The sequence below is a fragment of the Symmachiella macrocystis genome, from assembly GCF_007860075.1.
Taxonomy (GTDB): Bacteria; Planctomycetota; Planctomycetia; order Planctomycetales; family Planctomycetaceae; genus Symmachiella; species Symmachiella macrocystis.
This window is the reverse complement of sequence record NZ_SJPP01000001.1, coordinates 2,589,709-2,639,389: the sequence shown is the minus strand read 5'-3', so window position 1 is coordinate 2,639,389 and position 49,681 is coordinate 2,589,709. Positions and strand designations below refer to the sequence as shown.

At 55.4% G+C, this 49,681-nt stretch carries 35 protein-coding genes and 2 tRNA genes (1 of these 37 cut by a window edge); 20 read left to right on the top strand and 17 right to left on the bottom strand.

Annotated elements, in window-relative coordinates; genetic code table 11:
* Positions 1–202 precede the first annotated feature (202 nt).
* The 3 genes from CA54_RS10200 to asnS form a co-directional block, all read right to left on the bottom strand.
* A complete protein-coding gene (locus CA54_RS10200) occupies positions 203–499 on the bottom strand; it encodes a hypothetical protein (RefSeq protein WP_146370669.1) in 297 nt (98 codons plus the stop codon).
* Between the two features lie 744 nt (positions 500–1,243).
* Positions 1,244–1,317 (bottom strand) — tRNA-Met (locus CA54_RS10195).
* 143 nt (positions 1,318–1,460) lie between these two features.
* Positions 1,461–2,852 (bottom strand): asparagine--tRNA ligase, encoded by a 1,392-nt coding sequence (asnS, locus tag CA54_RS10190; RefSeq protein WP_146370668.1) that lies wholly within the window; start codon positions 2,850–2,852, stop codon positions 1,461–1,463.
* A 391-nt stretch (positions 2,853–3,243) separates the two neighbouring features.
* On the opposite strand from asnS, the gene CA54_RS10185 reads away from it, so the two are divergent.
* The 3 genes from CA54_RS10185 (at position 3,244) to CA54_RS10175 (ending at position 6,955) form a co-directional block, all read left to right on the top strand.
* On the top strand, positions 3,244–4,488 hold the full coding sequence (locus CA54_RS10185) for a hypothetical protein (protein WP_197532348.1): 1,245 nt from the start codon (positions 3,244–3,246) through the stop codon (positions 4,486–4,488).
* A gap of 146 nt (positions 4,489–4,634) precedes the next feature.
* Entirely contained in the window at positions 4,635–5,951 is a 1,317-nt protein-coding gene (locus CA54_RS10180) for a Gfo/Idh/MocA family protein (protein ID WP_146370666.1), read from the top strand.
* A 359-nt stretch (positions 5,952–6,310) separates the two neighbouring features.
* Positions 6,311–6,955 carry a hypothetical protein gene (locus tag CA54_RS10175; protein WP_146370665.1) on the top strand — a complete coding sequence of 215 codons (645 nt, stop codon included), beginning with the start codon at positions 6,311–6,313 and terminating at the stop codon, positions 6,953–6,955.
* Positions 6,956–6,990: 35 nt separating this feature from the next.
* Here CA54_RS10175 and CA54_RS10170 read toward each other — a convergent pair whose 3' ends face one another.
* Positions 6,991–8,226 carry an FAD-dependent oxidoreductase gene (locus tag CA54_RS10170; RefSeq protein WP_146370664.1) on the bottom strand — a complete coding sequence of 412 codons (1,236 nt, stop codon included), beginning with the start codon at positions 8,224–8,226 and terminating at the stop codon, positions 6,991–6,993.
* A gap of 470 nt (positions 8,227–8,696) precedes the next feature.
* On the opposite strand from CA54_RS10170, the gene ispE reads away from it, so the two are divergent.
* Together ispE and CA54_RS10160 are read left to right on the top strand one after the other, a co-directional pair.
* Complete coding sequence (ispE, locus tag CA54_RS10165; protein ID WP_146370663.1) at positions 8,697–9,611, top strand: 4-(cytidine 5'-diphospho)-2-C-methyl-D-erythritol kinase; 915 nt, start codon at positions 8,697–8,699, stop codon at positions 9,609–9,611.
* A 20-nt stretch (positions 9,612–9,631) separates the two neighbouring features.
* Entirely contained in the window at positions 9,632–10,303 is a 672-nt protein-coding gene (locus tag CA54_RS10160) for a septation protein SpoVG family protein (protein WP_146370662.1), read from the top strand.
* A gap of 124 nt (positions 10,304–10,427) precedes the next feature.
* On the opposite strand, the gene CA54_RS10155 is transcribed toward CA54_RS10160, so the two are convergent.
* Positions 10,428–11,969, bottom strand: coding sequence for a bifunctional aminoglycoside phosphotransferase/ATP-binding protein (locus CA54_RS10155; RefSeq protein WP_146370661.1), 1,542 nt, complete (start codon positions 11,967–11,969; stop codon positions 10,428–10,430).
* 149 nt (positions 11,970–12,118) lie between these two features.
* Here CA54_RS10155 and CA54_RS10150 point away from each other — a divergent pair, with 149 nt between their 5' ends.
* From CA54_RS10150 to CA54_RS10135, 4 genes are all read left to right on the top strand, one after another.
* On the top strand, positions 12,119–13,543 hold the full coding sequence (locus CA54_RS10150; protein ID WP_231963025.1) for a DUF1501 domain-containing protein: 1,425 nt from the start codon (positions 12,119–12,121) through the stop codon (positions 13,541–13,543).
* A gap of 217 nt (positions 13,544–13,760) precedes the next feature.
* On the top strand, positions 13,761–15,464 hold the full coding sequence (locus CA54_RS10145; protein ID WP_146370659.1) for a tetratricopeptide repeat protein: 1,704 nt from the start codon (positions 13,761–13,763) through the stop codon (positions 15,462–15,464).
* 161 nt (positions 15,465–15,625) lie between these two features.
* Entirely contained in the window at positions 15,626–15,919 is a 294-nt protein-coding gene (locus CA54_RS10140; RefSeq protein ID WP_146370658.1) for a hypothetical protein, read from the top strand.
* Positions 15,920–16,000: 81 nt separating this feature from the next.
* Positions 16,001–16,345, top strand: a complete 345-nt coding sequence (locus CA54_RS10135; RefSeq protein ID WP_146370657.1) for an Imm1 family immunity protein — start codon at positions 16,001–16,003, stop codon at positions 16,343–16,345.
* A 173-nt stretch (positions 16,346–16,518) separates the two neighbouring features.
* Here the strand turns inward: CA54_RS10135 and dapF are convergent, their stop codons facing one another.
* Positions 16,519–17,355, bottom strand: coding sequence for a diaminopimelate epimerase (dapF, locus tag CA54_RS10130; protein WP_146370656.1), 837 nt, complete (start codon positions 17,353–17,355; stop codon positions 16,519–16,521).
* Between the two features lie 110 nt (positions 17,356–17,465).
* Positions 17,466–18,476: a 3'-5' exoribonuclease YhaM family protein gene (locus CA54_RS10125; protein WP_146370655.1), complete on the bottom strand. Its 1,011-nt coding sequence runs from the start codon at positions 18,474–18,476 to the stop codon at positions 17,466–17,468.
* Positions 18,477–18,821: 345 nt separating this feature from the next.
* Between CA54_RS10125 and CA54_RS10120 the strand changes: the two genes are divergently transcribed.
* Positions 18,822–19,154, top strand: a complete 333-nt coding sequence (locus CA54_RS10120; protein ID WP_146370654.1) for a HesB/IscA family protein — start codon at positions 18,822–18,824, stop codon at positions 19,152–19,154.
* Positions 19,155–19,239: 85 nt separating this feature from the next.
* Here the strand turns inward: CA54_RS10120 and hflX are convergent, their stop codons facing one another.
* Positions 19,240–20,610, bottom strand: coding sequence for a GTPase HflX (hflX, locus tag CA54_RS10115; protein ID WP_146370653.1), 1,371 nt, complete (start codon positions 20,608–20,610; stop codon positions 19,240–19,242).
* Positions 20,611–21,551: 941 nt separating this feature from the next.
* Between hflX and CA54_RS10110 the strand changes: the two genes are divergently transcribed.
* A complete protein-coding gene (locus tag CA54_RS10110) occupies positions 21,552–24,365 on the top strand; it encodes a PAS domain-containing sensor histidine kinase (RefSeq protein ID WP_146370652.1) in 2,814 nt (937 codons plus the stop codon).
* Between the two features lie 54 nt (positions 24,366–24,419).
* Positions 24,420–25,037 (top strand): response regulator transcription factor, encoded by a 618-nt coding sequence (locus tag CA54_RS10105; RefSeq protein WP_197532347.1) that lies wholly within the window; start codon positions 24,420–24,422, stop codon positions 25,035–25,037.
* A 15-nt stretch (positions 25,038–25,052) separates the two neighbouring features.
* Here CA54_RS10105 and CA54_RS10100 read toward each other — a convergent pair whose 3' ends face one another.
* The gene (locus CA54_RS10100) at positions 25,053–26,285 is read right to left on the bottom strand and encodes an LL-diaminopimelate aminotransferase (protein WP_146370651.1); all 1,233 of its coding nucleotides are present in this window, start codon (positions 26,283–26,285) and stop codon (positions 25,053–25,055) included.
* 285 nt (positions 26,286–26,570) lie between these two features.
* Positions 26,571–27,785 carry a tryptophan synthase subunit beta gene (trpB, locus tag CA54_RS10095; RefSeq protein ID WP_146370650.1) on the bottom strand — a complete coding sequence of 405 codons (1,215 nt, stop codon included), beginning with the start codon at positions 27,783–27,785 and terminating at the stop codon, positions 26,571–26,573.
* A 378-nt stretch (positions 27,786–28,163) separates the two neighbouring features.
* Here trpB and CA54_RS10090 point away from each other — a divergent pair.
* A tRNA-Arg gene (locus CA54_RS10090) sits at positions 28,164–28,237 on the top strand.
* Between the two features lie 405 nt (positions 28,238–28,642).
* Positions 28,643–30,325 (top strand): efflux transporter outer membrane subunit, encoded by a 1,683-nt coding sequence (locus tag CA54_RS10085; RefSeq protein ID WP_146370649.1) that lies wholly within the window; start codon positions 28,643–28,645, stop codon positions 30,323–30,325.
* A gap of 415 nt (positions 30,326–30,740) precedes the next feature.
* Here CA54_RS10085 and CA54_RS10080 read toward each other — a convergent pair whose 3' ends face one another.
* Entirely contained in the window at positions 30,741–34,142 is a 3,402-nt protein-coding gene (locus tag CA54_RS10080; protein ID WP_146370648.1) for an efflux RND transporter permease subunit, read from the bottom strand.
* Between the two features lie 164 nt (positions 34,143–34,306).
* A complete protein-coding gene (locus tag CA54_RS10075; RefSeq protein WP_197532346.1) occupies positions 34,307–35,449 on the bottom strand; it encodes an efflux RND transporter periplasmic adaptor subunit in 1,143 nt (380 codons plus the stop codon).
* An 861-nt stretch (positions 35,450–36,310) separates the two neighbouring features.
* On the opposite strand from CA54_RS10075, the gene CA54_RS10070 reads away from it, so the two are divergent.
* From CA54_RS10070 to CA54_RS10045, 6 genes are all read left to right on the top strand, one after another.
* Positions 36,311–36,685 carry a hypothetical protein gene (locus CA54_RS10070; RefSeq protein ID WP_146370646.1) on the top strand — a complete coding sequence of 125 codons (375 nt, stop codon included), beginning with the start codon at positions 36,311–36,313 and terminating at the stop codon, positions 36,683–36,685.
* 297 nt (positions 36,686–36,982) lie between these two features.
* Positions 36,983–39,241 (top strand): bifunctional SulP family inorganic anion transporter/carbonic anhydrase, encoded by a 2,259-nt coding sequence (locus CA54_RS10065; protein ID WP_146370645.1) that lies wholly within the window; start codon positions 36,983–36,985, stop codon positions 39,239–39,241.
* Positions 39,242–39,358: 117 nt separating this feature from the next.
* Positions 39,359–39,802, top strand: a complete 444-nt coding sequence (locus CA54_RS10060; RefSeq protein WP_146370644.1) for a hypothetical protein — start codon at positions 39,359–39,361, stop codon at positions 39,800–39,802.
* Between the two features lie 140 nt (positions 39,803–39,942).
* Positions 39,943–41,796, top strand: coding sequence for a chloride channel protein (locus CA54_RS10055; protein ID WP_146370643.1), 1,854 nt, complete (start codon positions 39,943–39,945; stop codon positions 41,794–41,796).
* Between the two features lie 194 nt (positions 41,797–41,990).
* Complete coding sequence (locus CA54_RS10050) at positions 41,991–42,845, top strand: alpha/beta fold hydrolase (RefSeq protein WP_146370642.1); 855 nt, start codon at positions 41,991–41,993, stop codon at positions 42,843–42,845.
* Between the two features lie 60 nt (positions 42,846–42,905).
* Positions 42,906–44,285 (top strand): Gfo/Idh/MocA family protein, encoded by a 1,380-nt coding sequence (locus CA54_RS10045; RefSeq protein WP_146370641.1) that lies wholly within the window; start codon positions 42,906–42,908, stop codon positions 44,283–44,285.
* 138 nt (positions 44,286–44,423) lie between these two features.
* Here the strand turns inward: CA54_RS10045 and CA54_RS10040 are convergent, their stop codons facing one another.
* From CA54_RS10040 to rpe, 5 genes are all read right to left on the bottom strand, one after another.
* Positions 44,424–46,397 carry an ATP-dependent helicase gene (locus CA54_RS10040; RefSeq protein WP_146370640.1) on the bottom strand — a complete coding sequence of 658 codons (1,974 nt, stop codon included), beginning with the start codon at positions 46,395–46,397 and terminating at the stop codon, positions 44,424–44,426.
* Positions 46,398–46,499: 102 nt separating this feature from the next.
* Complete coding sequence (locus CA54_RS10035) at positions 46,500–47,492, bottom strand: serine/threonine protein kinase (RefSeq protein WP_146370639.1); 993 nt, start codon at positions 47,490–47,492, stop codon at positions 46,500–46,502.
* Positions 47,493–47,661: 169 nt separating this feature from the next.
* A complete protein-coding gene (gene accD, locus CA54_RS10030) occupies positions 47,662–48,516 on the bottom strand; it encodes an acetyl-CoA carboxylase, carboxyltransferase subunit beta (protein WP_146372351.1) in 855 nt (284 codons plus the stop codon).
* A gap of 119 nt (positions 48,517–48,635) precedes the next feature.
* On the bottom strand, positions 48,636–49,271 hold the full coding sequence (locus CA54_RS10025; protein WP_146370638.1) for a histidine phosphatase family protein: 636 nt from the start codon (positions 49,269–49,271) through the stop codon (positions 48,636–48,638).
* A 19-nt stretch (positions 49,272–49,290) separates the two neighbouring features.
* Positions 49,291–49,681, bottom strand: the 3' portion of a protein-coding gene (gene rpe / locus CA54_RS10020) for a ribulose-phosphate 3-epimerase (RefSeq protein WP_146370637.1). It continues 314 nt past the right edge of the window; 391 of the gene's 705 nt are visible here — the last part of the coding sequence; its start codon lies off the right edge, out of view; its stop codon occupies positions 49,291–49,293.

The window sequence follows — 49,681 nt, the reverse complement described above, 5'->3', positions numbered from 1 at the left end:
CCCCGGTGCCGGAGACGAAACTGTTCTGTTCGCCGGCTTCCGCTACGCTCCAGCAGGCGAACAGAACAACCCGTGATACAATTGAACACTAAGTCATGTGACTGGTGTCATCCATGGGGGCAGGTCAATACCCTGGGAGCAAGTGCCTCAGCGAATGGGGCATACCCTTGCTTTTGGTTTGGGGCCTTGAAATTGCAGGAGGCTAATCATCCTCTGTAATAATTTCCTTGACGTATTCTTGGCCGCGAACAATCGTGTGGTGTGCAAATTTTGGCGACCAAAACCGGAATTTGCTGAATGCGCAATGTAGATGGCTGAAAATCTGCAGTCTGCTGCCACTGATTTCAATCTGCCCGCTACGCATCGTGTTTCCCATCGTGTGCAACTCAATGCCGCTGTGTTCATCGATGGGGCCGCTGATTTCTATTACAAACCCAGTGTTTGCACCGTTAATCTTGTCATGGTCAATAACGACAAGATTCGTTCGTTGGTCACTCATGGGTTTCTCCGTGATACTGTCTGGGAAATTCGCCGCTGGTTAATTGCGTATGAACGCGTTGGCAAAAGCAATACATCGAAAAGCATAGGAAATCGAATTGATCACCGCGTAACGATAGTAGGAGCGAAGTGACATTGAAGAATGATAATATCCGGTTAGATCTCCAATATGCAAACAAAAAATTTAAGAGACGATCTGGACTTCCTTTGCGAAGATCGCAACCTCCTTTTGAGGAGGAAGTCAGAGATGAACAAAAAGCGCCGACGCTTTATGCGAAGGTTCAAGGTGTAGGCCGTGCAGCCGCTCCGTATGGTAAAGCTCCATGTAGTCGGAGTTCAAAGAATCCGGAGTGCGCGTCACCGAAGACGACGAAATAATCTAGGGCCTCCTGGCTTCTGATGAACCACTCGATTACCCGCATGCCGTTTGCATCTATACGGGTTGCGATTTCTACTTGGATCAGAACCATCACATTTCGGACCGATTGAGCGGACCCAACACCCGTTAACCCACACAAAGAGACTCTCTGCACGAGCCGAGAGTTTCGGGGTTTGGGGGCGCCAGAACGGCCGTCACTGGCCGTTTGAGAAGTCTCTTTGTGAAAGACGCACCCCAGTTGGGAGACTCCACCCGTGACGCAACCCGTTGCGGAGACTGGCGATATTGCGACAAAATCGCGATTGTCTCTCCACCGGCGCAAGAGAAAACCCCGGGGTCGCGCATTTCGCTACTCCGGGGTTTAAGTGGCGGGGACAGGATTCGAACCTGCGACCTCGAGGTTATGAGCCTCGCGAGCTACCAGACTGCTCCACCCCGCGTCATTGTGTCGATTCCGGCGGGTGAATGCTTTCTCACCGGATCAACTTCTATAATAACAGAGATTCCTAAAACGTCGAGGGTCTCGACCGTGATTCTCACACTCTTATCGGCAAATTTCTCAGAATCATCCACTTTTCCTGTCTCAAAACTCCGCATTCTTCGGCGTTCGCGGGAATGGGATTACGTCGCGGATGTTGGCCATTCCGGTCAGCAACAGCAATGTCCGCTCCAATCCCAACCCAAATCCGCTGTGCGGGACGCTGCCGTAACGACGTAAATCCAGATACCACCAATAATCTTCGGTTTCCAACCCGCACTCGGCCATGCGATCGGTCAGCACGTCCAATCGCTCCTCCCGTTGGCTACCGCCGATGATCTCTCCCACGCGCGGTACTAAAACATCCATTGCTCGGACCGTTTTTCCATCCTCGTTACAGCGCATATAAAACGGCTTGATGCTCCGCGGGTAGTCATACAGAATCACCGGTTGTTTGAAGTGCTGCTCGGTCAAAAACCGTTCATGCTCCGATTGCAGGTCGATACCCCAGGAAACGGGATATTCAAATTCTTGTCCACTCGCCTGTAGAATCTCCACGGCTTCGGTGTATGGCAAGCGGATGAAGTCGTTGTCGATGATGTTGTGGAGCGTTTCCAAAATGGTTTTTTCGATCCGCAGATTGAAAAACTCCATATCCTCCGGACAGGCGGCCAAGACGTCGGCGAGGACTGTGCGGATAAACGACTCCGCTAAGTCCATGTTGTCGTTCAACTCATAAAACGGCATCTCTGGTTCGACCATCCAAAATTCCGCCAGATGCCGCGTTGTGTTTGAGTTTTCCGCCCGAAACGTGGGGCCGAAGGTATAACAGTCGCCTACGGAACTGGCGAATGTTTCTGCTTCGAGCTGACCGCTGACGGTCAACGAGGCTTGCTTGCCGAAGAAATCTTGGCCGTAATCGATCTCCGTTTTCACCTGTGCCAACTTGGCGAGGTCGAGCGTCGTCACCTGAAACATTGTGCCGGCTCCTTCGCAGTCACTGGTGGTGATGACCGGCGTGTGGATGTACAAAAATCCCCGCGACTGAAAGAAATTGTGAATAGCGGCGCACAGGGCATTGCGCACACGGGCGATGGCTCCAAAAGTATTGGTTCGCGGCCGCAGGTGCGCGATTTCGCGGAGGAACTCAAAGCTATGCCGCTTCTTTTGCAGGGGATAGTTTTGCGCATCGGCCGTGCCTAACACCGCCAGCTCCGCCGCATGCAGTTCGATACTCTGTCCTTTACCGGGTGATTCCTTCAGTACGCCGGCGACACGCACGCTGGCTCCGGTGGTGATGGCTTTGATACTTTCGGCGAATCCTGGGACCGAGTCATCGACAATCACCTGCAATCCGGCCATCGAACTGCCGTCGTTGAGTTCTAAAAACGCGAAGGCTTGTTTGGACTCGCGTTTGGTGCGGACCCAGCCGGCCACCTCAACGGGCTGCTCCGGTTGGCCGTCTTTGATGAGTTTAGCGATTTTCGAAAGGGTCATCCTGAGCCTCGTCGGGGGAAATACATAAACTGAGAACACTATTCGCACTTTTGTGCTGCGGGAACCGTCCACAGCACGCGTCCCTGCCTGTCATCGCGAAAATCATAGCTGGGAGCCCGAATTCCGAGAAGTCCGGTTAGAAAAAGCAGGGAGAGAGTGGAATTTGTACGACTCCGAGGCAAAGAATCTTGTTCTGTCGCGTGCAACATCCGTTTCGTCGGGTTAAAATAAAAATCCCCGACTTTCCCCCCGCGCTTCGGCGATTCTCAACGTATTCAGTAGAAGATCGCGGGTGTCTCGTGACGGCCGGGAGAATCCGTGTCATCACGTTCCGCAGCATCACATGACGCCCGGAACGGCAATTTTAAAATCTGCCCGGAGAGATATTGGAATGAACGTTCGGTTCGGTTTGAGTGCGATTTTGTGTTTGGCCTGTTTGACCGGCTGTCCCAATACGGAGGGGGATAAGTCTGCTCCTGCTAACGCCTCTCAAACCGAAACGCCTGCGCCGCCCCAAGAGGTGAAACCGGACCACCCCCAAGTTGTGGCCGCCTTGGAGAAATTGGGAGCACAACTGACCAAAAACGATGCCGGTAATGTTTCGGCAGTCAGCTTGGAATCACTCAAGTACAGCGACGACGACTTGGTCGCCCTAAGCGGGTTACCCTCTCTGGTGGATCTGGATCTCACTAAAACCGATCCGGGGGATGACGGTTTGGCTAAAGTGGCGGAGTTGAAACAACTCAAAATCCTGCGATTGCGTCGCTGCGGGATGACTGATGCCGGCCTTGAGCACTTGGTCGCTTTGGAGAATCTTGAGCAGCTTCACTTGCTGTATAACACGTCGAATATTTCCGATGTGGGAATGGAGCCGGTCGGAAAAATGTCCAATCTGCGACTGTTGGACTTGCGGGGGTGCACGCTGATTGGTGATGTGGGAATGGAGCACTTAAAGTCGCTCAAAAATCTGGAAAATCTTAAACTCCGTTCCTTTGGCGTTTACGACGCTGGCATCGAAAATCTGCAAGGAATGACCAAATTGAAGGCCCTGGCGTTGCAGGATACCAAACTCAGCGATGCAGGGATGGAGTCCCTTAAGGATTTGACGAACCTTGTCGACCTCAGCCTGCACAGCACGCAAGTCGCCGATGAGGGATTACAATACCTGTCGGGCATGACGAAGATGAAAAAACTCAAACTGCGCGACACGTCGGTCGAAGGCCCCGGCCTTGCGTATTTGAAGGACGCGAAAGGGCTCATTAGTCTCGATTTGAGCGAAACCATTGTCGGTGACGAAGGCCTCAAATACGTCGCCCCTTTCACGAATCTCGAGTATTTAAACCTGTGGTACGACGATGTTAGCGACGATGGCCTCGTCCACTTGGCGCCGTTGACACAACTAAAAACGCTCAACTTAGAAAAGACAATGGTCTCGGACATCGGTGCCGAACAGCTTGTCAAATTCACAAACCTGGAGTCGCTCAACATGCGGGAAACCAAGCTGACCGACACCGGCTTGGAAAAACTGCAAGGACTGACGCAGCTGACTGCTCTGGATGTGGGCGGGACGGAAGTGACCGACGAGGGTGTCGAGAAACTGCAGGCAGCGTTGCCAAACTGTCAGGTCAAACGTTAGCCTATTTATAGGCTGAGATTGAATCGTTGTGAGTGGTACGGATTTCCCTGCTGAGTCGTTTTGTTTTGGGAATTTCCGTCATGAATAGTAACCGGCCGGCGTCATCGCCCGCCATATTGTAAATTCTTTAGTTAAGGAACCGGTCGATGAGTCAAGATACGACACGCCGTGATTTCATTCAAACGACGACAGCACTGGGTGCCGCATGGTGGGTCAGTGGTGGCCCGAAAGCATTCGCCAAAGAACCTTCGCCACTGGAACGCGTACGCTACGCCTGCATTGGTGTGGGCGGCAAGGGGCGTAGCGACTCTGCTGATGCCGGTCAGCACGGTGACGTAGTTGCGATCTGCGACATCGACGAAAACAACCTCAACAAAGCCTCGAAAAAATTCAAAAAGGCTGAGAAGTTCGTCGACTACCGCGAAATGCTCGACACGATGGGCGACAAGATCGATGCGGTCACGGTCAGCACGCCGGACCACTCCCACGCGCCGGCCAGCGCCATGGCGATGAAAATGGGCAAAGCCTGTTTCACGCAAAAACCACTGACGCATAGCGTCTACGAAGCTCGTCGCTTGGCCGAAATTGCCAAGGAATCCGGCGTTCCCACAATGATGGGCAACCAAGGAACGGCCAAATCCGGTCTGCGGAAAGCAGCCGCGATTATTAAAGAAGGTGGACTGGGCACGATCAAAGAAGTGCACATCTTCACCAACCGGCCTGTCTGGAAACAAGGGGGCGAACGACCGCCCACGGAAGCTGTGCCGAAGGAAGTGCATTGGGATCTTTGGCTCGGACCGGCACCGGAACGTCCCTATGCCAAAGGGTACCATCCGTTCGCTTGGCGGGGTTGGTGGGATTTCGGAACCGGTGCGTTGGGCGATATGGCTTGCCACACGGTCAACATGCCCTTCATGGGCTTGGACCTGCGGAATCCGACCTCCATCGTTGCGGAATCGTCCGGTCACAACCGCGACAGCTACCCGCAACAATCAAAAATCGTGTTCCAATTCCCGGCCAATGAAGCCCGTCCGGCGCTGCCCTTGATCTGGTACGACGGTGGCTACAAGCCCGACGTTGCCTTGCTATTGGGCGAAGACTTCAAGCATGACAGCGGTTCCATTATTGTCGGTGAAAACGGCACGCTGTATTCCTACGGCGATTACGGCGACAACTGGATGTTGCTGCCGACCGGCGAAGTCAGCGAACCGAATGTCGAGTTCGAAGAATCGCCCGGTCACTTCACCGAATACCATCAGGCGATCACCGGCCAGCGCAAGGAAGCCACGTCGAACTTCGTCAATTACGCCGGACCGTTGACCGAGACGATTTTGCTCGGCAACTTGGCGGTTTGGGCCGATGGCAAGAAAATCGAATGGGATTCCAAAAACCTCAAAGCAACCAATGCTCCTGAAGTTGCCGGAATCATCAAGAACGATTACCGGGACGGCTACACGCTGTAACCCGTTCAATCATCAGAACTTTCGACAATCACCGCGGGATAGGCCCTCTGCCAATCCCGCGGTGATTTTTTTGCGCCTGTCGAATCAGGAAGACTCCCCCAATAAAGACGGAAACTGAGGCAGCCTTGGCAGATTGCAACCTGTGGATACTGCCTTGCGCGGCGTATTGTCGAAAGAATCTTCTGGATGCATCGCCGCCTGCTGCGTATGATGGGAGCGTGGCCTGACCGCGGAGCATGAGGGTCGAATACAGCAGATTTGAATTTCGTTTTGAGCAAGGGTGTTCGATGCGTCAGTGTCATAGCTGCGGTCATTTATTGTCAGTGCATTCGCCGGTTTGCGTTTCGTGTCACGCGCCGGTGGCCACCCACGATGCCGAGGCGGCTCCCATCGACCAACAATCTCACGAGGAGTCACTGAATGCCGCAACGGGAAACCTGGTCGCTGTCGCGCGGTTTTCCAATTCCGCGGAGGCGGGTTATTTCGCCGACGACCTGGAGCACTCCGCCCAGATCGAGTCGCGGCTGACCATTCAGGAACAGTTTGACGCCCTGACCGGACGCTGGCGGCACGACTATGTGTTGCAGGTCGACGAGTCACAAGCTGAGAACGCCACTGCCTATCTGAATGCCCGCGTGAGTGACAGCCCGGACGAGGAGTATGAAAGAATCGATCCACTCACCGCCCTGCCCAATACAATGCCGGCAACCGGGTTGAACTGGATTCCCATCTTGCTCACAACATTGGCTGCCGGTTCGATGGCTTACTGGGGCATTAAAAAAATCGAGGAACGGCCGCAGCCTCCCGCACTGGGCAACCAACACCCACAGCGCGTGGACGACCTGTGGAAAGCGGTGGTCAACGCCGACGGTCCTTGGATTCAGCAAATCGGCAACGGCCCCGGTATCCGCGTTATGCGAACCGACGGCAACGGCCGGATCGTGATCCAAGAAGACCGCGACGGCGACCGCCAAATCGATCGCGAATTTCGCCTGCGGCGCTGACGCCTATCAGTCCCATTGAGCCAACCGGTCTGCCATCATTCCTTCAATCGGGAGCGATTGACGCCAAAAGCGATCAGGCGGACGGGCATGTTGCGGATGATGGGGAGTTTCAAAAACCAGGGCGGGCGGAAGGTTTGTGAGTCGTCCAAACCGGCTAGGACGATCCGCTTTTGGATGACCTCCTGGAATCGCTGGATGACCTTCGTGGCAAATTCGCGATGCTTTCGCACCAAGTCCAAGTCCGCGGTGGTCACGTTGCCTTTGAGCAGCGGCTCGGAGAGTACGTTGGCCGTTTCGATCGCATCTTGAACGGCATAGTTGATCCCCACGCCGCCGACGGGGGACATCACATGTGCCGCATCGCCAATCAGCAGCAGCCCCGGTTTAGACCATTGCGGCAAGCGGCTGGCTTCGACATTCAGTGGCGTAATCTGTTTCCAATCGGAGAGGGTCTCTAGGCGGTCGACCAACTCGGGGGCGAGTGCGGCCATCGATTCGCGAAACTTTTCCAGTCCCTGTTCGCGGACATCATGGAAGGAACCTTTGATGATCAGATAACCCAATTGCCAATGGTCGCCCCGCTCGAGCATGACCAGCATGTGTCCGTTGTTGATGCGAAACGTGAGGTCCACACCGTCGTCCGGATTGCGGGGCATGCGGAACCAAAGGACGTCCATCGGCGGCGCTGCTTTGACCGGTGTCAGCCCGGCCAGTTTACGGAGTTTGGAAAAACGGCCGTCACACGCAACCGTCACCGGGGCGCGACATTCTTCGGAACTCTCGGAGGTGCGATACTTGACCCCCACGCAGACGCCGTCTTCTTGAATCAGTTCTTGAACGTTCGCCCCCATGATGAGCGTAAAGTTTGGATACTTCGCTGCTTCGTCGGCCAAGAACTTCAGAAAATCGCTTTGCGGCATGAGCACAATAAAAGGGAAGCGCGACTTTAAGCCATTGAAGTCGGCAAAGGTGATGGTTTCCGACGGTGTCTGCATGCTGACCGTTCTCAACTTGCTGTGCGGCAATTCCAGCAATGCATCAGCTAGTCCTAATTGGTCCATCAATTCCATCGTCGAGGGATGCAATGTGTCGCCACGAAAGTCGCGGTCGAAATCTTGATGGGCTTCGAGCAACGTGACGGCGACACCACGTCGCGCTAACAAGAACGACAACACCACGCCCGCCGGTCCCCCGCCGACGATACAGCATTGGCACGTGGAGTCGGTGGAACCGGAGGAGTCCGTAAGAGTGGGGGAAGGGGAGACCGCCATGTATGCACCGTCCAGTTCTTAGTCGCAATAGAAAAGTGTGACTCAGCGACCGATGCGCCGTCGGCGTGGATCGTAAATTGTCGCCGCGATTTTGACCAGCGGTGTTTACACGCCAACATAGTTAGCAGGCTCGTCGCGAAATGGAATACTCTGGCCACAGCAATGTTGTTCGCGTGCCTGGGAGGTTAGGCAGGCTGTATGTCATTGAGCATGTCTGGCGGGTTGGATATCTGTTTACTCTGAAGCGGATTCTGGGAACCGTCTTGACGAAAAACCGCGAAAACCTTAGCATTCTTGATATAAAGTCTACGGCGTATTGATAGGTAGCGACGGTCCCATCTTGTCCGTCGCGGTTTGAACCACTGTTGGAAACAGCTCTCATGATGAGAAGTATTCCCGGCGGGGCAGCCAGCGGGTTTCATTTCACATCAGGCAGCTCGCCCTATCGGACGGTTCGCAGGACGTAATCCATGCTTTGCCATCTGGGCAACAATTCACTAACGGTGCATGCACCGGCCAAGGTGAATTTGTTTTTGAAGGTCTTGGGACGTCGAGCGGACGGATTTCACGAACTCGAAACATTGATGGTTCCTATTGGGTTGTATGACACACTCCACTTGGAACCAGCACCCTTTGAACATATAGAGTTTTCGGTTTGGGGTCACGGGGCTTCCCGTGGCGGCAAATCAGTTGTTGATCAACAGAGTGAAATACCGGAGGGACGCACGAATCTCGTGGTTCGCGCAGCGGAGACGCTTCGTGAAGCGACAGGGACTTCGGCGGGAGCTCGCATCGTCTTGCACAAGCGGATTCCAGCCGCCGCCGGCTTGGCGGGAGGATCGTCCGATGCCGCAGCCGCATTATTAGGCCTCAATCAGATCTGGCGTTTGGGTTTGTCCCAGGCTCAGTTGCATGATCTGGCCGCGCGGCTTGGTAGCGACGTCCCCTTTTTCCTGTCATCGCGGGCTGCCATCTGTCGTGGGCGAGGTGAAATCGTCGAACCATTCCGCTGGTCGACGCGTTTGTACTTCGTCATCGTCAGGCCGCACACGGGATTATCGACTGCTGAAGTATTTAAGCATTGCCGGCCGACGGGATCAAAGTGGTCGGCTGACGACTTGGCAATGACGTTGGCGAAGGGAGATTTAGGACTTGCGGGGCGACAACTGCACAATTGCTTGTTGGAGCCTGCAGCGACGTTGAACCAAGACGTCGATCAGTTGAGGAGGACATTTGCCAGGCTGCCGGTCCTAGGACACATGATGTCAGGCAGCGGGACGAGCTATTTTGGAATTTGTACCCAGAGGAAGCACGCCAGGACGGTGGCGGCTCGTCTCCATGCGACGCGTATCGGAAGCGTGTTCACCGTCGAAAGCCGGCCCTAGGAGATGGAAGGAGAATGGCCGTGGAAATTACCGAAGTGCGGATTAAGTTGATGGACGATCCGCAAGAGCGACTGCAGGCCTTTTGTTCAATCACATTCGACTCTTGTTTTGTCATTCGTGACTTGAAAATCATCGAAGGCGCGAAAGGTTCATTCGTGGCGATGCCCAGCCGCAAATTGACCGATCACTGTCCCCAATGTAACACCAAGAACCATTTGCGAGCACTGTTCTGTAACCAGTGCGGCGCCAAATTGCAGGAAGACCGCGCCTGCAAGGACGACGACGGCCGTGCCAAACTGTACGCCGACATCGCCCACCCCATCAATTCCCGTTGCCGGGAAATGATTCAAACCTGCGTGCTAGAGGCGTTCAGCGAAGAAATGGTGCGGGCCAATCAACCGGACTATATCTGCCGTTACGACGACTACGGCGAGGATGCTTTTGCCGCTTTGGCCGACGACGCCGAAGTCACGCCTCCTCAACGGGCTCAACCCCAACCAGAAACGCCGGCACCATCGGAATCAGCAGTTGAGTCGGCTGAAACGAGTCGGGTACGTCGCATCGAGTCGGGGACACAGCTGCCCGGTTCACCGCATCAAACCCCCGCCACCTCGCCCAGCACGGCGAAGGCATCCATGACTCAATCGGCTTCAAGTAATCAAAACGAAACCTTTGGCGACGGCATCCTCTAATCGCGGACTGTGCGATTGATGTGCTTATGCCTTGCGATATGGCTCCGTCATGACCGCAGGTCTATAGTTTGACCTCGCATTTTATGGGCAGGCGTTCGCATAGATTGGTGCGTCGCGACGCGACTTACAATTGGTGGATCCGTTCCGCTAATTCTTGGAAATCCACAGAACTGTTCGTGTCGACTTCGATGACTTGAGCCGCTTCATCAACACCTAGCGTCTCGCGCTGATTCAGTTGTCGCTCTAGAATAGACAGTCCGGCTTCGGAGACGTCTTGTCCCGCCGCTGCCCGCGCTGCGACTCGCTGTCGCAAGACATCATCTGGGGCGGTGACATCCAAGATCACCAGCACCGCACCTAATTCGTTGGCAAGGTCGCGAAATTCATCGCGCCGCTGGCGACTTAAAAATGTCGCATCAGCGATCGCTGTGAATCCCCCGTTGATGGCTGCGCGCACCCCGTCACACATCTGTCGATACGTCGCGGCGGTTGCTGCGTCGGAATACCGTTCATCGACCGCCATCTCGTCGGGGAAGCTTCGTTTGCGTTCCACATCGGAGCGTAACCGCACTGCCAGGAGAATCTGCAATAATTCCTGGGACACCGTGCTTTTACCCGAACCTGACATGCCGCGCGTGAGCACGATCCGTGGCGGCGGCTTTTGCAAATACTGCTCGGCTAAGTCGAGATAACTTTGACACAACTGGTCATCGGCCGTCCGTGCTTTGGCATCTGGTTCCTGCGCCAAGCGGAGGCCGGCCACCTTGGCGCGGACCGTGGCCCGATAGAGTAGGTAATACCGCAGGACCTCAAGTCCCGCATAATCACCGGTCTGTTCCAGGTAGGCATTGAGGAAACGATAGGCGAGATCCCGGCGACCACGGTCCTCAAGATCCATGACCGTAAAAGCGATCTCGCTCATCACATCGATCCACCGCAATCCGGCGTTGAACTCGATGCAATCGAAGAGCACAACGTTATCATCCAGCACAATCATGTTGCCCAGATGTAGGTCTCCGTGGCATTCACGAATCATGCCGGTGGATTTGCGCCGTCGAAACACCGCGCCGCGACTATGAAATTCGCGCTCGGCTGCTTTGTGCAACAACTCGACTTGTTCAGTCCGCTGTGGATATACGGACGATGCTGGGATGTGGCGAAAATTCTCAGCGACCGGTTGCCACACTGCTTGCGGTCCACCGTATTCCTCATCCGCGGTTGCGACATCCGTCGTGCGATGAAACTCGGCCACCTCGACCGCCAGCGCGTCGATATGCCTTGGCAGCAATTCTCCGCACTGGAGCATCTTGTCAAACAGCGCGTCTTGCGAAAACTGTTTCATTTTGACGGCGTATTCGATGGCCGGACCGGTCCCGAATAGCCGCGGCTTGGAGGTTTCGTCCAAGATGGCCGGCACGATTTCTAGATAGATTTGCGGCGCCAATCGTCCATTGAGTCGCATCTCCTCGCGGCAACAATTGAGGCGCTTTTCCAGTGTAGAAAAGTCGACAAACCCAAAATCGACCGGCTTTTTAATCTTGTAGGCGAACTCGCCCGCCAGCAGGACCCAGGAGATATGCGTTTCGATGAGCTCCACCGAATCGGCTGCATGGTCGTACGCTGACACCTGTTGCAGGTCTTCGATCAAATGGGCTGGGTCGTACATAATAGAAGGAGAGGCTTGAGGCTTGAGGAACGCGGGGTGCACGGTTCAGTCTGGCTCAAAAGGTGTTCCCTAGTATGGTATACTTTTTAACAGAACCCCGTAACCGCCATGCTAAACTCACGAACACTCCTCATGCTGGACGACTGAACGTGCTGCGCTTGACCACCGACGAGCAGGGATTGTTGCCCTCGACGAGCCGCCGCGAATTGTTGCGGATTGGCGGACTCGGCGGGCTGATGTGGCCGTTTGTCGGCGCCGCGCCGCTTCAGGCGGAGTCGACACAACAAGTCCCCGGTTTTGGGCGGGCTAAGTCGGTGATTGTGGTCTATGCCAACGGCGGACAAAGCCAACTGGAAACCTGGGATCCCAAACCGGCAGCCCCCGCTGCTATTCGCGGCGAATTCGCCGCCATCCCCACAGCTGTTCCCGGAACATTGGTTTCCGAATATTTTCCGCGACTGGCCAAGTTGTCCGACCGGTATGCGATCATCCGTAGCATGTCGCACGATGATCTCGACCATGGCTCCGCAACTTACTTGGCGCTGACGGGCCGATTTCATACGCGCAAATCCTCCAACCCTCTCCCCGCATCCACCGACGCGCCCACGCACGGATCGATACTGGCGCGGGTACGGCCCACGTCTCAGTTTCCGTACTCCGCTGTGCACATCAACGGTCCCGCGTTTGTCCCCTTAATCGCCGGTCCGGGACAATCCGGGGGCTTACTGGGGCGAGATTACGATCCGCTCCTGTTAGGCGACGTACACGAGAAAGCGGTCGGCTTGCCCGGACTTTCGCAGCAACCGAACTTGCCCACGGTACGCCTCGATGCACGGAAGACCTTGCTGGAGAGCATCGACGGTTTTACCAAACAACTCGATCGCGGCCAGCCCATCGGAGATGTGGGCGGTTTGTACGAACAGGCGTATCGCATGCTCGCCTCGCCGAACTGCCGCGACGCGTTTGACCTCACGCAAGAATCCGACGCATTGCGTGATCGCTACGGCCGCAATCGTGCGGGACAAGCCTGCTTGCTCGCCCGCCGTTTGGTCGAGGCCGAGGTGCCTTGGGTCACAGTCTTTTTTAATCAGAATGCGCGGGGGCAAGACGACGCGCCCAACGATACCGACCTCTACGGTTGGGATACGCACAACGACATTTTCGTGGCGATGAAAAACTACCTGATGCCGCGCTTCGATTTAGGGTTCTCGGCATTGCTCGAGGACTTGGAAAACCGCGGCCTGTTGGACACCACATTAGTGGTCTGCATGGGAGAATTCGGCCGCGCGCCGCGCATTGCTTTCGAAAAAAGTTTTGCGGGACAGACGCCGGGGCGGAAACATTGGGGAGCGGTCTATTCCATCGTCATGGCTGGAGCGGGTATTCAACCGGGAATGGTTTACGGAGCATCCGACAAAATTGCGGCGTTCCCCACGGTTGAAAAAACCGGTCCCGCGGATGTTACGGCGACAATGTTCGCCGCACTGGGCATCGACCCGGCAGCACACTACACCGATGGTTTCGGCCGCCCCTTCGCAATCAGCGAAGGCCAACCGCTGGCTGGGCTATATTGAATCACGACTGCGTCAAACTGGATTGAGCAGCCACGCTCGCCGTGTCCCACCGATGTCGAATACTAAAAACGGACGAACTTTTGGATTCCTTCGCTTGTCCGGATAGGATATTCTCAGGGCAAGCCTCAGCCTATTTTCGATTACCAATTGGGTTCCACCCAATACCGTACGCTCATACCACGTTTGTCAATTCAATCGTTCGTTGAAGGGAATCGTGATGAAGAAATTTGCTTGCATTTCAATATTGGTGGTGGCACTGGCATGCTGCGGTTGGACTGCCGGGGAATGGTTCTCTACTGCCATCGGGCAGGAGGCAGTCGCCGAACGATCGGCTCCCGCCGGGCCAACCGATCAACCGCAACTCTTCGAAGGGATGGGGCCGCATCGCCGCGCGATCACGACTAATTCGCCCGAAGCCCAAAAGTATTTCAACCAAGCACTCACGTGGATGTATTCGTTCAACCACGACGAGGCCATCCGCTCGTTTCGGCGTGCAGCGGAATTGGATGACCAGTGCGCGATGGCTTGGTGGGGCATCGCTTTTTGCGAAGGCCCAAACTACAACGACGAAATCATGACCGAAGAGCGCTCCGCCGCCGCTTGGGATGCACTGCAACAGGCACAGACCCGCATCGAAAACACGACGCCCGTCGAACGCGCGCTCATCGAGGCGCTCGGTCACCGCTACGCCAAGCCATGGCCGGAGGACCGAACCGGGCTGGAACAGGCTTATGCCGATGCGATGGCAAAAGTCTGGGAAACGTATTCCGACGATGCCGATGTCGGCACGCTTTACGCAGAAGCATTGATGGTCCAAAAACCGTGGCAGTTATACGCACTCGATCAAACGCCGGCCGAGGGCACCGACAAGATCATCGCCACGCTCGAACGAGTGATGGAAATAGAACCCGAGCATCCCGGCGCCAATCACTACTACATTCATGCTGTGGAACCAAGCAAAAATCCTTACCGCGCGCTCCCCTCAGCCAAACGACTCAGCGATCTGGTCCCCGCCAGCGGACACATGTTGCACATGCCGTCGCACATTCATGTGAAAACCGGATTTTGGGACGAAGCCATCGTGCAAAATCAAAAGGCGCTGCGTTCCGACACCAAATACCGTGCGCGCTCCGCAAACCATGCGATGCAACATACCTACATGGTACACAACGCTCACATGCTGGCATTCACCTCGATGATGACCGGCCGCGAAAAACAGGCGTTGGCCGCGGCCCGGGCGACGTGGGACAACACTCCCCCGGAAGTGCTCGAAGTCGTCGGACCAATCATCGATTTGTGGATGTGTTCGGTCTATGACGTGCAAAAACGATTCGGCCGCTGGGATGCGATTCTGGCCGAAGAGCAACCGCCGGAGTACCTTCCTATCACCACAGCCATCTGGCGGGCGCATCGTGCGGTCGCTTATGCAGCCAAGAAAGATTTCCCCGCTGCTGTCCGCGAACAGGCCGAATTCCGCAAAGCTAAAGCGGCAATTCCCGCAGAGCATATGGCATTCGGCGATCCGGCGCACACGATTCTAGAAGTCAGTGAATTTTTCATTGCCGCCGAAATCGCGCTGCAACAAGGGGACTGGAAAACCTCGGCCGAACTTCTCGAACAAGCGGCGGTGATCGAGGATCGTTTGAATTACGGCGAACCACCCCAATGGCTGCAGCCGGTTCGCCACACGCTCGGAGCGGTCTACCTGTCTGACAAACGATATGCCGATGCCGAACGCGTCTACCGCGAAGACCTAGCCAAATGGCCCCGCAACGGCTGGTCGCTCTACGGCCTCAGCCGCGCACTTGAGTTGCAAGGCAAAACCGAAGAAGCCGACGGCTACCGGCAACTCTATCGCGGCGTCTGGGCCCAAGCCGACGAACCACTGGGAACCAGCTGCAAATGTATCCCCAAGCTCTGAGCAATCCGTAGGTCATGCTGTGCATGACAGTGCTCCTTGCGCCCCTCATTGAAGAAATGAACATTCCACATAGAGGAAAATGATTCGCAGCAAGGAATGATCAACCATCCCGCAGATGCATTTTTTATTCTTCGCAATTTATCAGGCAGTTGTGACTTTCGATGATGACAGACAGCGAATTGAATCCAACATTAGGGTCGTACGGCAATAAAAACGGGATGATGTTCAATCTCGTGCTGCTGGTATTGCTTTTCGCCGCGTGTATCGCCGTTCCGGTATTTGCAAGCATATGGATTCATCCCGTCGCTGGGGCCGGGATGGCGATTATCGCATTGTACGTCTGGAAAACCTTTGTGCCTCCAACGCCGAGGCTGTTACAGGGTTTTGTCTGCTTAGCGGGGATGGGCGCAATACTGGGAGTACTTATCGAGTGCACCATTCGCGCCATTTGGTGAACAATTCGGCTCGAAGCGGTTTAGATCGATACCAGTTTCCTAGCGGGAGCCTGGGAATAGGTTAAAACAAGAATGGTTCACATGAGCGCCCCCGATGATAAGTTTCGCGAAGTCTGGGTTGAGGCACCAGAGGGCCAGTCTCTATGCGCCTTGATCAATGGCGATGTGGGTTGGCTGATGTATCTGCGCGAGAGTGGCGACGCGGGGTTCAGCTCACGGAATCCCGACTATGACGGGGATCCCAAGGCGACGGTTGAGTATTGTCTCTCCAATGGACAGCGCGATGAATATCCACGATTGTGGGCATTGCCAGTTTCAACTGTCGAGCGAGCGGTGGAGTTCTTTCGCGCAAAGCATGCGCCGCCACCATTCATCACTTGGCACAATGACTCAGGGGACGGAACGAATATCCCACCAATGGACTAAATATCGACCGGCTCAGCGCCAACCCTACAATCTGGGTGGCTGGGGACGGACGAAGTCCGCCCCCAGTTTATTGGGCGGAGGGATGTCAAACGACCTGGGGGCGAGCAAATGCTCGTCCCCAGCCACTCAGAGTCTGACATTTATTGTTAACCAATGCCGTGGGTCGCTAAGCATCACCCCACAGGCCATTTACCGTGAAACACCTCAACCGCTTCGCCCGTCATGAAGACCTCGTCGGTCTCGGACCATTCCAGTTCTAAATCGCCACCCAGCAGATGGCACAGCACGCGCCGCTCGGTGAGTCCGGCTAAAACGCCCGCCACCAATGATGCGCATGCTCCGGTGCCGCAGGCTTGGGTTTCTCCTGACCCGCGTTCCCAGACGCGCATGTTGATTTCAGTTGGCGAAACAACCTGGATAAATTCGGCGTTCACGCGATTGGGGAACGCTGGGTGATTCTCGATTTCGGGCCCAACGCCGTACACCCATTCGTCGCTCAATTCATCGATGAATGTAATACAGTGCGGATTGCCCATCGACACACAGGTGACCATCAAATCGCGACCGGCGACGTGCAACGGAACGTTCACCGGCGGATCACCGGCGAGCGAGGTGGGGATGTCGCTGCTTTTGAGAATTGGACGTCCCATATTCACGCGGACGCGATGTGCGATGCTACCGCTGACTTCTAATTGCAAATCCAAGACCCCGTTGCCGGTTTCGATCTTCAGATTTTCTTGGCTACAAATGCCGTGGTCATAGACGTACTTGGCGACACAGCGGATGCCGTTGCCGCACATTTCCGATTCGCTGCCATCGGCATTGAACATCCGCATACGAGCATCGGCTTGTTCCGACGGGCAAATCAGGATCAGACCATCGGCGCCGATTCCCTTGTGCCGATCACTCATGGCGATCGCCGTAGCGGTAATATCTGCCGGCGGCTGCTCGTCAAAACAATTCACGTAGACGTAGTCATTTCCCGCCCCGTGCATCTTTGTAAATCGCATGTTTCGTCGCTTCAATCAGTCGTAGGTCAGGCAGCCGCCTGACGCAAATGGGGGAGTCGATCCGGTTGTGTAGAACGCGTTTGGGTTGGGTCGTCAGGCGGGAGCCTGACCTACTCGGTTAAGCCGCGGAAGATGGACCGCCGTAGCGGGTTGTCTCGGGGGGTGAATTCTTCCCCCTCCTCGGGCGGCAATTCCAAGGCGGTCGCCATCATATGATACTTGGCATCGATGTCATCCGCATAGTGCACCAGCAACGATTCCGGTGTGTGCGGTGCGATCGGCGAACCCCATTCGGGCAGGTTTTGATGCGCGATAATAATATGTTCTAACCGTAATAATGTCTCGGCATCCAATTCATCAATGGCACTGGCATATTCCCGCACGATATCGCGGCCCAACAAAATATGCCCGACCAAACGTCCCTCGGCGGTATAGGCGAATCCTTGCGGTTGGGATTCCAACTCGCGGAGCTTGCCGATGTCATGCAAAATCCCACCAGCAACGACCAGCGACTTGGAGAGCGGCGGATCGGTCTCGGGATAGTAGGCAAGATATTTGTCCGCCAAATACAGACAGGTCCGCGTGACGGAGAGGACGTGTTCTAAAAACCCGCCGCGAAAGGCGTGATGGTTGCGGACAGCGGCAGCTGAGTCTTTGATCTGTGCTTCATTGTCTTTCAAGAGATTCACAACGAGTTGCTTAAGCGGTGCGTCGGTGATGTGCTCGTCTACAATGTCCAACAATTCGGTGAACATCTCCTGCGGATCGAAACGTGTCGTGACGAAAAAATCAGCGGGGTCAAAACCGTCGTCGGCATCGTCGTCGGTGACTTCGCGGATTTGCAACAGATCAATTTGCGGGCCGTATTGGTTTTCTTCGTAGCGGCAGCGGATCTTATAAAAACCGCCCGCCTGCCACGACGACTCGCAATCGGCGAACCAGCGCGTGTCGTTCCAAATCATAGCGGTCGCTTTGCGCGCCGCATCACGAAAGCTAACTCGGAAATACGGCTTGCCGTCACGTGTTTTGGCACGATCCTTGGCAGCCAGCACGACAAAACAATCGGCCTGTTGACCCGGTTCGGCGTCGCTGAGCGGGGTGATTGGTGGCTGGTCAGACATGAAAACCGTCCCTCGCGCGGGGGAAATCGTGATCGTTTTTTTAACAATGCAGCGGATCGTCTACTTTACCCACGGTCAACAGGTCATGCAAATTTAGAAAAGTCCTGTTGGGAAGACAGGGCATAATCCACATGGGTTCACGGCAAGGTAATTCGCCGCAACCTCCTTCCACATAGGGCATTACAGAGACCCGCCAGCTGTGATTTCCCTGCAAGGTCATGCTCGGCTTTTTCCGTTCGCCGGACGTTGCTATAATGAATTGCAGCACCAAACGCGTTGGATGGTGTGTCAATTCGGTCGTGATCGATTGTTGAAAATCGAAATCAAAACGGAGCCTACAGAGTCATGTCAGTCATCATTAGCGAAAAAGCCGCCAGTGAAATTCAGCGGGTCATTTCCGATCAAAAACACCCGGACAACACGGTTTTACGAATCGGTGTCGCCGGCGGCGGGTGTAGCGGATACCAGTACAGCTTGGGATTCGACACGGATTCCGACGCTGCCAAAGACCACATCACCGAGCAACACGGTGTGACTGTCGCCGTCGACAAGCGGAGCGACTTGTTCCTCGATGGCACCACGGTCGACTTCTACGAAGGTCTCGACAAACGCGGATTTACGTTCGACAATCCCAATGCTGTGAAGAGTTGCGGTTGCGGAAGCAGCTTCTCCGCCTAAGCAAACCGGGCAGTGAAACCTATCTGCCAGCGAAGTGAATACAACAGGCCGCGCGACATGATCTTTGTCGCTGCGGCCTGTTTTTTTATTGCGCGCTGAATTCGTTTTCTTCAATCGCGATGGGCTCGTCGATCGAAAAACCATTCTCGTCGGCTGGTGGGGCGTATCCATTGAGCAGGGCGACGTTCGTATCGTCACCTTCGACACCGTGCAAAAACCGACGCGGAATACGGCAACTGACCGTCACGCGTGATTCTTGAGAATAGTCGGTCTCGGTGATATCGGCGTGAGCGGCGAGATAGGCCAGTAGCCGTCCGTTGCCGACATAGGTTTCGACTTCCGCATCGAGATACCCATCTCCCAGACGCTCGGCAACTCGTTCCGCTAACGCCGCCAGACCGGTTCCCTCGGCCGCACTGACGGAAATTGCCTCCGGATGCGCCAACCGCAGGACATCGTACACCGACCGGTCGTGAATGGCGTCGATTTTGTTGAGAACCAGGATCGCTTCCGAGCCATCAACACCGATTTCCTTGAGGACTTCGTTGACGGTGGCGATGTGTTGTTCGGCATCGACGTGCGTGCCATCCACAACGTGCAACAACAGATCCGCGTTGCGGACTTCTTCCAATGTGGATTTGAACGAGGCGACCAGATTGTGCGGTAAATCGCGGATGAATCCGACGGTATCGCTGAGCAGCACGTCCCCGCAATGCGGTACGTTCCACCGTCGCGTCCGTGTATCGAGCGTGGCAAACAGTTGATCGGCGACTAGCACGCCCGCACCGGTTACGGTGTTCATCAGCGTGCTTTTTCCGGCGTTGGTGTAGCCCACCAGTGAGACGGTCATCTGATCATCCCGTGCGGAGACCATGCGGGCCCGGCGTTTTTCGACGACTTTCAGCTTGCGCTTCAATTCCGAAACCCGTTTGTCGATCAACCGGCGGTCGGTTTCGAGTTGCTGTTCACCCGGCCCCTTGCTACCAATCCCCCCTTCGATCCGCGACAAGTGAGTCCACATCCGTTTCAGTCGGGTTCGCTGATAGAGCAATTGCGCCAGCTCGACTTGAAGTTTGGCTTCATAGGTCCGCGCGTGCGTATTGAAGATGTCGAGAATCAGTTCGCTACGATCCACGATGACCACATCGAGCGCGGCTTCCAGATTGCGTCCCTGAGCGGGGGTGAGGTTGTTGTCGAAGATGACCAACTCGGCATCTTGCATTTTGACGAGCATTTCCAGCTCCTCAACCTTGCCTTTGCCGAGATAGGTCTTGAGGTCGGGACGCTTGCGATGCTGCGTCAGCGTGCCCACGACCTCGACACCTGCGGTTTTCACCAACCCCTTCAGCTCGTCCAGAGGATGAAGTTCGCTCGCTTCTTGCTCGGGAAGCACCACGGCGACCAGCACCGCTCGTCGTTGCTGGACGCTCAATTCCTCGCGTTTAGGATCTGCCAAGTGAAGTTGCCGCCTTTCAATTTGAAATACGTGGTTAAGATTCGTCGCTGACGAGAATCCGTTTCAAAATCTAGTTGCGTAGGTGCTACAAACTTGCAGCCCCGTGACAGCGGGACGCATCAGAGGGTTTTGAATTATCTTGTATTAGTATTTTAGGTCGCTGCCTGTGTGCAATCAAGAAGGGAATCTCCTCTTCAGAGTCATGACACCCGATACGCGAAGTGGTTCACCACGTATTATCAAGCGGTGACTAAGAGAAAATTCGGCGAGGGCAGCCAGAATTGCAAGCATACCGGACAGTTAGCGGCCCCAAAGAAAGGCGAGAGGCCGAAAGGAGGCGGGGGGTCCTTTCGGCCTGTAGGGGATGTGATCGGGGGGTGTGATGTGGGGTGTGATAAGCCCGACTCCTCGGGCTGGTGTGACAATAATTTGCCGGTTTTTCATTTTCCGAGCTGAGCTGTTACGGTTTTTAAACGACATTGTTCGCCGGGGCGGACAAACGTCGGTGATCAAGGGATGATCGGGCCTAGCGTAACGGCCTGCACTCGTTAACTCTCTCCACCGCTCAAAATGATAAAACCAGCTTATAGACTCTGTAAGAACACTTGAGATTGATTCCCGTCGTGTTCTGAAGGGGACTAATGCAGTTGCCGTGCCGGTTTGCCGAGAACCTTTCTGGCAGCTGAGATTGAGATATTTGGAGATCGGACCCTGACTGCACTTACGTAATTTGGTTTTTTTAGAATCGCTCTAGCGAGATGCGTTGCTGGCGACAATCGATGTAAGATTTTCACCGCCATGGTAAATTTCTCCCTGCCCAATGCGGCCGCTCATGGCCGAAAATCGGGAACTTGGGTGGTGCCCAGACATGGAACGGGAAATAATAGAAGAGAAGACTGTTCAGGGTGCATAGCGGACGTTGCAATTGAAAAGGACATGAGATGTCACAAGCTTTTGAGACCGGCGCGGACTTGACTGCGGAATTACGCGCGCGGATCGAGGAGCTTGAAAAAGAAACCGCGCAACTGAAGTTGAGCCGCGATGCCATCGCCGAAAGAGAACAGCGGTATGAATCGATCGTCAACAACCAAACGGAGATTATTTGCCGCATCGACGAGTCGTTGTCGCTGACGTTCGTCAATCGCATGTTCTGTGAATACTTCAACGAATCTGAGGAGCAACTGCTGGGCCGCGACTATGTAATGTTTCTCGAGCCTGCGCTACGGGATCGGGCGCGCGCCAAGATGGAATCCTTGTTCCAGAAACCGCAAGTCACGTCGCACGTTTGCGAGGTTGTTCGGACGGAGGGGCAATCGGGATGGCAGCACGGATTTGTGACACCCGTCATGAATGCCGACGATTCCGTGTACGAACTGCAAGTCGTCGCCCGGGTCCGTTCCAGCCGCGAACAGGCCGAATACGAGATAAAAAATACGGAGATCGTCAACGGCCAACTGGCCAAGATCATGAAGGATGGGCTAATCGTCGTCGATCCTCAAGGAATTGTCCGTTCGGTGAATGAACAACTCTGCCAAATCGGCGGCACCAAGATGGAGGAAGTGATTGGCCGGTCGATGTGGGATATTGTGGGAGCGGAAAACCATGAGATTCTTGCCGAACAATTCGCCAAACGCAGCATCGGCGGTGCCTCCCAATATGAGATGACCTGGACCAGCGGGACAGGCCGGCATGTCTCGGCAATCTTTTCCCCCACGCCGCTGTTTGACGCACAAGGCAGATTCGACGGTTCGCTGTCGGTGGTGACCGACATCACTGCACGGCGGGAAACGGAAATTCAGCTACGCGAAAGCGAGCGGTTGTTGGCCGCTTCGCAAAAGATCGCCCGCGTGGGAAGCTTTGAATGGAAACGCGGTGAAAAAATTGTAATCTGGTCGGCAGAGCTGTACCGCATGCATGGACGGTCACCGGAAACATTCGTACCGACGAAGGAATCGTTTCTAGAAACCGTGCATCCTGATGACCGCGTCGCTGTTCGAGATCGACTGTGGCAGATTTTCCGCGGGGTCCCCAGTAGTCCGCACGAATATCGAATCATTCGCTCCGACGGTGAAGTGCGGTGGTTGGAATCGACCCGCTGGCTGCTCAAGGACGACAAAGGCAAAGCGCGGGGCATGATCGGCACATCACGCGACATCACTTCGCAAAAACGCGCCAAGATGATCCTGGAAGAGCGGGAATCGATCCTCCGTAGCTTCTATGAGAGTGGACTGATGTTAATGGGAGTCGTCGAGTTGGACGGCGACGACATTCGTTGGATCTCCGAAAACGAGGCAACGGCCCAGCACCTGGGTACCACTCCCGAAGCGATGAAAAACAAAACCGCTCGCGAAATTGGCATCAGTCCGGCTGAGAGCGCGCTGTGGGTCGCCAAGTATCAAGAAGCGGAACAGACCGGCGAGACGGTCCGTTTCGAATACATGCGGCCTGATGACCCTAGCCGGCGTTGGCTATCAGGAACGGTCAAAATGATCGGTAAGTCTCCGGAAAAACGGCCCCGGTTCTCTTATATTTACGATGACATCACAGACCGTAAACGGGTCGAAGCCAAAATCCAAGCCGCGCACGACGCGCTGGAACAACGCGTGCAAGAACGGACGACCGAGCTGGTCGACGCCAACCGACAGTTACGTTTTCATGCCCAATTGCTCGATAGCGTGCGCGAGTCGGTGGTAGCGACCGACCTGGACGGCCGAATCGTCTATTGGGGCAAGGGAGCTGAAAACCTTTACGGTTATCAATCCGATGAAGTGGTTGGCAAGCCGATTACACAAGTCGCCCGTTCGGATGGTTCGCAAGGAGAACTTCGGCGGATGGCGCAGGTTCGCGAAATGGGATCCTGGCACGGCGAGTTTCGCCAGCATCGCACCGATGACACCAAGTTCTGGGCTGAAACGGTGATTTCGCTCGTCAATGATCCCAGCGGAAACCCCACGGGCTTTATTGCCATCGATCGCGATATCACCGTGCGGCGGCGCGCTGAAGAACGGACGCGGCAACTGCATGCCGATTTGGCGCATGTGCTCCGACTGGGGACGATGGGCGAAATGGCCTCAGGCCTGGCACACGAAATCAATCAACCGCTGGGGACGATCGCTAATAACGCGCATGCGGTCGCCCGCAGTCTACGGAACGGGACGCTGCCCAATCACGAAGTGTTGGAGATCATCGAGGAGATTGCCGCCGAAGCGATGCGCGCCGGAGAGATCTTGCACAGTCTGCACCGATTTGCATCCAAGGCCGAACCCAATCGGACAGCCGTTGATCTGCGCGACCTCGTCCACGAAGTGACCCGCTTGTTCGATTCGGACATCCGACGGCATGGAATTGTCCTACGGCTCGATTTAGAAGAGGATTTACCGGAAGTGTACGTCGAACGAATCCAGATCCAGCAGGTCGTCGTCAACCTAGTCCGTAACGCCTTTGATGCGTTGCTGGAGGATCGCCGCAGTGAACGGGAGGTGGTCGTGCGGGCACGAGCGGTGGAAACCGGCGTTCTTGTTAGCATCGCCGACAACGGCAAAAATTTGTCTCCCGATTTATACGCAAAGATTTTTTCGCCTTATTTTACAACCAAAAAAAACGGCATGGGGATGGGATTGAGTATCTGTCGTTCCATCGTAGGTTCGCACGGCAGCCAATTGCGCGCGTCGCCCAACGCGGATTACGGTCTGACATTTACGTTCACGCTCCCCTGCAATGTCGCAGAATCGGCTCCAGACCAATCAGGTGTGTAGCACGTTTGACGAATCCAATCCGGCGTGTTGTTCACGTCGAATCGAGGAAATATTTTGAATACTACTAGCACCAACCCGACCGTGTTTGTCGTCGATGACGAACCGGGCATGCGCAAGTCGCTTGAGCGACTCCTGCGGTCCGCCGGCCTTCAAGCAGAATGTTTCGGCAACGCGGAAGCATTCTTGCGGGAGTACGACCCCAGCCGTCCAGGTTGCTTGATTCTAGATGTCTGCATGGATCACATGACAGGACTGGAGTTACAGAAAGAACTCAATGCGCGGCGTATTCTGCTGCCGACCATCGTGATTTCTGGATACGCGGACGTTCCCAATGTGGTCAAAGCGGTCAAAGGGGGCGCGGTCGACTTCCTGGAAAAACCGTTTAACGATGAGCTGTTGCTGGAACGCGTGCAACAAGCAATCCGGCTGGATCAGCGACAACGTATGGAGGCAGTCCGCGCGTCAGCGACCGAAGCGCGGTTGCGATCGCTGACGCCGCGGGAAACTCAGGTGATGGAGCTACTCGTCGCCGGCCGCCGCACGAAACAAATCGCGTACGACCTCAGCATCAGCCCCAAAACGGCCGACATTCACCGCGCGCATGTGCTGGAAAAAATGAAGGTCGATACCGTCGTCGATCTCGTGCGATTGGTGCACGATCTACCCGACTGATGTCCATCCGCCGTCTCAGCCCACCACGCGTTGGAACCGTTCGACCGCCTGCTCGATGTTTTCGCGGCTGTTGAATGCGCTCAAGCGGAAGTAGCCTTCGCCGGCGGCGCCAAATCCGCTGCCGGGCGTGCCGACCAGATGTCCTTTGGACAGCAATTGGTCAAAGAAGTCCCAGCTACCCGCCCCACCGGGGGTTTTCAGCCAGACGTAAGGCGCGTTCACACCGCCGTACACCGTAATCCCCGCGGACTCCAAGCCTGCGCGAATCAACTCCGCATTGGTGAGGTAAAACTTGATCAGCTCGTTGATCTGTTGTTGGCCTTCTGGCGTAAAGACCGCTTCGGCTGCGCGCTGAATCGGATAGGAGACCCCGTTGAACTTGGTGCAGTGTCGGCGATTCCATAACGGATGAATCGGCTGGTCCTCGCCGGTGGATGTTTTTCCGGTCAGTTCCTTGGGAATGACCGTATAAGCACAGCGTGTCCCCGTAAATCCGGCGTTCTTGCTGAAACTGCGAAACTCGATGGCGACGTCGCGAGCGCCTTCAATCTCATAGATCGAATGCGGAATCTCCGGATCGGTGATGTATGCTTCGTAGGCCGCATCGAAAAAGATGATCGCATCGTGTGCGCGGGCATAATCGACCCATTGCTTCAGCGTCTCCCGCGAAGCGACCGTCCCCGTGGGATTGTTGGGATAACACAGGTAGATCAAATCGACCGGTTCGTCCGGTAGACTCGGAACGAAATCGTTCTCCGCGGTAACAGGCACGTACACCAATCCCTCATAACGGCCATCTATGCCAGCGGCGCCGGTCCGCCCCGCCATGACATTCGTGTCGACATACACCGGATAGACCGGATCCATCACGGCGACGATGTTGTCCTCGCCAAAGATGTCCAGGATATTTCCCGTGTCGCATTTGGAGCCGTCGGAAATGAAGACTTCATCGGCGGCAACTTCCACACCGCGTGGTTTGAATGCGTTTTCGACAATCGCCGTGCGGAGGAACTCGTAACCTTGCTCCGGCCCATACCCGCGGAACGAATCCCGCACGGACATATCATCGACCGCCTTATGCATCGCCGCGACGCATGCCGCCGGCAGCGGTTCGGTCACGTCGCCAATGCCCAGACGGATGACATTGGCATCGGGATTCTCCTGCGTGAATGCGGAGACGCGACGTCCAATTTCGGGAAAGAGGTATCCAGCAGCGAGCTTGGAATAGTGTTCGTTGATTGTGGCCATGGAATCTGATGTTTCAAAGATAGACGAAGAATGACAATTACAAATAAAAACCCAACCGGGAGGGCGAGGCTCCCGCCGAGCCACACATGGTCGAATGACGATAACCTTACTATGCGTTTTTTGAAGAGACCGCACGTCTCACATAAAACAGTGCAAGGTACGCTGCGATTTAAACTAAGCTAGAAAACTCACCGCTGAGGCGAACGGGTGCGAATCTGTCTCTTTCTCTGTGTGCTCTGTGAACTCTGTGGCAAAACTTTTTCGTCATAGCGTTTGCGACGCACCCTACAGCTCTTTGCCCATCAACTGTGCCACCTCATAGACGTCCTTGTCACCGCGACCCGAGAGGCAGACGACGACGACGTCATCCGGCTTGCGCGCTCCTGCTGTTTTAATCACTTGTGCGATGGCATGCGAGCTTTCCAGCGCCGGGAGAATGCCTTCTAAGCGGGCCAAGGTACCGAAGGCGTCCAGGGCTTCATCGTCGCTGACGGGGCCGTATTGCACGCGGCCTGTATCTTTCCAATAACTATGTTCGGGACCGACGCCGGGATAATCTAGTCCGGCGGAAATGGAATGTACGTCGTCGGTTTGTCCGTCCGCATCCTGCAACACATAGCTGTAACTGCCGTGCAACACCCCTTTTTCACCGTAGCTGAGCGTTGAAGCATGATCGCCGGGATTGGATCCGCGTCCCCCCGGTTCCACGCCGGTTAACTGGACGTCACTGTCTTCCACAAACGGATAAAACATGCCCGCCGAGTTAGAACCACCTCCCACGCAGGCGATCACCTCATCGGGGAGCCGACCGATTTGTTCGAGGCATTGCTGTTTAGTTTCGCGACCGATGACCGATTGGAAATCGCGGACCATGCGGGGAAACGGGTGCGGACCGACAACTGAGCCTAAGATATAATGCGTGTCTGCAACACTGGCCATCCAGTCCCGCATCGCTTCGTTAATGGCATCGCGAAGTGTGCGCGACCCACTGCACACCGGACGAACCTCGGTCCCCATCGTTTGCATATTGAACACGTTCAATTTTTGTCGCCGCACATCCTCCTCGCCCATGTAGACCACACAAGGCAGACCGAACAGCGCACAGGCGGTGGCAGTGGCGACGCCATGTTGGCCGGCACCGGTTTCGGCAATCACCCGCGTTTTGCCCATCCGCTTTGTGAGCAACACTTGGCCAAGCGTATTGTTGATTTTGTGGGCACCGGTGTGATTCAAATCCTCGCGTTTGAGGAAAATCCGCGCGCCGCCACAATGCTCAGTCAGCCGCCGGGCAAAATACAGCGGATTGGGCCGTCCGACGAAGTGCCGCAACAAGTCATCCAATTCAGCCTTGAAGGAGGCATCGCGGATGGCCGATTCGTATTCCTGATCGAGTTGCTCCAGAGCCTGCATCAACGTTTCTGGGACAAATCGCCGGCCAAATTCGCCAAATCGCCCCTGGGCATCGGGAACATTAGCGGTGGCGGGTGTTGACGTGGTCATTGAATTACTTTCGAGAGTTCGTCACAAGGGGGGGAGAGCGGGCTCGTAACGCCGCTCGTTCATGTGATCGTAGAAGATGATTCCAATTTAGCAAACCGAATCATCCACTGCCAGATTGCCGATCGATCGCAAACACCGGACCGCTCGACTTCTGGGTAAATCAACAGGCAAGGCATTTGAGGAAATCCAGAGCTTTCTCGATATCACAAACTCAGAATAGCCGCCATGTGTCCTGTTCAGAGAACCGGCTGGACAGTTCCCGCCACGGCTGGCTGGTTTGGCTGGCCATGGATTGATAAAATTTTGCCTGCTGGCCGAGCTGCTCACGCAAAAGTCAGCCAATTACCGGCGTCCCCCCCTATAACGACGCCAACTTCCGCACCCGTAGCTCAGCTGGATAGAGCGACGGTTTCCTAAACCGTAGGCCGTGGGTTCGAGTCCCGCCGGGTGTATTTGTTGGTCGGGCATGCTTTGCGCTGTCGACCAACTCCTGTGAAGGTCGCTGGGGGAAGTTTCTGGGCGCGTCGATGGCGCGCCCGCTTTCCTTGATGTTACTTGTGGAATGGCTGGGGCTTTGTCATGCGGCTAACGATGACGGCATGACGAATTGACCGGTGCTCTTATCCCAAAATCTAAACCGTTCGACGTGCGTGTCGTCCGGGTTATTTTGCCTGGATAAACCTTAACGCTTCTGCCGATAGTACGGAAAGACCGACGGCGGTAGTTGCCGGGGTCATTGCGCTTTTGCTTGAACAACGGTTGGCAGCTGCTCATACGTGCAGATTGAACGCACCGCGCTGGTCATGGTGATTCGAGATTGCAGAGTTGCCAACGAATAAATCAGGGTGGCGGGTGACATGAGCACGCAGCACAAGCCGAAACAGATGCCGCGGAATCATCGCTCGGACCTCCCGCAGACTGCTGGCCAGATTCAGAAATCGAGCAAGAGTGTCCACGTTGGCCGGACCTTGCGATTGGCGTTGCTGTGCTTGTGCTGTGGTTGTACCCCATTAGGGGAATACATTCGCAACGGTTTTGAGGTGGGACCGGACTACAAGCGGCCGCCGGCACCGGTTGCCACGCATTGGATCGACGCGCATGATGAGCGCGTTAGCAGCAACGCCACGGACGACAGCGCCTGGTGGACGGTGTTCAACGATCCGGTCCTCAATGGTCTGATCCACACAGCTTATGAGCAAAACTTGACCGTGCGCGAAGCGGGTTTTCGGGTGCTTCGCTCACGGGCACGTCTGGGAATAGCGATCGGGGAGTTCTTCCCGCAAACACAGGTGATGGAGGGTAGCTATCAACGCGAGGGGGTCAGCCTGGGCGTCGCCAACCGCTTTGCGACACCCGAGCGTTGGTTCAGCCAATGGAATTACGGTTTCGGGTTGGCTTGGGAACTTGATTTCTGGGGCCGTTTTCGACGGGCCATCGAAGCCTCCGAAAGTGTGCTCGATGCCTCCGTCGAACACTACGATGCGGCAATTGTGACCTTGGTCGGCGATGTGGCAACCAGCTACGTGCAGATTCGCACGATCCAAGAACAGATCGCCCTGGCTGAGCAATCGTTGAAATTACAAAAACAGAGTTTGGAAATCGCCACCGCTAAATACGAAGGGGGCGAGACGACCGAAGTCGACGTCTACCAGGGGCAAAGCGACGTCTCGAGCACCGAAGCGTTGATCGAACAGTTGCAGATCGACCTGCGGCAAGCGACCAACCAATTGTGCATACTGATGGGCATGCCGCCGACCGATCTCAGTCAGTTGCTGGGCGAAGGTCCGATTCCGACCGCGCCCGAACAAGTCGTGGTGGGGATACCGGCCGACTTGATCCATCGTCGCCCGGACGTCCGCCGTGCCGAGCGATTGACAGCGGCACAGTCCGAAGAGATCGGCATTGCCGAAACCGACTTCTATCCGCAAATCAGCCTCAACGGCACACTGGGTTGGTCCGCGGAACATGTGGGGGATGCCTTGGACCGCGAGGCGTTTTTAGGCTCGATCGGACCATCGTTCCAATGGGCCATTCTCAACTATGGTCGCATCGCAAACAATGTCCGCGTCCAAGATGCCCGCTTCCAGGAATTGATCGCCAACTACCAAAATACGGTTCTCAACGCTGGTGCCGAAGTCGAGAATGGTCTCGTTTCGTTCCTCCGCTCGAAGAATCAGGCCGAAGATGCCGCGCGGGCAGTCTCGGCCGAAACCGCTGCATTTCATGAAGCATTCGCACAGTACAAGGGCGGCTTGACGGATTATAACCGTGTCGTCGTGATTCAAGAGCGGCTGGTCACTCGGCAACAATCGTTGGCTGATGCGCAAGGCGCAATCGCTCAAGGCCTGATCCAGGTTTATCGATCACTGGGTGGGGGATGGCAGATTCGATTGCAATCGGAAGCTGAGTTTGTGATGCCGATTGAAACCCCTGTCCCGGCAGTTCCTCCTACACCGGCGCCTGTGGAGGATGACTTAACACGGGACGATCCCCCATCACTTGAAGAACCCGGCCTGGCTGTGATTCCACAAAGTGAATAACCCCCCGGTCTGCCAAGGAGTCGTCCAATGGCACGTTGGATACGGATAACATCGATTACATTCAGCTTGATGCTGATCACCACGGCGTGCGCTGACGCCGGTCACTGGTTTCACTTCGACATCGGGCGCCGACCAACCTGCCAACCTTGCCAGGGCGCCATGAGCGGCTGTTGCGACGACTATTGCTCCAAGCCGCTCCCCTGCACTTCGCCGAATTGCAGCGGTTGTGTCGACGACTATTGTGGCAAGCCGCTACCCTGCATTTCCTGCACTAGACCGGGCTGCGTGGATGACTATTGCCCCAAACCTTGCCCGCGATTCATACGTCCCTTGTGCTTGCCGTGGTATCAATGCGGCCCGGGGGAGCGTTGTTATGGCGGTCACGGCATCGTGCCGGGTTGCGATGCGAACTCGCTTAAGTGACTGAATCCGACGCGGGAGGCGGACTGTCCGGTTGAGCACCGTTATCGGCGGATTTCGTTGGCGGCGGGGCTTTTCGTTCGGCACACCAACTGATGACGTAATAAAACACCGGTGTTAAAAAGACGCCGAAGAATGTCACGCCAATCATGCCGCTGAATACCGCCGTCCCCAAAGAGCGCCGCATTTCCCATCCGGCCCCCGTCGCAATCATCAAAGGCAGCACACCGAAGACGAAGGCGAACGACGTCATCAGAATCGGCCGCAGCCGCAATTTGCAGGCTAGCAACGTCGCTTCACGGCGACTGAGACCTTCGGCACGCTGATCGACGGCGTATTCCACAATCAGAATCGCATTCTTGGCGGCCATTGCAATCAAGACGATGAAACCGATCTGAGCAAAAATGTCGACCGGTTTGTGCGCAATCCACACCAGTCCGGCCACCGAACTGAGCAAGCACATCGGCACAACAAGCACGATTCCCACCGGCAACGACCAACTTTCATAAAGCGCCACCAGTACCAAATACACCAACACCAGCGAGAGCGCAAAAATCAGGCTACCGGTACTGGAAGCCGTCACGGCTTGATAGGCGATTCCTGTCCATGCATAGCCGAAGCCCCCGGGCAAATTGTCGGGCGCACAAATTTGCTCCATCTTGGCCATCGCTTGGCCGGCGCTCTCACCGGGTCCGGGTCCGAAAATCAAGGACGATGAATTGACGTCGTTATAGCGCATCACAAACGTCGGCCCATTCACATAGTGGACGTTGATCAATGCGCCCAACGGAACCATTTCATCTTGCGAATTGCGGACCTGTAGAAGTTTGAGGTTCTCGGGATTCGTGCGAAACTTTCCTTCGGCTTCGACATTCACCTGCCAAATGCGGCCGAAACGATTGAATTGGTTGACGTACATCGAGCCCATGTTCGCACTGAGCGTCTCATTCACATCTTGCAGCTTCACGCCCATTTGCATGACTGCTTCGCGGTCGATGTCGACGGCCAATTGCGGGGAGTCGGCTTTGAACGTCGAGAGCATCATGCCGATTTCGGGCTGCGCATGGGCTTGCGAGACGATCGATTCGGTGACATCTTGCAGCTCCTGCAAACCCTGTCCCGTCCGGTCTTCAATTTGAATCTGCAGCCCCCCTGCTCCGCCCAATCCCGGGACCGGCGGAGCGCCGAGAACCCTGGCCTCACAATTGATGACCTCTTTGTGATACCGCGCGTTCAAGGCCTTGATGATTCCCACCGCTTGCGTGTCGGGCGTGGTGCGATCTTTGAACTCGTCGAGAATCACGAATATGGTGCCCCAGTTCGAGGCATCGCACGCTAGGACGACAGAAAATCCGGAGACTGACATCGCCGATTCGACGCCGGGCGTGTCCAGCGCAATTTCCTCCAGCTTTTTCATCGTCGCTTCTGTCCGCTGCACCGAAGCGGAATCGGGCAGCACGACATTCACCAGCACGTATCCCTGATCCTGCGCCGGGATAAAGCCTTTCGGCGCGGTCTTGAGCCCATAACCGGTCAGCCCCAATAACCCCGCATAGATGATGAGCACGATAATGCACAGCCGCAACGACAGCCCGACGATCCGCGTGTAGCCATTTGTGAACAGGTCAAAGACTTTATTAAACGCCCCAAAAATGAGCGACAAAATGCGGTTCAACAACGGGCCGATCAACCAGCCGACTACTGCTCCGGGCAAAAACAGCGCGGCACGCACCGCCCAGCGGGTGAATTCGTCGTCGGTCGGCGGCACGAAATCAGCAGCCCAACTTTGCAGGAGATAGTAGCTCAACACGCCGAATAAGACAGCAATCCCGGCACGCGGCAAGGCTTCCCGTTCAACTGCGTTTTCCCCGCCATGCGGTTTGATCCAAGCGACAGCACGGGCCGGCGCCATGGTGAGCGCATTGGTCGCAGAGAAGAGCGCAGCAGTAGCGATCGTTAATGCGAATTGGCGATAAAACTCGCCGACGAGTCCGGGGACAAAGGCGGTCGGGATGAAAACCGAGGCCAAGACCAAACTGATGCCGAACACCGGGCCGGTGATTTCTGCCATCGCCTTCAGCGTCGCTTCCCGCGCCGGCAGGCCTTCTCCCATCCACCGTTCGATATTTTCGACGACAACAATCGAGTCGTCCACCACAATCCCCACGGCCAGCACCAGTCCGAACAGCGAGAGATTGTTTAAAGAGAAGCCCAGCATTTTCATGACCATGAAGGTGCCGATCAGCGCGACAACGATATCGATCATCGGCAGCAACATGGCCCGCCAATCTTGTAGGAAGACCAGGATCACCACGATCACCAACCCGGCAGCGATATATATCGTGTTGATCACATCATCGACCGAATCACGAATAAAGGGGGTCGTGTCATAAGCAATGACGTAATCGACGCCTTGCGGGAATTGCGCTTTCAATTCCTCCATCTTGGCTTTGACGGCATCACCGGTGGCCAGCGCGTTGGCTGTGGGAGTGGTGTAGACACCCAAGGCGACCGACGGATACTGCACCAGTTTTTCATCTTTCCGGACGGTCAGCGTGCAACTGAGGTCCGAATTTTGTGAACCCAATTCCACGCGGGCGACATCGCTCAAGTAGACCAACTTACCGCCGGTGCCGACTTTGACGACGATTTTTTCAAACTGCTCCACGGTGCTCAAACGGCCCACGGTGTTGAGAACCAATTGAAATTCCTGCCCGGGCGGAACCGGCTCCTGACCGACATTTCCCGCGGCGACATCGACGTTTTGTTGGCGGATCGCATCGACCACATCGCCGGCGGTCATATCGAGTGCGGCGAGTTTTTGCGGTTCGAGCCAGGCCCGCATGCTATAGGAGCGTTCCCCCAAAAACTTCGCCATACCGACGCCCGGCACACGGGAGATCGGGTCAAAGACATTGATCTGGGCGTAGTTGCTAAGGTATAGCGAATCGTAGCGGTTGTCCGGAGAAATCAAATTGATCGCCAACAACATATTGGCCGATTTCAACTTGACGCTCACCCCCTGCTCTTGCACGCTGACCGGCAATTGCGCCAGCGCCAACTGAACGCGCGTTTGCACGAGCATCAGCGCCGTATTGACGTCGGTTCCGACCTCGAAGCTGACAATCAGGTTGTACTGTCCGTTATTGGTGGAGGTGGAGGACATATAGATCATGCCTTCCACACCGTTCACCTGCGCTTCGATCGGTTCGGCGACCGAATCGGCGACGGTCTGCGCATTTCCGCCGGGATAAACCGCAATCACCTGAATGGTGGGAGGGACAATCGGCGGGTATTGCGCCGTGGGCAATGTCTGATAGCAGACTCCACCGGCAATCACGATGATAATCGAGAGCACCCAGGCGAAGTTGGGACGGTCAATAAAAAAACGGGACATATTTAATAAAACCCCGGCAAAGCGGCAGGGACGAAGTTTGTGGAAATTCGAGTGCCGGCGGCACGTTTGCGTGGTTCTGTGTGGGCGGTCCCGTTGGTTGTACGCGGGCACCAACGCCGCCAAAACCCGCTATCACTCAACTTGCATCCAATTGCTATCGGCCGTTATTTGTCGCTCGGCTGCGCCTTCGCCGCTTTGGGAACCGCTTGTGGAGCGCGTAAGAGGGTCAGCATATCGACAGTTTTCGGATCCACTTTGATACCTGGCTTGGCGCGGAGCAAGCCTTCGACAATGACTCGATCCGTGGGTTTGAGAACTTCCACTTGCTTCTGGACAACCTGACCATCGGGACCGGTATCGGAGACGGTCCTATAAGGTTTGATCGCCCGCAATCCGTTGTGCATTTGCCCGACATCGACAACGCGGTATTCCACTTCCTGCTTATCATTCACAATGAGCACGTATCGTTGACCCTGGTTCGTGCCGATGGCCGCATCCGTCACAAGCAGCGCCTCATGAGGCGGTGACGTGGGAATGCGAATCCGTGTGAACAATCCGGAAACGAGTCGCGCATCCTCATTCTTAAAGACGGCGCGCAACTGAATCGATCCGGTACTGGCATCGAGTTGATTACCGATAAAATCGACGAAGCCATCGAGTGAAAATTCGGTATCTGGCCCGATGGCCATTAGTACGGGAATTTCCCCGGAGCGGGCTGATTTTAGCTTGCCGTCGGTGACCAACTGCTCGTAGCGTTCGGTAGTGTTTTGATCGACGTTAAAATAGGCCCAAATCGGCTTGATCGAAACCACGTTGACCAATGTGGTGACGTTTTCCGTGACCAGATTTCCAACGTCAACCATGTGCCGCCCCAACCGCCCGTCTATCGGAGAGGTGACCTTGCACCAATCATAATAGAGTTGTGCCAAGGCAAGATCGGCTTTGGATTTGTCGACCGACGCTTGTGATTCATCGCGAGCACCGAGTCGGCGGGTCAGTTCCTGTTCGCTGATCGCCCCTTTATTTTTCTTTTGGACGGTCAGACCAATGTCGTATTCCGCCTGACTTTCAATTAGGCTGGCCTTTGAAAACTCCACGCTGGCTTTAGCTTGTGCGAGCTGTGCCGCATACGTCCGATCGTCGATCTCAAAGAGAACGTCTCCCTTTTTGACGACATCGCCATCCTTGAAATTGATCTTCGTCAGATAGCCGGAAACGCGGGGATTGATGTCGACCGACTGCACGGCAGCCGTGCGCGCAGTGAATATCTCGTAGTCGGTCACTTGCCGCTGGAGCGGTGAGCTCACTCGGACCACCGGCGGCGCCGCAGGCTTGACCTCCGTCTGCGCTGGCTCACATCCGCCCAGCGCAAGAAAAAGAGACAGGGGCACGTGCAAGCATATTTGACGACCAGTCCCCAGTAGTCTCATTGCATCGCCTTTTCGAGCCAAAAAGTATCCAGTCGTTTCGCAGTTTGAGATCACCCCAATTGGACGGTGAAGGTGAAAGACGTTGTAACAAACTTAGGACACTCACGCGACAAACGGTGCTGAGTTTTTCGTGAAATCGTCAGTTCGACGATTGAAATACTCATGCAGGGTTAATTCGAAATCACCCCCTCTCTTCCAAGGTGGCGCGGCTTCGTCATTTACCCTGGACGACCTTCAGAGAAGCTGCCTTGTCACCCTAACCCATAGAAACCAACAGAAAGGATGACAGTACGCCGAAGGCCAAATTAATCAGCTTGGCGTTGCGAACGAAATGACCGCACCCCAGGTCGGCAGTGTTCACAGTCCAACGCTGGCAAAGAGGCTAACCATTAACCGGCTATTCTCTGTAATTGTTCAGAACTGCCTTCACGGTCTGTGGTACCATTCGTTCGAACGGCTACATAAAGATCCGTATGCCACTGTGCGATTGATACGCGAGCGCGACAACACATACGTTTTCATCAATGAATCAGTGTGTCAATAAGGCGTTTTCGGTGCTACGAGCCTTGTTCGTTCAAACCGGCGTAACGACTTAGTGCACATAGACCTGGGCGATCTTTCCCACAGGGTTTTGTTTTGACAGCTTCCCCGAATTCCTCTATATTCGCTAACGGAGCCGATTCCCTTTTTCTAATGGGAAACGGTGGCGATTTTTAGATGCGCGAGGAACAGCTCTCAATGTCCGGCAGTGCGGGAAACACGACACGGCTACCATTGCCGCGGTTTCTGACCGTCTGGGTCTGTATTGGTGTATTCGCATTTTTACCCTTTTCGCAGCTATTCACCGTTCCGTTTTTTCAGCTATTTTCGGCAACAAATGCGGAAACGACTGAAGGGGAATGCCCCTATCAAAACGATGGGGAAGCGACTGCTGAAGAATTGCTCGCTTATTCGGCAACACGTCGCCGCGCGGACAACCGCCACTGTAATGCCGTCAGGCGTTCGCTACAGACCTCAAAACGGCTCTGCTTGGCGGCATCACATGCCGGACGACGCCCGGGAATTAATAGCCATCAGCTTTCCAATGGCTGTAGCGCGCCATTACGGATTTAGGCTGCGCGCTTACAACACGCATATCGTTGATGTCTTCTTGCGCGCCAACTGACTCGACAACACAGTCTCCAGCGATTCACCCAGTGCGGCAACAATTGCGTTGCAACCCCAGCAAACATTGCGCCCGCGCTTCGTGACTTGCAATTTGAGCCAAACTCATCAGACGCTAAGATCAACCCTGGACCGTCTCGATTTCGTCTCGGCCCGTGGACGGAATTCGGCTGCCTGGAATGGGTTCTTGACAGGCTTACAGATGATTGCCGAATTCTTCACCGAGATTCATGGAACATACCACTCATGACGGAACAACTCCCTAAAAAGTCCGGAACTCTTGTGAACGACCTCACCGCGGGTGTGGTCGTGTTTATCGTCGCCGTGCCACTGTGCTTGGGAATTGCGTTGGCATCCGATGCCCCACTTTTTTCCGGCCTACTCTCCGGAATTGTCGGCGGGATTGTCGTCGGTCTTCTCAGTCGCTCTCACACCAGTGTCAGCGGTCCCGCCGCTGGCCTCACAGCGATTGTCTCCTCGCAAATCACAGCACTGGGATCGTTCCAGGTCTTTCTTTTGGCCGTAATGATCGCCGGAGCGATGCAAATTGCAGCCGGCATTGCTCGTGCCGGTTTCATTGCGATGTTTGTGCCAAATAGCGTGATCAAGGGGTTGCTCACAGCCATCGGTATCATTTTGATCCTCAAGCAAATTCCTCACGTCGTGGGTCACGACGACGATTTCGAAGGAGAGATGTCGTTCGCGCAACCTGACCAACAGAATACGTTTACCGAACTGCTCTCGGTTTTCCAAGGTCAGTGGCATCTTGGTGCAGCGACAATCGGGTTACTCTCCATCGTCCTGTTGGTTGCTTGGAGCCGAATTAAATTCCTCAAAAACTCGCCCGTCCCAGCACCGTTAGTCGTTGTGCTGTTAGGTCTTGGACTCGGAGTGTTGTTTGGAAATTGGGGAGTTGGTTGGGCTATTGGCAAATCGCATCTTGTCCAGGTTCCAGTCGCCAAGAACTTAAGCGAATTCCGCAGCTTCCTGACACATCCAGATTTCTCAGCCTGGTTGAATCCACAGGTCTACATGGCAGCGATCACCATCGCGATCGTCGCCTCGCTGGAAACCGTGTTAAACCTCGAAGCCACCGATCGCCTCGATCCACAACAGAGACAATCCCCACCCAGCCGAGAACTGATCGCCCAAGGTGCGGGCAATATGGTGACCGGTCTGATCGGGGGAATTCCCGTGACCTCGGTCATTGTCCGCAGTTCGGTGAATATCAACACCGGTGGAAAAACTAAACTCTCGACGATTATTCACGGCTGTCTGCTGCTGGCTAGTGTGAGTTTGGCGCCACAAGTCTTGAACCAAATCCCATTGTCCTGCTTGGCAGCAATCCTGCTCGCCACAGGGTTCAAGCTGGCAAGTCCGGCGCTGTTCAAGCAGATGTACAAGGAAGGCAAATATCAGTTCACGCCGTTTTTGATTACGGTGCTGGCCATCGTATTCACGGACTTGCTCGTGGGAATTCTCATCGGCTTAGGAGTCAGTCTGAGTTTCATTTTGTACAGCAACGTAAAACGTCCGTTGCATCGAGTCGTGGAAAACCATGTCGGCGGCGAAGTGCTGCGGATCGAGCTGTCAAATCAAGTCAGTTTCTTAAACCGGGCTGCCATCGTTCAGACGCTCGACGGTGTTCCGGAGGGAGGGAGCGTACTCATCGACGCGCGCAATTCGAGTTACATCGATCCGGATGTGTTGGGTTTGCTGCACGAGTTCAAAAATAAGTCGGCACCAGCACGAGGGATCAGTATTAGCCTCTTGGGATTCCGCAACAGGTATCAACTTGAAGATGAAATTCAATACATCGACTACTCCACACACGAATTACAGGAACGCCTGACCGCCGATCAGGTCTTAGAAATGCTGGTTGCCGGGAACGAGCGGTTCCGGTCCGGTAACACCTTAACGCGGCATACCATTCGCCAGATCAATGCGACGGCCACCGCTCAGCACCCATTGGCGGTCGTTGTGAGTTGCATGGATTCCCGTGCACCGGTGGAGATGATTTTCGACGTCGGCGTAGGAGATGTGTTTGTCGTACGCGTGGCTGGCAACGTCATCAGCCCCGAAGTCTTGGCGAGCATTGAATATGGGTGTGTCATCGCGCGTGCTCCGTTGGTGTTGGTGATGGGGCACACCAATTGCGGGGCGGTCACTGCGACAGTGGATGCTATCTGCGGCCGATCTTTCAATGACGCTGGCTGTAGTCATCTCAAGTATATTGTCGACGAGGTGTCGCCTTCCATCGACGGCCTGTCCCATTTCAATGCAGAACAAGCGACCGACGAAGACAAGATCGCATTCGTGAATCAAGTCAGCCATCGGAATGTGCAACACTCCGTAGAAGCGATCTTACAGCGTAGTCCGGCCATCAGTGAGCAAGTCCGCAACGGTCAGGCGGCGGTGGTCGGTGCAATGTACGATGTCAACACTGGACAGTTGCACTGCCAAGACGTAGACCAGCACGTCAAATCGCAGACTGGTGAAATGTAATGCGGAAGGCCCCCTCGTTGCTGCGTGTGACGAGGGTTGCCTGCCTGGAGGTTGACCGGGTAAGATCGGCGTCGAAATACGTCATTCCCTCTTTTTGGCCGTCAGAAAGTCATCCCCGTGGGCATTCCGATCTTGATCGCCGGAGGCGGATTGATCACGCTGGGGCTGATTTTGATCCGTCACCACGGCGTGGTCTGGATCCGCCAGCAAGCGGAACCAAACCTTTCGGACAAGGATTTAGAGTTTTTTCGTCGGCAACATCGCCGACGAATACAAACTTCGGGGATATTGACGTTAATTGGCTTGGTCATGCTGGTCGGCGACATGCTGGTCGCCAATCGAAAAGATCTCCTCACATTCATGATTTGGCTTGCCCTCCTCTTGCTGTTGGTGATTTGGGTCCTGTTGTTGGCTATGGGGGACTGGTGGGCGATTCGCACGCACACACAATCCGCTCTGGCCGAAATGCAAATCCAGCAAGTGGCCCTAGAACGCAAGGCGGAGCGCTTGCGCAAGGAATATCGCGGCGAAGGAAACGGACATAGCGGCTCGGGAGATTGACGGCGACGGTATCGGTGGGAAACCCGGTTTAGGGGTGTTCTGCCGTGCAATGGATAAGCGCGAGAGAATCACCTAGAATGCCGATTCGGCTCTCTCACCCGCGCATTTTCACTCGCACCACCCTGTCGGTTATTTTGTCCATGGAATTCGTACGACGGTTTGACAATCTCCTCAAGGCCTTTGACCTCAAGTCGACAGGAAAATGGTTTTTTCTCTCGGGCCTGATTGGCATTGTCGCCGGTTTGGGAGCGATTGCTTTTCAGTTCCTCAGCCAGTTGGTGCTCTCCCTGGCTCTCAACGGTGTTGCCGGCTACATGCCGCTAGAACCGGTCGGTGAATACTCTTTTTTACCACATAGCCACACGGTTTTTTCACCTTGGCATCTTCTTCTAGTGATGGCCGGTGGGGGACTTGTCTCCGGCTGGCTGGTGTTCAAATTTGCTCCAGAGGCCGCCGGGCACGGGACCGATGGGGTGATCGAAGCGTTCCACGAAAAACGGGGGGTTATTCGGACCCGCGTCCCTTTCATCAAAACCATCGCGTCAGCCGTCACGTTGGGGACGGGTGGGTCAGGCGGGCGGGAGGGACCGATTGCCCAAATCGGCGCGGGCTTCGGATCGTATCTGGCCACGCGATTACAACTTTCTGATCGCGACCGGCGAATCATGGTGGCGGCGGGCATGGGAGCCGGTGTCGGTGCGATCTTCCGCGCTCCACTGGCCGGAGCCCTGTTCGCTGGAGAAATCCTCTACAAAGATGCCGAAATCGAATCGGACGTCATCGTTCCGGCGGCGATCTCCTCTATCATCGGCTATAGCGTCTATAGCCTGTCGCTACCTCCCGATTTTCGTTTCACACCGTTGTTTGGAAAAGAACTGCAGTTTGAAGTCGGTTCAACGCTGGAACTGATTCCCTATGCGCTCTTGGCGATCATTCTGTCCTTTGTCGCGGTCTTATACATCAAGGTGTTTTACGGCGCCCATGCAATTTTCGATCGCCTGCCGATTCCGATAATGCTGCGCCCCGCGCTGGGAGCTTTGCTGGCCGGACTCATTGGATTAGGAATCTTTTACGGATTCGACGGCGATGTGCGTGCACTCGCAGTGCTCTCCACAGGTTATGGTGCCATTCAGCACGCGGTCGCGCCCCAGGCGACAATGGCGATTCCGCTCCTTTTGGCGATCGCCTTCGGAAAAATCGTGACCACCTCCTGCACGATCAGCTCCGGCGGATCGGGGGGCGTCTTTGGTCCATCGATGGTCATCGGCGGTTCGATCGGATCGGCAGTGGGACAATTCTTTCATGAATATTCACCCGACATCGTCCACCACCCGCAGGCATATACGATCGTGGGCATGGCCGGGTTCTTTGCCGGGGCTGCACATGCGCCGATTTCCACAATCATCATGGTCTCGGAGATGACCGGTAATTATCAATTGCTGTTGCCGGCGATGTGGGTCTCTACACTCTGCTTTCTGTTTTGCCGCCGTTGGACCCTGTATCAAAAACAGGCTCCCAGCCGAATGGAATCCCCCGCACATCGCGGCGATTTTATTGTCGACGTACTCGAAGGCATTCACGTCAGCGATGTGTTCGTCCCGGGACGCCCAGTGACCTGTGTGCCCGAATCCATGACCCTTGACCAAATCGTGCACCTGCTGGCCGAAACGCACGAGTCGTACTTTCCCGTCGTCAATAAACAAGACCGCGTCGTGGGCATTTTCTCCGCCCGCGATGTGCGGACGTATCTCTACGACGAGACCATTTGGAACCTGGCAATCGCTGAGGATATCATGACGACTAAAATCGTCAGCGTGAATCCGAACGACGATCTGAACACCGCCTTGCAACGTTTTACTTCGGTGAATCTCGACGAACTCCCCGTCTTCGACGCCGACGAACCGGGCAAACTGTTAGGAATGTTGCGCCGCAAGGAAACCATCGCATTCTATAACCGGCAATTACTCCGAAGAAAACAAGGGGAAGTGGCCTGAAATTGGCCGACGATTGACTGAGTTCCAGGAACGCGGGATTTTGAGACTCTCGATATTCAGTTCACAACGATGTCGCTGCGGTTATTGTCACCGCATTGATTGTGCTGGGTAATCGGCGCTCTCTGCACCGGAGAATCGCCCGACCGATTCCACCCATTTTGTGGCAGAAGGAAAACCCTCGAGTAGGACATCTGATGCAAAAGCTAATCCTCAGCGATGGTCGCACCTTGGCTTATGAGGACTATGGAGATCCCCAAGGGGCTACGGTGATCTTCAATCATGGCTTGTCCGATTCCCGGTTGATCCGCAATCCCGACGAAGCATTGACTAGATCGCTCGGCGTGCGTGTGATTGCGGCGGATCAACCGGGTGTGGGAGGATCTTCGCCACAAAAATCTCGAAAAATGGTCGATTGGGGCCAGGACATGGAGGAATTGGCAGACTTCCTCAACTTGGACCGGTTTGCCGTAGCGGGCCATTCGGGCGGGTCCCCCCATGCACTCGCTGTCGCTTTCCGGCTCAAAGAACGAGTGACAAAAGTCGTGCTCGCCTCACCCGTCGCTCCTCTCGACGAACCGGGGATGGGCAAGTTGATGATCAACAAGGACTTGAAACTCATCGCCAAATTGCATCACCTGCATTTCCTCATCAAGTGGGCGTCGAACTTCGCAGCCAAGAACGCACTGAAAGACATTCCGAGTTTTGTCGAGGCCACTGCGCATGAGGATTCTTCGGATGCCGAAACTTTTTTGCGCAACCCTGCGCAACGCGAAATGTTTGAAGCGTCTTTTGCCGCGGGACTCCAGCAAGGGGGCGAGGGCATGTACGAGATGATCATGGCGCTGTGGGACTGGGGTTTTAAACCGGAAGAGGTGCAGCAACGCGTCGAGCTATTCTACGGCGACGCTGATGACATACTGGATGTCAAGATGCCGCTGCATCTTGCAAAACAGTTGCCAGACTGCAAAACTCATGTTTGGGATGGTGCCGGCCACTACGGTTTTGTCGACGACAATCGTTGGTCGGAGTTTATGAACGCGGCCACTTGAGCATGCAAACCTTCACTAATTCCATTAGCGCTGACTGATGACCTAGAGGGACCGATCCCCATGCCCCATACTCGCCTCAACCGTCGCCGATTCCTGCAACACGCCTCTGCCTGGGCGGGCATCGCCGTCTGGACGGGACTTGCCGGCCGCGCGTCGGGTTTCGAAAGCGCTAACGAGCGACCGCGAATCGCTGCGGTCGGCACCGGAAGCCGTTGGGACCACCGCGCCACCGGACTGAATGGCACGTACGGCTCGGGCAAACAGTTTCCCAAGTATGGCGATGTCGTCGCCGTCTGCGATGCCGACGCCGACCGCCGCGAACGCGCAGCGGGGCTCGTCAAGCAGTGGAACGGCGCTGCCCCGGACAGCGTCGCCGATTACCGGGCGATTATTGATCGCGACGATATCGACATTGTCCATATCTCCACGCCCGATCACTGGCACGCAAAAATCGCCATCGAAGCCATGCTCTCCGGCAAGGACGTCTATTGCGAAAAGCCGATGACACTGACCATCGACGAAGGCCGGCAAATGTGCGACGTCTGTCGTCGCACAGGCCAAATCGTGCAAGTCGGCACACAACAACGCAGCGACGAAAAGTTCCTCAAAGCCATCGCCATCATTCGCGATGGACGGATCGGAAAACTCAAACAGGTCACCTGCAGCATCGGCGGCGGCCCCACTAGCCCGGAAATTCCCGCAGTCGATGCGCCGAAACAGCTCGACTGGAACCAATGGCTCGGCCCTGCTCCAGAAGTCGCCTACCGCAGTTTGGCTGGCCCCAATGGCGAAACCCAAAGCTGGTCGCGGTCCCATTACGAATTTCGTTGGTGGTACGAGTATTCCGGTGGCAAACTGACCGACTGGGGCGCGCACCACGTCGACATCGCTACCTGGGCCATGGACAAAACCGACACGGGTCCCATCTCCATTGATCCGGTAATGGTCAAACATCCCGTGCCATTCAAAGATGGATATCCCACAGCAGACAATCAGTACAACACCGCCACAGAGTTTTTGATCAATGCCGCTTACGCCGATGGCATGCAGTTGACCATCCGCCACGACTTGGACAACGGTATCTTGTTCGAAGGAACCGAAGGACGCATTTTCATCAACCGCGGCCGGCTGGCCGGCAAACCGGTCGAGGAACTCGCCACCAATCCGCTACCCGACGACGCACTGGAACAGGTCTACAAAGGCCGCCCGCTGACCGACCACTTCCGCAACTTCTTTGAAGCGGTCGCCGATCGCAAACAACCCGTCTCCGATGTCTTCAGCCATCACAGCGGCCTAACAACCTGCCATCTCGCGGGAATCGTCGCCCGGCTGGGACGCAAAATCGCGTGGGACCCGCAAGCCGAACAAGTCCTCAACGACAAACAAGCGCAAAGCCTTGTCAGCCGCGACAAACGACACGGCTTTGAGATTGAAACATAGCATATCGTGCGCGGGTCTCCCGACCCCGCACTTCGCCCGACCGTAGGTCTCCCACAGCCACAGCAGGCTAGAAGAGTTACAGACCAGTCGCGCTCGCCCCCCAGCAGAGCCGGAGCCTGAGAAGTCACCAACCGTGATTCACTCATCGTCGTCCGCATCCACAACCGCAGCCGGCGGTTTTTCGCCGAACATCTCGAACAAAAACCGCGACGGTAATGTCGTCCGGGGTTTGCCCCATTTCGTACGGCGGGCGGCGCGGCTGAGGGTGAGGTGATCGCAGGCGCGGGTGATGCCCACGTATGCCAAACGCCGCTCTTCTTCGATGTTGGCTTCGGTCCCCTCCACCGACCGTTTGTGCGGCAAAATCCCTTCTTCTAAACCGACCAGATACACGCGGGGAAACTCCAATCCCTTGGCGCTGTGCAACGTCATCAGCTTGACGGCGTCTTTAGAAACTTGCGACTCTTTGTCACTCTCCACATCACGCCCATTGAGCGCCGTCTCTTCGAGAAACTCCTGCAGCGTGGGCTTGTCCGCTTGTCCTTCGTACTGTTCAACCGCTTCGACCAACTCCTCAAGCATGGCCATCCGCATCGACCGTTGCGTCGGTTCTTTATACAGTCGTTCGATTTCTCGTTCATAGTCGATGTCATCGATCAGTTGCCGCACGCATTCTCCCAGGCCATGTGCGTTGGACTGAAAGCGACGACGATTGCGTTCCATCAAGCCGCGAAACGCATCAATGGCCTGCGCTGCCTTGTGCGGTAACTCTCCCGCTGAATCGGCAGCGGGAAGCACATCCCACAGGCTGCTACCGGCTTTCACGGCGCGGGCGACCAATTTTTCGACGGTCCCGGCGCCGATGCCCCGCGTCGGGGTGTTGATGATTCGCCGCAATGAGATTTCGTCGGTCGGTTGCGAAAGGACTTTTAGATAGGACAACAAATCGCGAATCTCGCGGCGATCAAAAAACGATTGCGTTCCCAACAGCAAATAAGGCATTTGCCGTCGCCGCAATTCAGTTTCGAACAGCCGCGGTTGTTCGTTGGTGCGAAACAATATCGCAAAGTCCCCCGCCGGGACGTTCATCTCGTTGATGATGTATTGAATCTCCTGGACGGTCTGCTCGGCTTCACCCACCTCGGAATCATACTTCTGAAATCGCACCGGATGCGGCGATTGCTTGTGTGCTACCAGCGTTTTTTTGTGTCGGCCGCGATTGTGCTGGACCAACTCATTGGCCAGCACGATGATTTTGTCCGTACAACGATAGTTGTCCTCCAGCCGAATCACCTTGGCGCCGGGAAACGTGTGGTGAAAACCGAGAATATGTTTTACTTCGGCTCCCCGCCAACCATAAATCGATTGGTCGTCGTCCCCCACCACACACAAATTACGATGTTCGCGGACCAGTGCTTCGACCAAATCGAATTGAATGCCGTTCGTATCCTGATACTCGTCGATCTGCACTTGCGTAAACCGCTCACGCTGCCGCTTTAAGGTCTCGGGGTGTTCGCGAAACAATTGACGCGTCAATAGCAGCAGGTCATCAAAATCTACCCCGCCAGCAGCGCGGAGATTTTGCTGATAGCGGCGAAAAGCCATCGCCGCTAGGAATTCCTTATCGTTTTCCGCAACTTCGCCGGCATCATCGGCAGCGACCCCCGCCGATTTCCATTGGCTAATTTGTGATATCAAGTCGCCCGGTTTGAGTGCTTGATCGCCAACGCGAATATGACGCAACGCCGAACGCGCCGCCGATTCCTGATCGCTGCGATCAAAAATCGTAAACGTCTTGGGATAGCCCAACGCCTCGATTTCTTCGCGGAGAATCCGCACGCACAACGAGTGAAACGTGGAGATCACCGGTTGCTGCCGGACCTTGCCACCTAGCAGAATTTTGGTCCGGGCCAGCATTTCCCGCGCAGCTTTGTTGGTAAACGTCACCGAAAGAATTTGTTTGGGCGGCGTTCCCTTGCGTATCAACTGCACCATGCGATGCGTGATGACGCGGGTTTTTCCGGTTCCGGCGCCGGCCAGTACAAGCAGCGGACCGGAAAGCGTGGTCACCGCTTCCCGCTGGGCGGGGTTCAAGTTCGCGAGAGAATGCATAAGGAGACAGGGGGGAGAGGCAATCCGTTGACGTTGGGAAGTTCCAGTCGGCGACTTTATTGGTTTGGGGGCGCCGGCACCACAATCAATGCTCGGCCGGTATTACTCGTCTTCGTACTCCCATTCCCCATCGTCGTCTTCATACTCGTATTCATATTCGTCGTCATCGCCTGCCTCTTCGTCGTCGACGTATTCATACTCGGATTCGGGTTCCAAGCGTTCCTTGGCTCCACGAAGTCGGTGTAACATCGCTCCCACTGAATCCCAGCGATCTTCCGGTTTCGCCGCCAGTCCCGTCATGATTGTCGAGGCCACTTGGTCGTCAATATCGGGCACCAACTCACGAATGTCGGTCGGTGACTGATTGATGTGCTGCACGATCATATCCAGCGTCAATGTGGGATCCACGCCATGCGGTAACTGTTTCGTATACATTTCATAGCAGGTAACGGCATATGAGTAGACGTCGATCCGTTGGTCGGTGGGCATCCGTTTGATCAATTCCGGCGCCATATAACTAGCGGTACCGGTGCGATTACCGGGAGCACGAAACGGTGGCGTGTTGGGTACCACGAGGCCGAAGTCGATCAGTTTGATGGAATTCTGCCGGTCAACCAGTATGTTGCGGGGACACAAATCGCGGTGGATCCAACCTTGTTTGTGAAAATAGTCCAACCCTTCCCCGATTTCGACAATGAATGTCAAACGGTGCGATTGCATCAATTCGTTCTGCAGAGCAACAGGCAACGTCAGGCTCACGCCATTGACGTATTCCATAACCAAATACTGTTCGTTGTTGGTCGTGATGCCGTGTTCCAAAGTTCGAACGATGTGCGGGTGTCGCAATTTTATAGCGACTTCCCCTTCGCAGGGCTTGGCCAACCCTTCAAACCGCGCTTCCAGTCGCGCTGTTTTTTCTAAGTCCAAAATTTTCAACGCCACCACGCGGCCGCTCAATTTGTCCTTAACCCGCCAAACCTCCGACATGCTCCCTTGTCCGAGCTTACGTTCCTTGATGAAGCGTGCGTCAATATTGACCTTCTTCAATCGTGCCCGTTTAATCAACGGAACAAGGATTTTTTTGATGAGCAGCATGTTGCGTGGCTCGTTTCAACAAAGGCAACGACCGGGGATGTTTGCAAAGCCGTGATGCGTGGAATCCGGACTCTCCAGTATACCGCTGCCCAGAGGGCGCGGCTACCTCGGATAGGGAGACCGGGAAGGCAAATCTGCCCTCAAGCCTGCTACCTCAAAGCGGCAAGCCTCATTTCCCGCAATAGTCAATGACGCGGGTGATCTCACTGCGCAAATCCGCACGGGCCACGATACGGTCAACAAAACCATGCTCCAACATGAACTCGCTGGTTTGAAATCCCGTGGGCAGCGGGACTTTGACTGTGGCCTCCACGACCCGGGGGCCGGCGAAACCAATCAATGCTTTTGGTTCGGCAAAATTGACATCCCCCAACGATGCGAAACTGGCCGCCACGCCACCCATCGTGGGATTGGTCATCACGGAAATAAACAGTCCCCCCGCTTCGTGAAATCGCGCCAGCGCAGCCGAGACTTTACCCATTTGCATTAACGATAAGATCCCCTCATGCATCCGCGCGCCGCCGCCAGAGCCACTGACAATGACCAGCGACAGATTGCGTTCGGTCGCCAACTCGATGGTCCGGGTCAATTTCTCGCCAACGACAGAGCCCATGCTTCCCATGATGAACGCCGAATCGGTGATGCCCAATGCCAACGGTCGGCCACGCATGTAACCCCGCCCGACGATACAGGCTTCCGACAAGCCGGTACGGGCCTGCTCGGCCTTCAGTCGTTCCGCATATGGTTTGCGGTCCGCAAAACCCAGCGGGTCCATCGGCTGCAGGTTGGCGAACCATTCTTCAAAGCTTCCTTCGTCCAACAGTTGGCGAATTCGCTCTGCGGTCGGTACGTAAAAATGATAGTCGCATTCCGGGCAGACGCCCATCCGGCTATCGACGGTTTTGCGATACACGGTAGCGCTGCAACCTTCACACTGTAACCACAGCCCTTCGGGCACTCCCCGCTTTGGGCGGTGGGAATGTCCGTTCCGGCCGGTTTCATCCGGTTCGGGGACGGAACTCATCGGTTTGCGTTTCCTCGCTGCGACGATGTTTGCGTGATCGTCGTTCATGTGATCCATGCTCTATTCAAAACGGACAAAAACGCCCTCTGAGAATACTTATCAGAAGGCCGGTCCAACTATCAATTGCTTGACTTCGCACGCGCGGGCTTGGCCGGTGTTCCCGGGCCACTCTCGACCGGTGCTTCCGATTTTCCATTCGTCTCTAATATCTCCCAATGGCAATCGTCTCGACAACTGTCACTTGGCTCGACGGTATGGAGTTTACCGCCGCACACATGCCAACGAATCATCGATGCCAACGGTTCCGGGGCAATGATAGCAAAATTGACGTCGCGCTTGAGAATTTTGTCAATCGCTTTGCCCACACGGACCATGGCATCGGTGACCTCTTCACCCTCGGGCGGACAGATCGTCTCAGGGGATTCCTGCCATTGTTTGAAGACTTTGGGATGCTTGCGGCGAATATCGTCGACAACCATGCCCTGCCACAAGCCTTGATTCAAATTCGCAAGGCTGTCCAGTTCCTTAACCGGCACGCCCAAATCTGCGCTGAGGCTCTCGGCGGTTTCGCGCGCAGGTTCACACGGCGCAGAATATATTCGCTTCAACGAGATATCTCGCAAGTCGTCGGCAAGCCGACTCACTTGAACTTGACCCTGTTGATTGAGGGGAATATTCAATGTGCCTTGAATACGATTTTGCTGGTCGAAATCAGTACAGCCGGGACGAATCAGCACGGCTTGGGATTTTGACATGGAACGAACGTTTCACTCCTCAAAGGGACGGTGATGCGGCTTGTGACGCAGCATCAAAAAGTTGAGTCGCGGCTTCGCGATAATCACTGGCATCAAAAATCGAACTACCCGCAACAAAGAGTTTGGCCCCCGCCTGGGCGGTCGATCCAATCGTATCCGGGCCGATTCCTCCATCCACCGACAAAAACGTCTCGGTGGAAATCATCGATGACAGTTCCCGCAATTTATCCAGCGCCGACGGCATGAATTTTTGGCCGCCAAACCCAGGTTCCACGCTCATCACCAGCACTAAGTCACAGGACTCCAGCGCGGGTGCAATTTTTTCCACCGGCGTACCCGGATTCAGCGCCAAACCGGCAGCGACGCCCGCATCCCGAATCCGCTTCAACAACGGAAGCGGTTCCGGAACC

Excerpts from the sequence above, each read along its gene's own strand:
- CA54_RS10200 (WP_146370669.1), bottom strand. The coding sequence starts at position 499 with ATGAGTGACCAACGAACGAATCTTGTCGTTATTGACCATGACAAGATT.
- asnS (WP_146370668.1), bottom strand. The coding sequence starts at position 2,852 with ATGACCCTTTCGAAAATCGCTAAACTCATCAAAGACGGCCAACCGGAG.
- CA54_RS10185 (WP_197532348.1), top strand. The coding sequence starts at position 3,244 with ATGAACGTTCGGTTCGGTTTGAGTGCGATTTTGTGTTTGGCCTGTTTG.
- CA54_RS10180 (WP_146370666.1), top strand. The coding sequence starts at position 4,635 with ATGAGTCAAGATACGACACGCCGTGATTTCATTCAAACGACGACAGCA.
- CA54_RS10170 (WP_146370664.1), bottom strand. The coding sequence starts at position 8,226 with ATGGCGGTCTCCCCTTCCCCCACTCTTACGGACTCCTCCGGTTCCACC.
- ispE (WP_146370663.1), top strand. The coding sequence starts at position 8,697 with ATGCTTTGCCATCTGGGCAACAATTCACTAACGGTGCATGCACCGGCC.
- CA54_RS10155 (WP_146370661.1), bottom strand. The coding sequence starts at position 11,969 with ATGTACGACCCAGCCCATTTGATCGAAGACCTGCAACAGGTGTCAGCG.
- CA54_RS10145 (WP_146370659.1), top strand. The coding sequence starts at position 13,761 with ATGAAGAAATTTGCTTGCATTTCAATATTGGTGGTGGCACTGGCATGC.
- CA54_RS10140 (WP_146370658.1), top strand. The coding sequence starts at position 15,626 with ATGATGACAGACAGCGAATTGAATCCAACATTAGGGTCGTACGGCAAT.
- CA54_RS10135 (WP_146370657.1), top strand. The coding sequence starts at position 16,001 with ATGAGCGCCCCCGATGATAAGTTTCGCGAAGTCTGGGTTGAGGCACCA.
- dapF (WP_146370656.1), bottom strand. The coding sequence starts at position 17,355 with ATGCGATTTACAAAGATGCACGGGGCGGGAAATGACTACGTCTACGTG.
- CA54_RS10125 (WP_146370655.1), bottom strand. The coding sequence starts at position 18,476 with ATGTCTGACCAGCCACCAATCACCCCGCTCAGCGACGCCGAACCGGGT.
- CA54_RS10120 (WP_146370654.1), top strand. The coding sequence starts at position 18,822 with ATGTCAGTCATCATTAGCGAAAAAGCCGCCAGTGAAATTCAGCGGGTC.
- CA54_RS10110 (WP_146370652.1), top strand. The coding sequence starts at position 21,552 with ATGTCACAAGCTTTTGAGACCGGCGCGGACTTGACTGCGGAATTACGC.
- CA54_RS10100 (WP_146370651.1), bottom strand. The coding sequence starts at position 26,285 with ATGGCCACAATCAACGAACACTATTCCAAGCTCGCTGCTGGATACCTC.
- trpB (WP_146370650.1), bottom strand. The coding sequence starts at position 27,785 with ATGACCACGTCAACACCCGCCACCGCTAATGTTCCCGATGCCCAGGGG.
- CA54_RS10085 (WP_146370649.1), top strand. The coding sequence starts at position 28,643 with ATGAGCACGCAGCACAAGCCGAAACAGATGCCGCGGAATCATCGCTCG.
- CA54_RS10080 (WP_146370648.1), bottom strand. The coding sequence starts at position 34,142 with ATGTCCCGTTTTTTTATTGACCGTCCCAACTTCGCCTGGGTGCTCTCG.
- CA54_RS10070 (WP_146370646.1), top strand. The coding sequence starts at position 36,311 with ATGTCCGGCAGTGCGGGAAACACGACACGGCTACCATTGCCGCGGTTT.
- CA54_RS10065 (WP_146370645.1), top strand. The coding sequence starts at position 36,983 with ATGACGGAACAACTCCCTAAAAAGTCCGGAACTCTTGTGAACGACCTC.
- CA54_RS10055 (WP_146370643.1), top strand. The coding sequence starts at position 39,943 with ATGGAATTCGTACGACGGTTTGACAATCTCCTCAAGGCCTTTGACCTC.
- CA54_RS10050 (WP_146370642.1), top strand. The coding sequence starts at position 41,991 with ATGCAAAAGCTAATCCTCAGCGATGGTCGCACCTTGGCTTATGAGGAC.
- CA54_RS10045 (WP_146370641.1), top strand. The coding sequence starts at position 42,906 with ATGCCCCATACTCGCCTCAACCGTCGCCGATTCCTGCAACACGCCTCT.
- CA54_RS10040 (WP_146370640.1), bottom strand. The coding sequence starts at position 46,397 with ATGCATTCTCTCGCGAACTTGAACCCCGCCCAGCGGGAAGCGGTGACC.
- CA54_RS10035 (WP_146370639.1), bottom strand. The coding sequence starts at position 47,492 with ATGCTGCTCATCAAAAAAATCCTTGTTCCGTTGATTAAACGGGCACGA.
- accD (WP_146372351.1), bottom strand. The coding sequence starts at position 48,516 with ATGAGTTCCGTCCCCGAACCGGATGAAACCGGCCGGAACGGACATTCC.
- CA54_RS10025 (WP_146370638.1), bottom strand. The coding sequence starts at position 49,271 with ATGTCAAAATCCCAAGCCGTGCTGATTCGTCCCGGCTGTACTGATTTC.